Origin of the sequence: Actinacidiphila acididurans, assembly GCF_016918855.1 — a bacterium.
Classification (GTDB): Bacteria; Actinomycetota; Actinomycetes; order Streptomycetales; family Streptomycetaceae; genus Actinacidiphila; species Actinacidiphila acididurans.
In genome coordinates this window covers 1-57,671 of record NZ_JADKYB010000025.1, presented here as the reverse complement: position 1 = coordinate 57,671, position 57,671 = coordinate 1, and the positions used below count along the sequence as shown (strand labels likewise).

Genomic DNA, 57,671 nt, shown 5'->3' with positions numbered 1-57,671 from the left:
GCGGCGAGCACCGTGGCGTACCGGTCCCGGTGTGCCGGGTCGACCTCGGCGAGGGCGGACGGCAGCGCGGCAAGGGGGTCGGCGCCGGACAGGGCCACCCGTACCAGCTCGTGGAAGATCGCCGTGCCTTCCCAGGCGGCCGGGTCGCCGTGGGTGAGGGCCGACAGCGACCGGGCCGCGGCCATGGTGGCGGGCCGCCCGGCGGGGGCGAAGTAGACGGCGGAGGTCGCGGCCCGCATCAGCGCGCCGTTGCCCGCCGCGCGGGAGTTGACCGCGAAGTGGGCCGCGGCGGCCCGGTCCCAGGGCAGCCCGCCGGTGAGTACGTCCTCGGTCTGCAAGCCGATGTCCTTCGGCTCGGCCGCCGCCCATGCCCGGAACCGCTCGAACACGTCCGCGGGCTCCAGCCCGCCCCGCTCCAGCAGGGATTCCCCCACCAGGACGGCCATCTGCGTGTCGTCGGTCGCCTCCCCGGGCTCCCACCCGCCCCCGCCGGCCATCTCCGCGCCGCCGTTCCCCGTCCAGGCGGACAGGGCCCCGCCCACCCCGAACTCGAACGGGGCTCCGAGGGCGTCGCCCACGGCGGCGCCCAGTACGGCCCCTTCCGCGCGCCGCATCTGCGCTCACCTCCGCTTTCGGCCGCCTTTTGCCAGCGTTGGCCAGACCAACATGAGCGAGGTATGTTGGTGGCGTCAACGTTGGCGCAGCCAACAAAGCCGGCCGTGACGTGACAGCGATGGACAACCTAAGGAGAGGCCAGATGGCCCGCAACGAAGATTTCGACCTGCCAGACCTGTCGGGGCGCCGAGTGGCCGTCCCGGGCGGCACCGGCGGCGTGGGGGAGGGCGTCGTGCGCGGCTACCTGGCCGCGGGCGCCGACGTCGTCGTGCCGACCCGCAGCCAGGAGCGAGCCGACGAATTCCGGCGGCTTCTCGGCGACGCGGCCGGTGACCGGCTCCACCTCGTGGTGCACGACTACACGACTTTCGCCGGCGCCGAGCAGTTCGCCCAGGAAATGACCACCAGGCTCGGCGGCGTGGACGCCGTCGTCGCGCCGATCGGCGGATGGTGGGCCGGCAAGCGGCTGTGGGAGATGGACGAGGCCGACTGGAACGATGCCTTCGTCGAGCTCGCCACGACCCACGTCGCGGTGATGCGCGCATTCGTTCCGCGGCTCGCGGACGGCGGCAGCTACGCGCTCGTGGTCGGCGAGTCCGCGTCGTTCCCGGTGCCGGCCAGCGGCCTGGTCAGCATGGAACAGGCGGCCCTGTTGATGATGTCGCAGGTGCTGCACGCCGAACTCGAGGGCGACCGGCGCGCGTTCGCGCTGGTCCTGGGGCCCGTGCGGACTCGGCTGGCCGCCGGGGAAGCGGACTGGATCGGCGCGGATCAGGTCGGCGCGGTCGCCACAGCCCTGACCGCCGCGCCGGAGTTCACGGGACGCACGGTGCACCTGCACGACGCGTCCGACGCCGAGAAGGCCCTCGAACTCATCCGTACGGGCGGCTGAGCGACGAGGTGGCCCACGGTCGCTACGCCGGCTGCGGCGGGTGGCCGGCGAGCACCTTGGCGAGCAGCACCTGGAGTTGCTCGCGCTCCCCGGGGTCGAGGGCGGCGAGGAGCTCGCTCTGTACGGCGTCGGTGTGCCGTTGGAGTTCGGCGAGGTGCTCCTTGCCGGGCTCGGTCAGGGTGACGATGTTGCGGCGCCGGTTGGCCGGGTCGGGACGGCGGTCGACATGGTGACCCGCCTCCAGCCGGGTGACGATGCCGTTGACGTCGTTCCGGTCCAGGCTCAGATGCCGGCCGAGGTCGGCCTGACTCAGCGCCCCGTACTCGTCCAGCGCGGCCAGCACGGCGAACTCACCCCGTGCCCCCAACGGCATGCGCCGCGCGAACAACCGCGCACCAAGGGTGGACACCTTGTCGGCCTGCCAGCTCGCCAACCCCCGCAGCCGGGCCGGGGGCCGCCAGTCACCGTCCGTATCCGCCATACCGAGATCCTACCGATGCCGGCACTGAGACCGAGGAGGCGTAGGAGGGCCCGGCCCTCCTGACCTCGACGCGCGAGCCCGCCGAGTCCGGCCATTCCCGCGACACCGGCTTCAGGAGAGCCGTGCTCCAACCGGGGCCGGTGCAGGAGTTGCCGACGCGGCGCGGGACTTCCCGGAGGGGCCGCCGAGCCCGGCCACCCGGGATGATGAAGGCATGAACCTCTTCCGACTGTTCCGCGGCCGTCGCCCGGGCTGGCCGGCCGGACTCCCCCCGACCGTGCGGCCCGACGGCCCGCCGCGCTTCCACTGCCCGAAGTGCCGCCGCCCGGTGGAGGACGACGAGGTGGACTGCGCCGAGTGCGGGACCCGGCTGATCGTGGATTACTGACAAGGCGCCCCCGGCCGCCGGGCCGGCACCGCGACCGCGGCCGCAGCCGGGGTCGCCTTCGAGCCGGTGGGCGAGGACGACCTGGACGACCTCGGCTGACCCACCCGGCCGCTCACGCCTCCGCGCCCGGTGCGTCCGCGAGCGCCGGCGCGGGGTCCGCCTCCGCCGTGCGGCCGTGCGGGGAGGCGAGGAGCCGCCAGAGGAAGCCCAAGGACACGCTCACCAGGACGAAGAGCGGGGAGAACCACTGGAAGTACCAGTGGCCGCCTGACGGGTCGTAGACCGCGGCGCGGGGCCAGGCGAGGTTGACGGTCATGGTGAGGCCGTAGAGGAGGGCGAGGAGGTTGACGGGGACGCCCCAGCGGCCGAGGGAGAAGAGGGGGGCGCCGGACTCGTCGGTGCCGGAGGGGAGTTCGCCGCGCAGGCGGCGCAGCAGGAGGGGGCCGGTGACCATGGAGTAGGCGAGGTAGAGCATCACGATGCAGGTGGTGCCGATGGCCAGCCATGCCTCGGGAGAGGCGAAGCTGAGCAGGAGCAGGGCCGCCGACAGAGCGCCCACCACGAGGGTGGGGGCGGCCGGCTGGCCGGTGCGCGGCGAGACCCGGGCCAGTACGGGTGCGAAGGGCAGTGCCCCGTCCCGCGCCATGGAGAAGAGCATGCGGGTCGCCGACGTCTGGATGGCGAGCGTCGCCACGGTCACCGCCAGCGCCACGTCGCACAGCAGCACCCGCCCGAGCGTGCCGCCGAGCCGGCTGGTGAGCACGTACGACAGCCCGTCCGTCCCCAGGCGCCCGTCGGTGAGGCTGGGCGCGGCGAGCAGCGCGGCCAGCACCAGCAGCGAGGCGAGTACGCCGGCCGCGACCAGGGCGGACAGGATCGTACGTGGCGCCACCCGCCGCGGGTGGCGGGTCTCCTCGCTCATTTCTCCCGCGCTGTCGAACCCGATCATCACATAGGCCGCGGCGAACGACCCGACCAGCAGTGCCGACGTCCCGCCCCCGCCGTGCACGGTCACCGCGGGCGTCCGCCCGGAGTGCGCGAAGAGCAGGACGACGATCAGCACGGCGCCGGCGATCTCCGCGGTGACCCCGACCCGGTTCACCGCCGACATCACCTTGTTGTCCAGCAGGTTGACCGCCGTGGTGACCACGAGCAGCACGATGCCGAGCACGGCCGCGTTGGCCGCGCCGTCGGAGGACAGCGGCGAGGTGTCGGTGCCGACCACCTGGAAGCCGGACCAGACCGCGGGCAGCACCACTTGCAGCGCCAGCGCGGCGGCGGCCACCACCACGATCTGGCCCAGCACCATGATCCAGCCCGCGTACCAGCCGAAGACCGCGTTGCTCAGCCGGCTCGACCACTGGTAGACGGCGCCGGAGATCGGGTAGCGGGCGGCGAGCTCGGCGAAACAGGCCGCCACCAGCAACTGGCCGACCAGCACGGCCGGCCAGGTCCAGAAGAAGCGCGGCCCGCCGAAGGAGTAGCCGAACGCGAAGAACTGGAAGACCGTGGTCAGCACGGAGATGAAGGAGAAGCCGGCCGCGAAGGACGCGTAGCGGCCGAGACTGCGGTGCAGTTCCTGGTGGTAGCCGAAGCCGGCCAGGCCGGCGGCGTCCGCCCGGTCGTCGGGCGGTCCTGGGCGGACCCCGGAGGGTGCGGTGGCGGTCATGGGGAGCCCCCTGTCCCGTATGAATCCCGTATTCCTGTCGGGCGACAGAAATTAGGGACCAGGTGTTTCGCCGCGATGACACCGCCATGTCGGGTCGGCGCCCAAGTCCTCACCGGGCCGAAATACGCGATACATCGCGGTTGACGCGAGCGTGAGACGCGATATGCTCGGTCACGGATATACGGCAACGAGTTGTCGTTGCCGTACCGCATCCGCGGCACCCGTGACACCCCGAGGGAGGTGAGGACGACGGCGGCCCGGCGCAAGCTCTCCAATCCCCTGGCCCTGGCGGTCCTGGTCTTCCTCAACGAGCGGCCCATGCACCCGTACGAGATCGCCCGCCTGCTGCGCCACCGCGGCAAGGAGGACAGCATCAAGATCAATTACGGCTCCCTCTACACCGTCGTGCAGAACCTCGAAAAGCACGGCTTCGTCGAGGTCGCCGGAGTGCAGCGGGAGGGCAACCGCCCCGAGCGGACGCTCTACGGCCTCACCCCCGCCGGCCGCGCCGAGACCCACGACTGGCTCGCCGAACTCGTGGCGGTCCCGGTCAAGGAGTACCCGCTCTTCGAGGCCGCGCTCTCCCTGATCGGCGCACTTCACCCGGACGAGGCGGCCGACCTCCTCGCCCGGCGGGCCGACGCGCTCGAGGCGCACGCCGCGGGCGTACGGGAAGCCCTGGCCGGGCTGACCGGCCGCCTGCCGCGCATCTTCCTGATCGAGACCGAGTACCAGCTCCACCGGACCGAGGCCGAGGCCACCTGGGTCCGCGGCCTGCTCGCCGAACTCGCCGACGGCACGCTCAGCGGCGCCCGCGAGTGGCGCACCTGGCACGACACCGGCCACGTACCGGAGGGCTGGGCGGACCTGGACACGGACCCGGACCTGGGCGCCGACGCGGGCGCCGCCCCGGGTACGGACCCGGACCTGCCCGACGGGGCGGGCGCCGCTCCGGACGCGCCCGCGGAATCGGCTCCGGGTACGGACGCGGATCCGGCCTCGGATACGGACCAGGACTCGGAATCGGCCCCGGATACGGACGTGGATCCGTCATCTGCCCCGGCCCGCGACCCGGGCGACCCGTACGGCACGGCAGCCGATACGACGGATGTGGCCCACGCGGCCGACCCGGAGGGACCGACACGGAGGCCCTGATGCGGAAAACCTGACCACGGGACCCGGCGCGAACCCGCCGCCGTACACACCGTCACAAAAAACCCGGCGCCCGCTGCGGCAACAGCGGACACCGGGCACACCGTCCCCGGGCCCTGCGGCCCGGGACCACCGCCGGCGCCGCGCGGAGCGGCGCACGGGCGATTCGAGGTGCGGCACACCCACGATAGCCCGGCTCTCCTCCGCACGACGCCCGGTACTCCGGCGCCCGGCGCGCCCGGCCGCGTACCGACCACGTACGCACCCGGGCAGGTACGCCCGCACATACGCGGACAGGCATGCGCACGTACACAGGCATGCCCGTACGCACCTGTGTCCGTACATCCGCGCCCCGCCGGACGGACCCCGTCCCTCGCCGGTAACGACCGGCAACCCCCTAGCGGAGGGCCACCCATGACCAGCCCCGCGCCCGCGGTAGCGGCGCACGACCTGACCAAGCGTTACCCCGGCGGGGTGACGGCGCTCGACGGCCTGAGCCTGACCGTCGCCGCCGGCACCGTCGTCGGCCTGCTCGGCCCGAACGGCGCCGGCAAGTCCACCACCGTCAAGATCCTCACCACCCTGGCCCGCCCCGACGCCGGCACCGCGATGGTCGCCGGGCGCGACGTCCTGCGGCACCCGGACCGGGTGCGCCGCGCCATCGGCGTGGTCGCGCAGAAGTCGGGCGCCGACCCGGTCGCCACCGGCCGGGAGAACCTGCTGCTCCAGGGCCGGCTGTACGGGCTGCGCGGCGCCGCACTTGCCGCCCGGACCGCCGAACTGCTCGCCCGATTCGATCTGACGCAGGCCGCCGGCCGGCCGGTACGGACGTACTCCGGCGGCATGCAGCGCCGCCTCGACGTGGCGCTTGGCCTGATGCACCGCCCGCAGGTGCTGTTCCTGGACGAGCCGACCACCGGACTCGACCCGCAGGCGCGCACGGCCATGTGGGAGGAGATCGGCCGGCTGGCCGGCGAGGAGGGGCTGACCATCCTGCTGACCACCCACTACCTGGAGGAGGCCGACCGGCTCGCCGAACGCATCGCGATCGTCGACCGCGGCCGGGTGGTCGCCGAGGGCACCCCGGCCGACCTCAAGGGCGAACTGCGCGGCGACGCCGTCCACGTGGAACTCGCGCAGGCCCCGGACCCGGTGACGGCCGGGCTGCTGCGGGCCGCGCTGGGCGAGTTCGCGGGCGTACGGGACACGGTGGTCGACGGCCGCCGGGTCAGCGCCCGCGCCGACGACGGGCCGGCCACGGTGCCGCACGTGCTGGCCGCGCTGGAGCGCCAGGGCGCGGCGGTGGCCTCGGTCACCGTGGCCCGGCCCTCCCTGGACGACGTCTACCTGCGGTACGCGGGCCGCCGCTTCCACGAGGCCGACACCGCGCCCGCCCCCCTGCCCGCTGCCGCCGCCGGAGGTGCCCGATGAGCGCCGCAACCGCCGCCCCGCGACCGTCCGCTGCTTCCATCCGGTCCGGAGTCCTGGGCCAGACCTGGTATATGACGCAACGTCAGCTCATGGCGATCGCGCGGCAGCCCGCGTACGTGGTGATCACCCTGATCCAGCCGGTGATCTGGCTGTTCCTCTTCGGCTCGCTGTTCCGCAAGGTGGTGGAGCTGCCCGGCTTCACCGCGTCGGGGACCTACCTGGACTATCTGGTGCCCGGCGTGGTGGTGATGAGCGCGGTGTCCAGCACGATGTGGGCGGGCATGGGCACGCTGGAGGAGATCGAGCGCGGCACGCTGAACCGGTTCCTGGTCACCCCGGTCAGCCGGGCCGCACTGATGAACGCCAATGTGGTGCAGCAGGGGATCACCACCGCCGCCCAGTCGGCGCTGATCGTACTGATCGGCCGGCTCGGCGGGGCGCACTACCCGGGCGGCGTCCCCGGCCTGCTCGTGCTCGTCGCCGCCTCGGTGCTGCTCGGCACGGTCTTCGGCGCCTGCTCCAACGCGCTGGGCATGCTGGTACGGCAGCGGGAGAGCATCATCGGCGTCAACACCTTCCTCCTTCTGCCGCTGACCTTCCTGTCCTCCGCCTTCATGGCGCCCGCCCTGATGCCGTCCTGGATGCGGCACGCCGCGAGCGCGAACCCGGTCAACTGGGCCCTGGTGGCTAGCCGTTCGGCCATGACCGCGGACCCCGACTGGGCCCGGGTCCTCGGCCGCGGCGGCGCTCTGCTGGCCCTCGCGGCGGCCGCGGTGTGGCTGTCGACCCGCACGTTCCGGGCGTACCAGAAGGCGGTGTGAGGCCGGGGGAGTGAGGCGCGGAGGCGGCCGTACGGAGCGGGGCGGGTCGTACGGAGCAGGTGCGGCCCACCCGCGGTCGGACCGTTCGCGGGACCGTACGGGAAGGCGCCGCGCGGACACCGACCGTACGCACCGAGCCCTCGGCCCGCTCCTGCTCCCGCTCGACTTCCGCGTTCCACTCCCGCTTGGAGGACTGCCAGCCGTCCTCGTCGCTGCCGCGCCGCCAGTAGCCGGAGACGGACAGCCGCTCGAGGGGCACCCCGCGGTCCAGCCGCAGCCAGCGCCGCAGCTCCCGTACGAAATGCGCCTCGCCGTGCACGAAGACCTGGACGTCGCCGTCCGGCAGGCCGGCCGAGGTGACCGCCTCGACCAGTGCGGCGCCGACCGGCCGGTCGCCGCGGTGCACCCACACCACCTCGACCTCGCCGGAGGCGTCGAGCTTCTGCTCCTCCTGCGGCCCGGCCACCTCGACGAACACCTTCGCGAGCGCGCCCGGCGGCAGGTGCTCCACCGCGGCGGCGACGGCCGGCAGCGCGCTCTCGTCCCCGGCGAGCAGGTGCCAGGCGGCCGCCGGATCGGGGGCGTAGCCGCCGCCCGGCCCGAGGAACCAGATGCCCTCGCCCGGTCGTACCCGCGCCGCCCACGGCCCGGCCAGCCCCTCGTCGCCGTGCACCACGAAGTCCACCGTCATCTCGCGGGCGGCGGGATCCCAGGCCCGTACGGTGTACGTACGGGTCCGCGGCCACTGCTCGCGCGGCAGGTCGCGACGGACGGCCGCCAGGTCCAGCGGCTCGGGGTAGGTCGTGCCCGCGGGCGGGAAGACCAGCTTGACGTAGTGGTCGGTGTACGCGCCGACCGCCAGATCGGCGGCCGGGTCGACGGCCAGCACCACCCGCACCATGTGCGGCGTCAGCCGCTCGGTGCGCACCACGGTGGCGTGCTTGGCGGTCGGGGTCCTGCGCTCGGGTCGTTCCGCCGCGGTCGTCATGGCCTCGCCCCGCTCTCTCGCTCGGCTCGCTCGTTCCGGACCGTTCCGGCTCGTTCCGGACCGATCCCCGGTACCGGACCGAGTACCGGACCCGTATCCGGTTAGGCAAGCCTAACCCATGGCCAACTCATCTCCACCGGCCATCGATTCACTTCTTGAATGCCGCCTTCCCCCTTGACGTCCAACATGTGGCGTCGGTTCCATACAGATGCGCCTTGGGAGCGCTCCCACACCGGCTCCCGCGGTCGCCGCGCACCACGAACTGAAGAAATCCCCCCACAGAGCACACCTCGACCCATGCGCTCCCACCGTTCCCCCCACCGAGAGGACACGCACCGTGGTCGTTTCCCCGGGCTCGTCGAGCCCCCTGAGCCGTCTGCATGCCTGGCGAGGGCCGAACCGGGTGCGGGCGCTCCTGGCCGCGGCGCTCGCCGCCGCGCTGTTCGCCCTGCTGTCCCTGACCGGCCAGTCGCCCGCCCGCGCCGCCGTCGCCGCACCGGCCGCGGCCGGCGCGGGCACCGGCTACTGGCACACCAGCGGGCGCGACATCCTGGACTCCAGTAACCAGCCGGTACGTATCGCCGGCATCAACTGGTTCGGCTTCGAGACGTCGAACGAGGTCGTGCACGGCCTCTGGTCGCGTGACTACAAGAGCATGATCGACCAGATGAAGTCGCTGGGCTACAACACGATCCGGCTGCCGTACAGCGACGACATCTTCAAGCCGGGCGCCACGGCCAACAGCATCAACTTCTACAACATGAACACCGATCTGCAGGGCCTCAGCCCGCTGCAGATCATGGACAAGATCGTCAACTACGCGGGCTCGATCGGCCTGCGGGTCATCCTGGACCGGCACCGCCCGGACTCCAGCGGGCAGTCCGCCCTCTGGTACACCAGCTCCGTACCCGAGTCGACCTGGCTGACCAACCTCAAGGCGCTGGCCACCCGTTACCAGGGCAACACCGCGGTCGTCGGGATCGACCTGCACAACGAGCCGCACGACCCGGCCTGCTGGGGCTGCGGCGACACCACGATCGACTGGCGGCTGGCCGCCGAGCGGGCCGGCAACGCGGTCCTGGGCGTCAACCCCAACCTGCTGATCTTCGTCGAGGGCATCCAGACCTTCAACGGCACCTCCGGCTGGTGGGGTGGCAACCTGATGGGCGCCGGCCAGTACCCGGTCCAGCTGAACGTGGCCAACCGCGTGGTCTACTCGGCCCACGACTACGCCACGTCCGTCGCCCAGCAGACCTGGTTCACCGACCCCAGCTTCCCGTCGAACATGCCTGGCATATGGGACAAGTACTGGGGCTACCTCTTCAAGCAAAATATCGCCCCGGTGTGGGTCGGCGAGTTCGGCACCACCCTGCAGTCCACGACCGACCAGCAGTGGCTCAAGGCGCTGGTCGACTACATGCTGCCCACCTCCGCCAATGGCGGTGACAGCTTCAGCTGGACCTTCTGGTCCTGGAACCCGGACTCCGGTGACACCGGCGGCATCCTCAAGGACGACTGGCAGACCGTCGACACCGTCAAGGACGGCTACCTGACCTCCATCAAGGCCCCCACCTTCGGCGGCACCGGCTCCACGGGCGGCACCTCGTCGGGTACGTCCTCGGGTACGTCGAGCGGTACGTCGTCGGGTACGTCGTCCGGCACGAGCAGCGGCACCTCGTCGGGTACGTCGAGCGGTACGTCCTCCGGTACGACCACGGGAACGACGTCCGGCACCACCTCGGGCAGCACCACCGGCGGCACCGGCAGCAACGGCTGCACCGCCACCTGGCACACCGACAACTCCTGGTCCGGCGGCTTCACCGCCACGATCACCGTGACCGCCGGCAGCACGGCGATCAACGGCTGGAACATCGCCTTCACCCTGCCGTCCGGCGTGCAGGAGACCAGCGGCTGGAACGCGACCATCACCCAGACCGGCACCTCGGTGACCGCCAAGAACCTCTCCTACAACGGCGCCCTGGCGCCCGCCGGCTCCACGAGCTTCGGCCTCCAGGGAACCGCGAGCGGCACCATCAGCGCCCCCGCCCTCACCTGCACCGCCTCCTGACAGGCGCCCGCTATAGGGCGAGCCCGAACTGAACCACCCCCCGGCTCCCGGAACCATCGGGAGCCGATCAGGCCGGCCGGTCCCCTGACCGGCCGGCCTGCTGCGTTTCCCGAGCCGAAGGAGGCGCCGAGGCAGCGGGCGCTCTCCCCGCCGCCCGTCGAGTGCCCGTCCTGCTCAGACGGGGACGACGTACGGGAAATCGGCGCGGCGCGCCTGCGCCGCGGTGGCCGGGGTCAGCCCTGCGGGCACGCCCATGTTGGTCACCAGCGAGAGCATCGCCTCCGGCGCGTTGTCCGCCAGGGTGCGCCCGTTGCGCGCGGCGAATCCGTACTGAGCGGGGCTGCCGACGACGTAGGGCAGTACGTCGGGCAGCAGTTGCCGGGCCACCTCCTGGCCGTAGCCCTCAGGGTCGGTCGAGGTGCCGGTGGCCGCGACCACGGCGGTGACGCGCTCCGCGATGAACGCGCCGGCGGCCGCGCGGTCCTCGGACGGATGCCGGGTGTTGGCCGGGTTGGAGAAGTCGGTGTCGCCCGGCCAGAAGATCGGCCACATCATCGGATGGCCGGCGCGGTTGATCTGCCGCCAGCCGCCCGCGTCGGTGGCCAGCTTGGTCGCCGCCCACAGCCCGATCCGGGTGCCCGGACGCAGCACCGGATGCTCGTGCGAGATCTCCAGCACGATGGTTTCCACGGTGGTCCCGGCGAAGGTGTTCTTCGCCCGTCCCGGCTGCCAGCCGGACAGGTCGACGGCCGTGCCCTTGCCGACCGCCTCGTTCACCAGGGCGAGCAGGGACAAGTCGATGTAGAACGAGTCGGCGATGCGTCCGGCCCACGCCCGCACACCGTCGCCCGCCACCGTCTCGCCGGTGCGCCCCTCCAGCACGAGCCTGCCCTCGGCGGCGTCCTCGCGCGCGTCGTCGCCGGTCAGGACCTCGAGCCGCAGGTTCTGCCGGCCGGCCGAGTCGGGCCCGGCGAACGCGAAACGGTAGGTGAGGTTCTCCTGGTCGGCGCCGTCGACGTGGACCTTGAACTCGTAGCGGGCCTCGGGATGGAAGCCCGGCTCGGCGTAGACACCGGTGATGTTCGAGTTGACGTCCATCACGAACACGGTGCTGTTCTCGCCGGGAAAGGCATAGAGGTCGTCAAGGAACAGCTGGCCGTTCTGTGCCGCCAGCGGTGTATCGAGGTGATGAGACATGAGGGGGTCCATTCCACTGCGCTCGGGGCGGGGCCGTCGAGACTGCACGGCGTGGGCGCAGTACGAGCCCGCGCGCGCTCCGCCGGCGCATACGCGTCAGAAGATGCTGCGGCCCACGGCAACAACTGTGCTCCACACGGTGCGAGCCCGCGACTCGTCGACCGGATCAGGAGGTCGCGCCGTTCATCCTGCTCGGCGGACAAGGACGCCGGTAGCCACCCATCGGGAATGCGGCGATAATCCCCGGTTATGAGTGCGTCGCCACCGGACCCCACCAGTCTCACGCTGCTGACGCTCGTGGCGGAGACGGGCAGCCTGGGCCGGGCGGCCGAGAGGATGGGGATCAGCCAGCCTGCGGCGAGCAAGCGCCTGGGCCAGCTCGAGCGGCTTCTTGGCCTCCGTCTGGTCGATCGGGACACGCGCGGTTCGGCGCTCACCGTGGAGGGCAAGGCGGTGTGCCAGTGGGCCGGGAAGGTGCTCGACGAACTCGACGCGCTGCTCGCGGGTGCGGCCGCGCTGCGCGGCGAGCGCGAGACCGACCTGCGGCTGGCCTCCAGCATGACCTTGGCCGAACACTTCGTGCCGCGGTGGATCGGTGCGCTGCGGCAAACCTCGCCCGACGTGCTGGTCAGCCTCAAAGTGACCAATTCGGAGCAGGTCGCAGCGCTGGTCACGGCCGGCGAGATCGGCCTGGGCTTCGTCGAGGCGCCCACGGTGCCTCCCGGGCTCGGCTCCTGCCAGGTCGCCTCCGACCGGCTGGCCGTCGTGGTGGCCCCGGGCCACCCATGGGCGCGACGCGACGAACCGGTGGACTTGGCCGAACTGGCCCGCACCCGGCTGATCGTGCGCGAACCGGGGTCGGGCACCCGCGAGACGATCGAGCGCTTGCTGGCCGGCGCGGGCGTCAAGCCGGCAAGGCCGTTGATGGTGCTGGACGCGAACGCGGCGGTGCGCGCCGCTGTGGCCGACGGCGCGGGCCCGGCGGTGCTCAGCGCGGTGACAGTGCGCGAGGACCTCGCTGCCGGCCGCGTCGTGGAGGTGCCGATCGGCGACGCGGACCTGCGCCGTCGGCTGCACGCCGTGTGGGCCGAGGACCGGCGGCCGACCGGCGCAGCCGACCTGCTGCTCCGGATCGCCCTGGGCAGCAGCGGCCGGACGTCCGTCACGCCCGGGCATGGCGAACCTCGGCTTACAAGGTGATGTGACCCTGGCAAGGTTGCATGGCCGAAGCACCGCCCTCCGCAGTCGTCACGCTGCACAGGCCGGGCCCGGGTGGGGTTTTCCCCCGGTGCTCCGGTGGGTGGGCCCCCGCAATGGCCGGGTGGAGGCGTCATGGCCGCGGACGGGCGCCGGTTCGTAGCGTCGTGGGTGCGGCCGGGCAAGGCCGCCGATCTGCGTCGTTCGCGCCCCCTGAAGCCGTCCGAGGAGCACTCATGCCCGCATCCAGCAGCGCCCTTCCCGTAGCGTCGGCCCCGCCGCCGCGGGCCGAGCGGGCTCGGGCGGTACGGCCGCGGCCGGAGCCGTCGGGCAGCGAGTTCGCCCCGCTGCTGCGCCAGGTCAGGGACGCCGGGCTGCTGCGCCGCAGGACCGGCTGGTACGCGGCGATGATCGCGGTGAACGCGCTGGCGACGGCCGCGGTGTGGACCGCGGTGGTGCTGGTCGGCGGGACCGGCTCGTGGTGGGTCACGGCGCTGGCGCTGCCCGCCGCGGTGCTGTCCGCGCGTACCGGGTTCATCGGGCACGACGCGGGCCACCAGCAGATCGCGGCGGGCCGGCGGGCCAACCGGATGCTCGCCCTGCTGCACGGCAACCTGCTGCTGGGCATGGGCGCGAGCTGGTGGACGGACAAGCACAACCGGCACCACGCGAACCCCAACCATGTCGGCAAGGACCCGGACGTGGAGGTCGGCGCGCTGGTGTGGTCGCGGGCCCAGGCGGTGGAACGGGAGGGCTTCGCGCGCTGGCTGACCAAGCACCAGGCGCGGCTGTTCTTCCCCATGCTGCTGCTGGAAGGGCTGGCCCTGAAGGTGGCGAGCTTCCAGGACCTGCGGCGGCTGTCGTGGCGCGACCGGCTGGTGGAGGGCGGCCTGCTCCTCGCGCATCTCGCCGGGTACGCGGCCCTGTTGCCGACCGCGCTGTCGCCGGCCCGGGCGGTGGTGTTCGCGCTGCTGCACCACGCGCTGATCGGCCTGCACCTGGGCTGCGCGTTCGCGCCCAACCACAAGGGCATGGCGATGCCGGAGGAGGGCGCGCGGTGGGGCCATCTGCGGCGGCAGGTGCTCACCTCCCGCAACGTCCGCGGCAACCCGGTCACCGACTTCCTGCTCGGCGGCCTCAACTACCAGGTCGAGCACCACCTGATGCCGAGCCTGCCGCGCCCCCACCTGCGCCTGGCCCAGCCCCTGGTCCGCGCCCACTGCGCCCGGCTGGGCGTGCCGTACACCGAGACCGGGCTGCTCGCCTCCTACCGACAGGCCCTGACCCACATGCACGACGTCGGCGCGCCACTACGCTGACCCCGCCCCCCCCGCGAGGCGGGCCGGACCGTGGCGGCTTCGGATTCTCGGCGGCGCGAAGTGCGTGCGGAACGGCACAAATGTGTGTTGTGACGGGCGAACGGGGTGGTTACGGTCTGCTCAGCGATGTGGGTGACCGTGGAACGGTGACCCGCGGCACGACCGGTTCTCGGCCCGGCCGTCACCGTATGGCGGCCGGGAGCAGTGCGCGACAGCTCGTTCCCTTCCCGTCGAGGAGTGCTGCCCAGTGCGCGTGTTGCGTTCGCTCGTCGTCCTCGCGTTGTCCATGGCTCTCGCGCTCGCAGGCACCGCCGCCGCGCGCGCCGCCACCGCCGCTCCCGCCGGCCAGGACCACCGTCCCGCGCCCGCCCCCGCGCCCGGCGTCCAGACCGGCACGAAGCCGCACCTCGAATCCCGCCCACAGGTCCCCGCCCACCTGGCCGGCCGGGCCGCGGCACGCCCCGGCGGCGTCATCAACCCCGCGGCCACCTCCGGCAACTGGTCCGGCTACGCACAGAGCACGGCCAACGACGCCATCGCCAGTGTGACGTCGAACTGGGTGCAGCCGTGGGTGGACTGCCGCAGCGGCGGGGCGGTCTCCACCTGGGTGGGGATCGACGGCGCGCAGGGAGCGCCCTTCTTCCCCAACGTGGAGCAGACCGGCACGCTCGCGGCCTGCTCCGGCGGCGCCGCGCACTATTCCGCCTGGTACGAGATGGCGCCCGCCGCGCCCATCTACTACGGCAACCCCGTGCAGCCCGGCGACAACATGACCGCCACGGTCAGCGTCGCCAACCGGAACACGTACACACTGCGCCTGGTCGACATCACGCAGCAGTGGACCCAGAACACGGTGATCACCTCGCCCACCTTCCTGCCCAACGCCAGCGCCGAGGTCATCCTGGAGGCGCCCACCGACGCGAGCACCGGCCGGATCGTGCCGCTCCCCGACTTCGGCTTCGCCGGCTTCAACGGGTCCGCGTCCAACGGCACTTACATGACGGCCGCCAACTCGAACGCGATCGACATGGCCGACCCGAGCGGCGGCATCGCCACGACCGGCGGCATCGGCGGCACCGGGTACTTCACCGTCAGCCACGGCAACGGCGGGAACGTCACCGGCACCCCGAAGATCGCGTTCCAGAGCAGCGACTTCGGCGGCGGCCTGCTGCACACGTCGACGCCCTCGGGGGCCGGCTACCTGGGCCAGACGATCCGGCAGAACACGAGCCCGGCCGTCACCTCCCTGCCGGGCGGCGGCTTCGAAACGGCGTTCGCCTCGAACAGCCCGACCGGCAGCCGCGCGGTCCTGACGGTGTCCGGCACGGCGCTGACCTTCAACACCCAGTTGGGGATGATGCCCAACAGCAGTCCGGCCATCGCCGCCGCGCCCGACGGCAGTTTCAAGGTGGTCTTCCAGTCCGACACCGGGCAACTGTGGTCGTACACCCCGCAGACCGGCGGGGTGCCGCTCGGCTACCAGATGATGCCGGGCACCAGCCCCAGCATCGCCGCACTGGCCGGGGGTGGTTACGAGACCGCCTTCCAGGCCGACACCGGCCTGCTCTGGGAAGTCGGCAGCTACATCAACTTCAACACCCAGCTCGGCATGGCCTCCGGCACCAGCCCGAGCATCGCGGCGGCCTCGGACGGCAACTTCCAGGTGGCGTTCCAGGCCAACACCGGCGGCCTGTGGACCCAGGACCTGACGCGCGGCGGCGTCCCGCAGGGGTACACGATGGCGCCCGGCACCAGCCCGAGCAACACCGCGCTGGCCGGGGGTGGTTACGAGACCGCCTTCCAGGCCGACACCGGCCTGCTCTGGGAAGTCGGCAGCTACATCAACTTCAACACCCGGCTGGGCATGCGCGCCGGCACCAGCCCTTCCATCACCGCGGTGCCCGGCATCGTCCTGGAAGTGGCCTTCCAGGCCAACACCGGCGTGCTCTACACCCAGGACCTCGCCCACGGCGGCGTCCCGCAGGGCCAGGGCATGCCGCAGAACTCCAGCCCGGCGATCACCACGTGACCCGCGCGACCACCTTCGCCGCGCACGCGGCACAAGCCCCCGCACCGCGATGAACACGGCGCCCGCCCCATCAGGGGCGGGCGCCGTGGCGTGGGTCCCGGACCCGTCAGCGCGCGGCGCCGCTCACCGGGGTGTCGATCTAGTTGTCGATCTCCAGGCCGTCGAACGTGGCGTAGGAACCAGAGAGCTTGGTGACGACGATCGTGTGGACCCCTGCCGGGAGCGGGCCGCTGCTGTAGACGGGGGCGTTGGCGTGGCGGGCGCCGTCGGCGGGCACCGTGTCGACCACGACGGCCGGGTGGCCGTCGATCGAGACGCTGATGTCGCCCTGGTCGGTGTACTCCTCGCCGAAGACGGTGACGGCGGTGCCGATGAAGGTGGAGCTGAGGCTGTTGCCGTTCGTCGTGGTGTAGTGGACGTCGTCGTCGAGGTCGCCGAAGCCCCGGTTGTTCAGGTAGTCCCAGCCGGAGTAGGCGATCGACGGGTCGGTGTCGTTGATACGGGCCGCGGCCGGCGGGGTGCCGACGTAGACCAGTACGGCGGCCGACGTCTTCGAGGTGACGCCGGCGGGGTCGGACTGGACGGCGGTCAGGGTGCGCTGCCCGGCGGAGGCGCCGCTGATCGTGCAGGTCCAGGTGCCGTCGGGGCCGGCCGTCGTGGTGCACGAGGTGCTGTCGGTGCTGTCGGTGACCGTCACGGTGTTGCCCGCGACCGCGCTGCCGCGTACGGCGATTGCCGCCGCCAGGCCGGTGGCGCCGTTCGCGGGGCTGGTGATCACCGGCCGCGGCACGTACGGGCCCACGGTGACGTCCGTGCCGTCCGCCCCGGCGGGCACGGTGGCGATCAGGAAGCCGGGCGAGACGAACTGCACCGCGCTCGCCTGCTGGCCGCCGAAGAACACCGCAGTGGCCGATGTGAACCCGGCGCCCGCGATCAGCACGCGGTCAGTGGCGGAGCCGGCGGACACCGGAGCGGGCGCGGAGATGTAGCTCGTGCGCAGCGGGACGCTCCCGGCCAGCGCCTGGTGCGCGTCGGTGACGCCCGCACTCGCCAGGACGGAGACGGGGACGTCGTCCGGTCCGGGGGACGCGGGGATGGCGGTGTTGCCGCTGATGTGGGAGTCGACCGGCCCGTCGCAGATGTAGTAGCCCGCCGAGTCGGAGAACCAGTTGCCGGTGACCCAGAAGTGGCCGGTGGCCGAGCAGCCGCCCTGGGCGCCGAGCGAGTCCAGTGGGTGGAACTCGACGTTGCCGCTGAAGCCGATCCACTCCGAACCGGCGTCGTCGTAGAAGGCGTTGAAGCGCGAGCCGTCGTTGTAGACAACGTTGCCAGTGACGTGCAGGCCGCCTGCGAGCGTCGCGGCCGCGTCGATCGTGCCGTCGGCGGCGTACACGTACTGGGCCTGGTGGCCCTCCATGTAGATCGCGCCGCCGTCGTCGAGGACCTGCATGACGTCGAAGATCAGGTTGTCGCTGAGGGTGTTGTCGGCGTTGATGTTGGTGGAGTTCTGCGGGTGGGCGGCCTCGTCGACGTGGCCCTGGATGACGCCCGCGGTGATGCCGGTGTACGGCAGGTCGTAGAGCTCGTTGTGGCTGATCACGGTGTGCCGGCTGAAGAGCAGCGTGATGCCGCAGGCCGAGCGGTAGTCGGTGCCGACGTCGTGGATCACGTTGTCGGTGACGGTGGTGTGGTCGAGGATCTCGTTCTCGCCGACCGTGTCACCGCGGACCAGGTCCGGGTCGGGGGTGCAGTTCGCCTCGATCACCGAGGCGGGCGTCTGCGCCGGGGTCGGGTCGTAGGTGCAGCCGAGGGACAGCGCGGTGGAGGCGATCGCGGTGAACTCGTTGCCGTCCACGACGTTGTGGGTGCCGCCGTACATGAAGCTCAGGCCCGCCCCGCCGAGGTCCACGAACCGGTTTCCGGTGAGCGTGACCCGGCTGGCCCCGCTGAAGGCGACGTTGGCCAGCGGCTGGGTGAGCGCGCCCCACGGGCAGCTGCCGGCGGGGTCGGAGAAGGTGCACAGCCCCTGGTTGGTCGCGCCGGTACGGTGCAGGTTGCTCTGCACGTCCGCGAAGCCGGTGGGCAGGGAGGGGGCGTTCCAGGTGGCGTAGGAGAACTGCAGCCCCGCGAAGGTCAGGTCGTGCAGCGGCCGGGCGAGGCTGCCGGCGCCCTGCACCAGCTTCTCCAGCCGGGGCAGTTCGACGTCGAGGCCGGTCATCCGGCCGTTCGGCGGCGCGTAGAGCAGTGTGGACGCGGCCGTGTCGAGGTACCAGTGGCCGGGCGCGAGGAGGCTCGGTGCGTTCTGGATCGTGGCGGGCAGCTGCGAGGTGGACATCGAGGGCAGGCCGCCGGTGCCCTGGCTGAAGGGGGCGATGTCGGTGACGTTGCGCCAGCACGGCTGGTCCATCGCCAGGGTGCTGCCCGACATCGAGGCGACCCCGCACTTGGAGTCCGTCCACGCGCCGTTGCCGGCCGGGTAGTCGAATTCGACGCGGGCCAGCTCGGCGGGGGTCAGGCTCGCGAACCAGGCTTTCGCGGTGGGGTCGCCCGACAGGTCGTAGCCCGTGGCCGAGCCGGACCAGTTGCCGGAGAAGTGCAGGGCGGCCGGGGTGGCCTGGGCGATCGGGGCCTCCTTGCCGTCGACGTAGAGCTGGCGGGTCGCGCTGCCGTGGGGTACGTGGGCGGACCACACACCGCTGTGCCCCACCTCCTGCCAGCCGTTCACCCGGGTCGCACCCGAGATCACCGGGTGGGCGCCGGGTGCCGCCTCCCACACCACGGGGTGGCCGGGCGTGCCGGAGTCGGCGGCGCCGAACGTCCAGGTGCTGCCCAACCGGTAGGTGCCGTCGAGGAGTTCGACGCGGACGTCGGACGCCTGCCCGCCGGACTCAAGGGTGCGCACCTTCGCCTGGGCGGTGGTGAGCGAGCAGGGGGTGTGAGCGGTGCAGGCCGCGGCGTCGCCGTCAGGCGCGGCCCACAGCACCACCGCGGGTGAGCCGCCGTCCGCGGCCTGCGCGGGGGCCGCCGTGATCCCCAGCGCTCCCGCGCCCGCCAGGCCGAAGGCCATCGCCGAACCGAGGATTCTGCATGCTGACGCCGTCCATCTCATATGTGCTCCGGGAACCGTCGACCCCGCGGGTCCGCCCACAGGGGACCAAGACATCCGATGACCGCCGCAGCCTGACACCGGCCTGTGGTGGCGTCAACAGGTGTGCAGCAAAGTCGATGGAGATGCGGCGCTCAGTTGGACGCAAATGGTGGGATGTCTAAGAGATGAGCGCTGCCGCCCGGGCGGCGTCGGCCGGTGAGGTACGGGCCCAGGTCTCCTGCTCCCTCCGTGCCCGCGGCCTGAAGGAAAACTGCGGCCGCGCTTAAGAAAAGCTCGATGGACCGGGGCCGGGACCCTGCGGAAGATTGCTCCCGTCGGCAGCCGGGAACGCCCCGGCCGCGGTCGGGCGACCGCCGTGGGGCGTGATTCGTCCTGCCCTGCCGCGGTGGAGTGGACGACGGGAGCCGGGACGTTGAAGGCGTTGGTCAAGGACAGGGCGGAGCCGGGACTCGCGCTCACGGACGTGCCCGAGCCGGAAATCGGCCCCGGCGACGTACTCATCAAGGTGCTGCGCACCGGGATCTGCGGGACCGACCTGCACATACGGTCCTGGGACGGATGGGCGCGGCAGGCCGTGCGGACGCCGCTGGTGCTCGGGCACGAGTTCGTCGGCGAGGTCGTGGACACCGGCCGGGACGTCACCGACATCCGGCCCGGCGACCGGGTCAGCGGCGAGGGCCACCTGGTGTGCGGCAAGTGCCGCAACTGCCTCGCCGGGCGCCGCCACCTGTGCCGCGCCACGGTCGGGCTGGGCGTCGGCCGCGACGGCGCCTTCGCCGAGTACGTGGCGCTGCCCGCGTCGAACGTGTGGGTGCACCGGGCGCCGGTCGACCTGGACGTGGCCGCGATCTTCGACCCCTTCGGCAACGCCGTGCACACCGCGCTGGCCTTTCCCCTGGTCGGCGAGGACGTACTGATCACCGGCGCCGGCCCGATCGGACTGATGGCCGCGGCCGTGGCCCGGCACGCCGGAGCCCGCCACGTCGTGATCACCGACGTGAGCGAGGAGCGCCTGGACCTGGCCCGCAAGGTCGGCGTCAGCCTGGCGCTGAACGTGTCCGGCGCCACGATCGCCGACGGCCAGCGCGAACTCGGCCTGCGCGAGGGCTTCGACGTCGGCCTGGAGATGTCCGGTCACCGCGACGCCCTGCGCGACATGGTCGCCAACATGACGCACGGCGGCCGGATCGCGATGCTCGGCCTGCCCACGGAGGAGTTCCCGGTCGACTGGGCGCGGATCGTCACCTCCATGATCACCCTCAAGGGGATCTACGGCCGGGAGATGTTCGAGACCTGGTACGCCATGTCGGTGCTGCTGGAGGGCGGCCTCGACCTCACGCCCGTGATCACCGGCCGGTACGGCTTCCGCGACTTCGAGGCCGCCTTCGACGACGCGGCGAGCGGCCACGGCGGCAAGGTCATCCTCGACTGGACCGCCTGAGCCCGCCGGCTGAGCCCCCGCCCCCGCCCCCTTCCGGGAAGGAACCGACATGTTCGACTCCGTACGCGACGACCTGCGGGCCGACCTCGACGAGATCCGCGCCGCCGGGCTGCACAAGCCCGAGCGCGTGATCGGCACCCCGCAGTCCGCGACGGTGAGCGTGACCGCGGGCGGCCGCCCCGGCGAGGTGCTCAACTTCTGCGCGAACAACTACCTGGGCCTGGCCGACCACCCCGACGTGATCGCCGCCGCCCACGCCGGGCTCGACCGCTGGGGGTACGGCATGGCGTCCGTGCGCTTCATCTGCGGCACCCAGGAGGTCCACAAGGAACTCGAGTCCCGCCTGTCGGCCTTCCTCGGGCAGGAGGACACGATCCTGTACTCCTCCTGCTTCGACGCCAACGGCGGGGTGTTCGAGACGCTGCTCGACGAGCGGGACGCGGTGATCTCGGACGCGCTCAACCACGCGTCGATCATCGACGGCATACGGCTGTCCAAGGCCCGCCGCCTGCGCTACGCCAACCGCGACCTGGCCGAGCTGGAGGCCAGGCTCAAGGAGAGCCAGGACGCCCGGCGCCGCCTGATCGTCACCGACGGCGTGTTCTCCATGGACGGTTACGTGGCCCCGCTGCGCGAGATCTGCGACCTCGCGGACCGCTACGGCGCCATGGTCATGGTCGACGACTCGCACGCCGTCGGCTTCGTCGGACCGACCGGCCGCGGCACCCCCGAACTGCACGGCGTCATGGACCGCGTCGACATCGTCACCGGCACCCTCGGCAAGGCGCTGGGCGGCGCCTCCGGCGGGTACGTGGCCGCCCGCGCCGAGATCGTCGCCCTGCTGCGCCAGCGCTCGCGCCCGTACCTGTTCTCCAACACCCTCGCGCCCGTCATCGCGGCGGCCTCGCTGACCGTCCTCGACCTGCTGGAGTCCGCGGGCGACCTGCGGGACAAGCTCGCCGCCAACACCGCGCTCTTCCGCCGCCGGATGACCGAGGAGGGCTTCGACGTCCTGCCCGGCGACCACCCCATCGCCCCCGTCATGATCGGCGACGCCGCCGAGGCGAGCCGCATGGCCGAGTTGCTGCTGGACCAGGGCGTGTACGTGATCGGCTTCTCCTACCCGGTGGTGCCGCACGGCCGCGCCCGCATCCGCGTCCAGCTCTCGGCCGCCCACTCGACGGACGACGTGAACCGGGCCGTGGACGCCTTCGTCGCCGCCCGGGCCCGGCTGGCGGCCTGACGGCGATGGCCTGACGGCTGCGGCAGGGGACCGGCGCCCGGCCGGGTGACGGAGCCGGGCGACCGGACCGGGTGACGGGACCGCCGGACACGTCTGGGAGAATCGTTCACATGATCGACGCGCGGCGGCTGCATATCCTTCGTGCGGTGGCCGACCACCGTACGGTGACCGCTGCCGCCGCCGCGCTCTACCTCACCCCCTCCGCGGTGTCCCAGCAGCTCACCGCGCTGGAACAGGAGACCGGCCACCGGCTGGTCGAGCGCGGCGCGCGCGGGGTGCGGCTCACGGCGGCCGGCGAGATCCTGCTCGACCACACGCACGCGGTGCTGGCCCAGCTCGAACGCGCCGAGGCGGAGCTGGCCGCCTACGGCACGGGCGAGGCGGGCACGGTCACCGTCGCGTCCTTCGCCACCGGCATCGGCCTGGTCGTCGCCCCCGCCCTCGCCCGCCTGGCCACGGCCGCACCCGGCATCCGCCTGAAGATCCGCGACGCCGAGGGCGACGCGAGCCTGCCGATGGTGCTGGGCCGGCAGGTCGACGTGGCGGTCGCCGTCGAATACCGCGGCGCCCCGGGTGTCGGCGACCCGCGCCTGACCCACGTCTCGCTGTACGCGGAACCCTTCGACGCGGTGCTGCCGGTCGCGCACGAGCTCGCCGGCGCGGACCGGGTGGCCCTGGCGGGACTCGCCGACGACGAGTGGATCGGCCCGTACCCCGGCAATCCCTGTCACGACGTCGTCGTTCTGGCCTGCGAATACGCCGGGTTCCAGCCGCGCCTGGAGCATTCCTCGGACGACTTCCGGGCCGTCGTGGCGCTCGCCTCGGCAGGCGCCGGCGTGGCCCTGGTGCCGCGGTCGGCCCTGGCCGGCGTCGACCTGACCGGCGTCGTCGTCCGCCCCGTCGACGGCGTCGCCCCCACCCGCCGCGTCTTCGCCGCCGTCCGCCGCGGTGCCGAGGACCACCCCCTGATCCGCCCGGTGCTCGACGCGCTGCGCGAGGCGGCCCCCGTTCGCACGGCCGTCCCGGCAGGCGGGCCGGCCGACGGTACGGACAGCGGCGAACCGGAACTGGCGGCGCTTCGGTAGTCGCCGGCCGCGCGGAGTACACCCTCCGCACCGAGCGGGCTCCTGGTGAACATGCCGTGGCCGACCGCCTGCCCGGCCCGCTGGTCCGGCTCCCCGCGTTGAGGAGGACCCGCGGCTTCCCGCACCGGGACGGGCTGTCGCCCGGTGGTGGGGCCGTCTCCCGGCCGGTGGACGTGCCGACCCCCCCGGCTCGCTGGTCCGGCTCCTCGCGGCGGGGGAGGACCCGCGGCTTCCCGGACCGGGGACGGGCTGTGGCCGTGGTCCAGTGGAGTGCCGTCTCCCCGCTGCCAGCCGCAGGGACGGTCAGCGGCCCGGGGTCAGCCAGCCCCGCTCCTGCGCGAGCAGCGCGATCTGGAAGTGGTTGCGCGCGCCGAGCGCCGCGCCGATGTCGCTGACGTCCTTCTGCACGGTGCGCCGGCTCACCCCGAGCGTGCGGGCGATCGTCTCCTGCTTCATGCCGAGCGAGAGCAGCCGCAGCACCTCGCGGGCCCGCGGGTTCGGCGTGTCCGCCGCGGGCGCCGGCGGCACCGGGCGGGCCTCCTGCCCCCAGGGCACCCCGTGCTCCCACAGGCTCTCGAACAGCGCCCCCAGCACGTGCAGCAGCGTGGGGGAGTGCACCAGCAGCGAGCCGGCCGCCGCGTCGTCCCGCCGCAGCGGCATGATCGCGGTGGTGCCGTCGAAGAGCACCAGCTTCATCGGCAGCCCGCTGGACAGCCGTACGTCGCCGCCGATCTCGACGCCGCGCCGCGCGGTATCCAGCGACACCTCGTCGGTGAGGGTGTCGCTGTCGTAGACCGACCGGAAGCGCACCCCCGCGCGGATCGCCGCCGCCTGCACGGCCAGCCGGTCGGGCACCCCGTCGACCGCCGCGACGTACGGCGGCATCACCAGGTGCAGCACCTCGTGCCGGGCCGCCCGCAGCAGGTGGGCGTAGCGCGCGGTGACCCGCTCCTCGGTGTCGAGGATCTCGAACTGGTCGGACGCGAAACGGTGGTTGGTCACCGAGATGTGCACCTCGTGCAGCCGCTCGGCGTGGGTCTCCAGACTCGCCAGTTCCTCGCGGCGCCGGGCCAGCAGGGTGCCCAGCGCCGGGCGCGGCGGGCTGGCGCTCCAGCGCGCCCCGCGGCCGCTGACGCGTACCGCGAGCAGTTCGGACTCCAGCAGCCGAAGGGCCCGCGCGGCGGCGGCCGTCGAGGTGCCGACGGCGGCCGCGGCCTGGGCGGGCGCCGTCTCCGGGTGCCCGACCAGGTACTCCAGGATCCGCCCGGCCAGCGGCGGAAGGCCGAGCCCGCCCCAGGGCGCCGACGGGACCTGCGAGATCTGCGGCTCTGCGGCCATCGGGCGGCCCCCCTGCTGTCGTTCACCGGTGGGAGTGCCGTGATCGTATCCCCGCCGCCCCGCACGTCCGCCGGGCGGGGGAGCGTTCCCACGGCCATTGCGCCCGGGCGGCACATCGCCCGAATCCGGGCACTACGGTGCCAACTCCCGCCCGGCGGCGAGTGCCGACGTGCGCCGGTGGTGCACCCCACGTCGCGCGAAAGCGCAACTGCGCTCAGCCGCAACGGCATTCCCTTGTCCCCGGGGGCGCCCCCGCCGCAAGGTGATCAGCATCCTTGCGCCGCACACACCGGTCACCGGCACGCCCACCCCGCTTTCCCCGGTGTTCGCGGCGGCAAGGACCGGCACGAGCTCCCCCCACGCAGACGGACCCGCACACGCGCCGCCCCCGAAGTCCTCACGCGCAAGGAGCACGTTGATGCACCGACATGTCAGACGGGCCGCCGCCGCGCTGGCGCTGCTGGTCCCCCTCGTGGCGGCCGGCCCAGCCATGGCCGCGCCCGCCGGCGACACCCCGTCGCCCGCCCCCGCGGCGCCGGCCACCCACAGCCTCACCCTTGCCGACGGCTCCAAGGTCGCCTGGTCGGACGACGGCACCGGCACCCTCACCGACCCGCAGGGCCGCACCCGCGCCTTCCCGGTGCCCCGCTCGGCCGGCCGTACCGGCCTCGGCGCCACCCTGGCGCCTTCCACCGCGGCGATCACCGCCCGGGCCGACGCCACCCGCGCGGCCTCGTACACCCTCGGCACGAAGCAGGGCGCCGCCGCCCAGCAGGCCCCGGTCCAGCCGATGAACACCGGCGCGGTGAAGCTGCCGAACGCCGCCAAGGCCGCCCTGCGGCAGAACGCCCGGACGGCCCCGCAGCCCGCCGCGACCGCCGCCGGCCTGCCCGCCAACGACGGCCTGAGCACGTCCTTCCAGTCCTACCTCAACGCCCAGGGCGTGGACGCCGCCGGTGCCTTCGCCGACGCGGCCACCTACCTGCACGCCCTGCCCGGCGCCGGCCAGATCGTCACCAACGTCTCCATCGGCGACCTCACCGACCGGTCGATGGCCGACAACGGCGACGACTACGTGCGCGTGTACGGCCCGACCACCGTCGTCGAGAACGGCCAGCGCTACCTCGACGAGCCGTCCATGCCGCTCATCCCCACCTACACCGCCGACAACAACGGCAAGCTGGACCCGCTCGGCTCGGTCGAGGGCCAGGACCCCAACCTCGGCGAAGTCCTCCTGGACTTCTCGATGATGGCCCCGCTGCCGCACGACCAGCAGCGCCCCGGCGCCACCGGCAGCGGCGCCACCGACCTGCTCGGCATCGCCCCCGGCGCCCAGTACCGCCTGGTGGTGCCGCAGGAGGCCAGCTACGCGGGCATCGCCGCGGCGCTGAAGGCGGCCGCCGACCAGCAGCCCCGCCCGAGCGTCATCACCGCCAGCCTCGGCTTCGGCACCGACGAGCAGATCGGCTTCCCCGGCCGCTACCTGGAGGACGACCCGACGATCCGGGCCACCCTCACCTCCATCGTGAAGTCCGGCATCGCCGTGGTCGTCTCCTCCAACGACGGCACCCGGCTGGCCCTGCCCGTCTCCGTCGGCCCGGACGGCGGCAGCACCCCGACCGACACCACCACCAAGCCCGGCGCCCAGACCGGCATCGACGACGTCGAGCCCACCACCACGCCCTCGCAGGTGGTCGACAGCGGGGTCATCGCGGCCGGCGCCACCACCACCGACGACACGCTGACCTCCGCCGACACCGCGCAGGGCGTCTACCCGACGACCCGCTACAACGGCTCGGCCGCCTACTCCTCCGGCTTCGGCACCCGCGTCGACCTCGCCGCCCCCGGCGACGACCTGCCGTCCCTGATGCACGTGTGCACCTCCAGCCCCTGCAAGGCGCAGGACGTCGAGGTCGTGCTCAACGGCGGCACCTCCGCCTCCGCCCCCGAGATCGCGGCCGCCGTCGCCGACGTGCTCCAAGCGGCCAAGGCCACCCACCAGAGCCTGACCCCGCGCCAGGTCCGCGACCTGCTCGTGTCCACCGGCAGCCCGATCACCCAGCCCCCGCAGGCCGACCAGCCGCTCACCATGGGCACCCAGCTGGACGTCACCGCCGCCGTGGAGAAGGTCCTCGCCAAGCGCTACAGCATCGCGACCCGGCCCGTACGGCTCTCGGTGGCCCAGCGGCAGCTGCTGCCCACCACCTCCGGCACCGCGTTCACCGAGTCCACCGACCCGGCGGCCATCGACCTGTCCGGTCCCGCCGACGGCAACGGCACGCCCTCCGGCCAGAACGCCGTCTCGCCGATCACCCTCGGCCTGGACATGACCGGCGACCGCGGCGGCCTGACCTACCGGGTACAGGCCGGCGCCAAGGGCGTGTTCACCTCCGCGCAGCCCAGCGTGCGCCTCACCCCGGCGCAGATCCTCGGCGCCGCAGGGCTCCCGCTCGCCTCCGACACCACCCGCACCGTGCCCGTCACCTTCCAGGCGCTCCGCGGTGGCAAGGTCGTCGGTCAGCTCTCGCAGGACCTGACCTTCCTCGCCGACGACGCCACCTACGCCCAGGCGCTCGCCCCCGCCGCCCCCGGCGCCACCCCGCTCGGCCGGCCCGTCACGGTCTCCTACGACCTCACCGGCGTACGCGGCCTGAACAACCCCAGCCTGGTGCTCTCCTCCGTCGGCCACTACACGCCGAGCGCGGCCGTGGACGACTTCAACGTCCAGTGGTCCACCCCGCTCACCGCGGACAAGGGCACCGTGACGATCCCCGCATCCGCCTTCACCGCGGGCGGCGCCGGACTCTATGGCGTCGGCATCCAGCAGGCCGACTACTACGGCCTGCCGATCTACGGCGACTTCCGCGCCCTGCGGATCGGCCCTGCCGCCGACGAACGCCCGGCCGCACCGCTGCTGAGCACCGGCGGCTACACCCTGGCGCACGCCGCCGACACCGCCCGCAGCGCCCCCAAGGCGACCGTGAGCTGGGACGCCAGTGCCGTATCCGGCGCGGACGGCGCCGAGTTCGAGGTGATGTCGCCCGGGCCCACGCTCTACGGCTCGGTGAACACCGTCACCAACCAGAACGGCAGCCGACGCGACGACGACGGCTTCAACCACCCGTCCACGCTCACCGTGAAACTGCCTTCGGTGAAGGGCACCACCACCCTGGACCTGGCGGCCCTCAAGCTGCCCACCGGGCTCCAGTACCCGGTACGGGTGCTCGCCACCCGGCACGGCTCGCCGATCGGCCAGGCCTCCCCGACGTCCTTCCTGCAGTACCGCGACGGCGACCAGGTCACGGGCACCGTGGAGAGCTTCACCGTCTCCGGCAGCAAGGCGCTGATCTCCACCGACGCGTTCACGTACACCGGCGGCACCGAGCTCTACCACCTGGACCGCTCGGCCACCACCGGCTACGACCTGGCCACCGGCACCGCGGGCAGCTCCTTCGCCGAGTCCACCGACGGGCAGTTGATGCAGGAAGTGCTCGGCACCGACCCGGCCAGCGGCCATGCCCTGATCATCCACACACCGTTCGCCGGCTCGCAGGCCGAGATCGACGTGGAGGACCCCGCCACCGGCACCCCGGTGAAGGTCACCCAGCTGTCCGACCTGCTCACCGACAGCGCCTACCTGGAGGGCGGCACGGTGGACGCGGCCCGCCACCGCGGCCTGGTCACCACCTACGAGCCCGACAGCGGACTGAGCCGGGTCTGGTCGGTCGACATGACCACCGGGCAGGTCGGCACGTCGCTGGCGCTCAACCCGCACAACCTGTACCGCTCCTACAACAGCGTCTCGGTGGACGCCTCCACCGGCGAGGTGTTCGTCGCCACCGGCGGCACCATGGGCCCGTGCCTGTACGGCCGCGTCCCCTACGGCGCGGTCGGCGCGGACTTCGGCACCGGCACCGTCACCCCGGTCGCCTCGATGCCGCTGTGCGTGTCGGCCCTGCTGCCCGACGGCAAGGGCGACAAGCTCTACGGTGCCATCGGCGCCGCCCAGCCCAACCCCGAGGGCGGCAACTTCCCCACCAGCACCTGGCTGACCGCCGACCAGAAGACGCTGACGACCGCCGCCACGGCGGACACCGGCACCCGCGGCCCGGTCTGGCCCGCCCTGGACGACACCCACCAGGTCGCCGTCGAGGCGAGCCTCTACGAGAACGGGGTCGAGACCGACAACAACGCCATGAGCGAGATCACCGTGCTGGACCCGGCGACCGGCAAGGTGCTGGCCCGCCACCCGGTGGCCAACCTCGTGGACTCCACGATCGCCGGCTCCAACTTCGACTTCACCGGCCGCCAGGGGCTCTTCCTGGACCCGGCCACCCGCACCGGGTGGGTCATCAACGCCTGGGGCACGGGGCTGGAGCAGTTCTCGTACTGATCCGATCCCCGGCTGAACTCCCGCTGATTTCCTGCCGAGGGCTCCCGCCCTCGGCAGGGGATCGGCGCGCACCCTCAGCCCGCGCCCGCGAGGTCCCGCCGCTGCGGCGGTCACCCCGCGGGCGCGGGCTCGTGCGTACCGGCTTGTCCGCACGGATACGGTTTCGGGCCGATCACAGGAGACATCTTCCGTACTCCTGGTGTACTTATTGAGGACGCCTGCTGTGACAACCGCGGAAACCCCGACCGGTACGCCGCGGCTGCGGCTAGAGTTCCCGATCATGACCGAACGTCCGTTTGAGGCCCTGGGGTTGAGTGCCGACGCGGACCGGGCGTACCCCCTGCTGGTCGCCGCGCGAGGGGTCACCCCGGCCGAACTGGCCCGGCGGATGGGGGTGACGGCGGACCGGGCCCGGGCCGCCTGTCTCGAGCTGGCCGCCCGTGACCTGGTGCGGATCGGCCGTGGCGACCGCTGGTACCCGGTGCCGCCGCAGTCCGGGCTGCTGCCGCTGGTGGTCCGCGCCGAGGAGCAACTGCGGCGCAGCCGTGAGCTGCTGGACCGCCTGGACCAGGAGTACCGCCGGGTCCACGAGGGCCAGCGCGCGGAGGAGGCCGTCCGCGTCATCGAGGGCGACTCCGCGATACGGTCCCGGATCGCCGAGGCCCACGCCGGCGCCCGCAAGGAACTCATGGTCTTCAGCCGCACCGTCCCCGGCCGCCCCGGCCACTCCGACCCCCTCACCGGCGGCCCGGACACCGCCCACCCCACGGGGCGCTCCCGCGGCCCCCGCCGCCGTGTCGTCGTCGAACGCGCCGGCCTGGAAGCCCAGGGCGCCGCCGTCCCCTACACCGGCCCCGACCAGCCCCCCATGTCCATCCGCGTCACCGAACGCCTCCCCGCCCGCATGGTCGTCGCCGACCGCAACCTCGCCCTCCTCCCCCCTGCCGCCGACGCCCGCCCCCCGGACCCGCTGCTCCTGGTGATCCGCCCCAGCAGTCTCCTGGAGGCCCTGATCACGCTCTTCGAAGCCGTCTGGACCGCGGCCGTCCCGCTCGCCCGCCCCACCGCCGCCCAACCCCACAACGCCCTGCACCTGCGCATCCTGGCCATGCTCGTCACCGGCTCCACCGACGTCGCCATGGCCCGCGCCCTCGGCGTCGCCGTCCGCACCGTCCAGCGCCACATCGCCTCCATGCAGCGCGACGCCGGCGTCGACAACCGCGTCCAACTCGTCTGGCACGCCGCCCGCCACGGCTGGCTGGACGACGATCCCCTGGCCACCGAGACCCCCGAGCCGTCATGACCCGGGCCGACGACCGTGCCGGTCGATGGCCGGTCGACGGCCGGTCGACGGCCGGTTCAGCGTCGACTCAGGCGGACCGGTAGCGCGTGGCCAGCTCGGTGCTCTGCCCCCCGAAGGCGGCGAGGTCGGCCGTGAAGACCGCGTCCAGCAGGCCGGCGTCCTCCACGCCCGGGGCGCAGACGGTCTCGCCCAGCTCCAGGCCGCGCAGGCTGGCGGTGACGACGTCGTCGGCCGTCATCCGGGGCACGCCGCTCAGGTCCAGGCCCTGGCGCTCGTGGAACTCGGTGGCCACCACGCCCGGGCACACGACCTGCACCCGGACCCCGGTGCCCTCGAGCTCCGCGCCGAGGGTCTGGGACATCGCGACCAGGTAGGCCAGGCTCCCGCCGTAGACGACGCGGCGCGGCATCTGGGCGTGCGGGGCGGGGCCGCTGAAGGCGATCATGCCGGCCACGTTGACGATCGTGCCTTCGCCGCGCTCCTGCATGCCCGCGACCGCCGCCCGGGTGAGCAGGGTGGGCGCGAGGACCTTGACGTTGACGAGTTCCGCGGCCTTGTCGGCGGGGAGCTGGGCCAGCGGCATGTAGTGGGCGACCCCCGCGTTGTTGACCAGCATGGTCAGCGGCTCGGTCGCGCAGATCGCTGCGACCGCCTCAATCCCCTCGGTCGTGGACAGGTCGGCGGCCACGGTCCGGACCCCGACCTCCGGGTGGGCGGCGGCGAATTCCGCCAGGCGGTCCTCGCGCCGGCCCACGGTCACCAGGTCGTAGCCGTCGGCGGCCAGGCGCTCGGCGAAGGCCCTGCCGATGCCGGAGGTGGCTCCGGTGACGAGTGCGAGCTTGCTCATTGCTGACGTTCCTTTCCCTGGCCGGCCGTGGCGGCCGGTGTACGGCATCGCACCCCCAAGCCTGGAAGACGGCCGGGCGCGCAGCCAGCGTCCCTTCTTCCTGGGACTACCGGTGCCAGGCAGGGCCGGCCCCGGGGCAGGCACACTGGCAACCATGGCAGCGACGGAATTCGGGCAGGCAGTGCGCAGGTGGCGCGAGCGCACCTCGCCGGAAAGCGCCGGACTGCCCCTCGGCGGCCGGCGGCGCACCCCCGGGCTTCGGCGCGAGGAGCTGTCCCAGCTGGCCGGGATCTCGGTCGACTACATCACCCGCCTCGAACAGGGCCGCGCCACCAGCCCGTCCCAGCAGGTCGTCGAAGCCCTCGCCAGGGCCCTGCGGCTGTCGGGCACCGAGCGCGCACACCTCTTCCGGCTGGGCGGGTTGCAGCCGCCGCAGCCGGACAGCGTGCCCGCCCACCTCACGCCCGGCGTGCAGCGCGTCCTCGACCGGCTGACCGGCACCCCGGTCGCCGTCTACGACGCCGCCTGGACGCTCCTCGTGGCCAACCCGCCCTACGCGGCGCTCATGGGCGATCCGTCCGCCTGGCGCGGCCTTGAGCGCAACGCGGTGTGGCGCAACTTCCTCGGCCCGAACGACCGCGTCCGGCACACCCCGCAGTCACGGCACGCCCTGCAGACCGCACTGGTCGCCGACCTGCGCACCGCCACCGCCCGCTACCCGGCCGACCAGCGACTCAAGCGTCTGGTCGCCGAGCTGCACGGCGAAAGCGACAGGTTCGCCGAGCTGTGGGACACCGGCATCGCCGGTCACCACGAGGCCGCCCGCAAGACGATCGACCACCCGCACGCCGGCGCCGTCACCCTCGACTGCGACATCCTCACCGTCGCGGGCAGCGACCTGCGCATCATGGTCTACACCGCCGAGCCCGGCACCGAGGACGCCGAGCGGCTCGCGCTGATCACCACCCTCGGCACCCAGACCCTCGTCGGCTAGCGCCGGCCCGAAGCGCCTCGCGCGACCGGCCCGCGCCCTCACATCCCGGTCGTCCGAAGCGTCACGTTGAGCCGCCCCTGCGCCAGCCCGGTCGCCGGATCGCCCGTCCCGGGCAGCACCTTCGGCACGCCGTGGTACGCGTACCTCGACGCCCCGCCGAAGACGAACAGATCCCCGGACACCAGCTCCAGGTCGGTGTACGGCTTCCCCCGGTTCTCGGTGTTGCCGAACCGGAACACGCAGGTGTCCCCGACGCTCAGCGAGACCACCGGCGCGTCGGCCCGCTCGTCCTTGTCCTGGTGCAGCCCCATCTTCGCCTCGGCGCCGTAGAAGTTGACCAGCGCGGTGTCCGGCTCGTACGCGGCGGCGTCCCCGTACGACTCCCCGTACGCCTCGGCCACCGCCCGCCGCCCCCACTCCGCGAGCCACTGCGGCAGCGCGGCGACCCGCGCCCCGTTCACGTCGTCCGCGGTCCGTGTGTACCGATAGGGCGACCAGTGCCACCCGAGGCACACCGTCTGCACCGACATGACCCCGCCCCGCGGCAACCGGGTGTGCCGCATCGGCACGGGCCCGCGCGCCCACTCCCGGCACGCCGCCACGAGCCGCCGCTGGTCGTCGGGGGAGAGCCAGCCGGGCACGTGAACGGCCCCCGGCGCCGGATACGACCGCTCCCGGGCCGTCAGCGCGTCGAACGACCCCTGCCCGGCCGGCTGTCCCGCCACGACCACCACTCCTCCCGCTCCTACGACTCCAGGGTGACGCGGTGTCCCGCCGCTCAGGCCTCTTCCGGGACACGCTCCGGCCGGACCGGGGTGAGGCTCTCCCGGGTGACCGGCTGCGCGCAGTGCCCGCAGCGCAGGTCGAGCTCGACCGAGTGGCCGCAGGTGTGCTCGAAGGCCACCGAGGGGGCGTCCACCGCCCACTTGTCGCCCCACTCGCGCAGCGCCAGCATCACCGGGAACAGCTCACGGCCGGCCTGCGCCAGGTGGTACTCGTACCGCGGCGGGTGCTCGCTGTACTGCCGCCGCTCGATCAGCCCCGCGGCCTCCAGCTTGCGCAGCCGGTCCGCCAGGATGTCCCGCGAGGCCCCGGTGTAGCCGGCGATGCGGGCGAAGGTGTGCACGCCGTACGCCATCTCGCGCAGCGCGACCAGCGCCCACCGCTCGCCCACCACCTCCAGCGCCGCCGCGATCGAGCACGGCCGTACGGCCAGCGGCTGCGCGGCCATCACCATGGCGTCGGGCCGCGTCGGGCCGGCACCCGTACCGGTCGTGCCGCCCGCACCGCTCGATACGGCTGCCACGCCACCGGCCTCCATGCCCGTGTCCTTCGTCATGGGTCCAGCGTAGTCCCGGGTCAGTTGGTATTCGCTACTCACTCCTGCTAGCGTCGCCGAAGTGAGTAGGAAATCACAACACACTCTTCGAGGGGCCCGATGACCATCCGCGAGCAGGTCGGCCCGCAGGCACAGCCGGTACGAACGGCCGAGGCCGCGGCCCCGCAGGCCCCGCCGGGACCCGCGGCCGAGCAGGACCGGGCGGCCGCGCGGCGCGCGTGGCGCGTCCTGGCGCTGAGCAGCCTCGGCGTGTTCGTGGTGTTCCTCGACACCACGATCGTCAACGTCGCCTTCGAGACCATCAGCCGCAGCTTCCACACCACCACCGGCCACCTGGCCTGGGTGCTCAACGCCTACAGCCTGGTGTTCGCCGCCGTCCTGATACCGGCCGGGCGGCTGGCCGACCGGTACGGCCGCAAGCGGATCTTCCTCATCGGCATGGCCGGCTTCGCGGTCACCAGCGCACTGTGCGGGCTGGCCCCGAACGCCTCGGTGCTCATCACCGCCCGCGCGCTCCAGGCCGCGTTCGCCGCCCTGGTCACCCCGACCTCGCTCGCGCTGGTGCTGCCCGAATTCCCGCCCGCGCGCCGCCCGGTGGCGATCGGCACCTGGGGCACCATGGGCGCGGCAGCCGCCGCGATCGGCCCGACCCTGGGCGCGATCCTCGTGCAGTACGCCGACTGGCGCTGGATCTTCCTGGTCAACGTCCCGATCTGCGCGGTCGTGGTGACCGCCGGCAGCCGGCTGCTGCGCGAGGGCCGCGACCCTCAGGCCGCGGGCCTGCCCGACCCGCTCGGTGTGCTGCTGGTCGCCGCGATGCCCGCCGCGCTGAGCCTGGCCATCATCGAGGGGCCGTCCTGGGGCTGGTCCGACCCGCGCGTGGTGGCTTCCTTCGCGGTGGCCGTCGCGCTGCTGCCGCTGTTCCTGTGGCGCACCCGCACCGCCCGGCACCCGGTGATGGACCTCGCGCTCTTCAAGGTCCGCCAGTTCCGCCTGGTCAACGCGGCCACATTGGTGTTCGCCGCCGCCTTCTACGGCATGCTGCTGAGCAACATCATCTTCCTGCAGACGGTGTGGCACTACTCCGTGCTGCGCGCGGCGCTCGCGACCGCGCCCAGCCCGCTGATGGTGGTGCTCGTCGCCCGCCGCGCCAGCCGGCTCGCGCACACCATCGGACCCAGGACCGTACTGCTCGCCGGCGGCCTGCTGTGGGCCGTCGGGCAGGGCGGCCTCGCGCTCGGCGCCGGCGGCCACCCGCACTGGCTCACCCACTGGCTGCCCGCCGCCATGATCACCGGCCTCGGCGTCGGAATGACGCTGCCCGCGCAGTCCGGCGCCGCCGTCCAGTCGCTGCCGCCCGCCCGGTTCGCCGTCGGCTCGGCTGTCAACGCCAGCTTCCGCCAGCTCGGCGCGGTCCTCGGCATCAGCCTCTTCGTCGCCGTCCAGGGCACCCCCGGCGCCGGCGGCCTGCTGACCGCCTTCCACCACACCTGGTGGCTGTTCGCCGCCCTGGGCCTGGCGGCCGGCCTCGCGGTGTGGACCCCGGCGCTGCGCCTGCGCAGGGGCGTACGAAGCATCTGATCCGACCGGCCCCGGAACGGCCGGGTGCGGTACGGACCCGACGCGCGCGGGCGGGCGGCGCGGCCGGGAGTGGTGACCGACCGGCACGCATGGTCCGGCGGCGGGCCGTCAGCTCGATACGGCCCCCGCTCCCGCATCGGACCAAGGCATGTGCGCGTGGGTCCCGCGGCGGGCCGTCAGCTCGATACGGCCCCGCTCCCGCATCGGATCGAGGCGGGTGCGCGTGGTCCGCCGCGGGCCGTCAGCCCGTCGCCGCCAGCGCCTCCAGCAGCCGGTTCAGTGAGCCGCCCAGGCCCCAGCGGTCGGCCAGGGCCAGCAGGGCGGCCGGGTCGGCGGGCTCGCTCGGCAGGCGGTGCGTGGCAGCTGGCACGGGTACGTCCCGCGCCACCCCGACCACCTTGGGCGCGACGTCCAGGTAGTCCGCCGCATCCAGTACGGCGCGCCGCCGGGCCGGGGTCAGCTTGGCCAGCGGCTCCGCGGCGGCGGCGCGCACCCCCGCCAGATCGTCGAACCGGGTGATGAGCTCGGCCGCGGTCTTCTCGCCGATGCCCTTCACGCCCGGCAGCCCGTCGCTCGGGTCCCCGCGCAGCGCCGCGAAGTCCGCGTACTGGTCGGCGCGCACCCGGTACTTGGCGAGGATCGCCTCCTCGTCCACGACCTCCAGGTCGCCGACGCCCTTGCGCGGGAACAGCACCCGCACCCCGCGGCTGTCGTCCACCAACTGGTACAGGTCCCGGTCGCCGGTGACGATCAGCACCGGGGTGCGCGCGACCGCGGACAGCGTGCCGATCACGTCGTCCGCCTCGTAGCCCGGCACGCCGATCCGGGTGATACCGATCGCGTCCAGCACCGCCTCGATCACCGGGACCTGCGGCGACAGGGTGTCCGGCACGTCCTCGGCGCCCTCGGTGCCGGTGACCACCCGGTGCGTCTTGTACGACGGGATGAGGTCCACCCGCCACGCCGGCCGCCAGTCGGCGTCCATGCACGCGACCAGTTCGGCGGGGGAGTGGTCGGTGACCAGCCGGGCGATGAAGTCCAGCAGCCCGCGAACCGCGTTGACCGGGGTGCCGTCGGGGGCCCGCACCGACTCGGGCACGCCGTAATAGGCACGGAAGTACAGGCTGGCGGTGTCGAGCAGCATCAGGGGGCCGCCGGGCGTCCGGTTCGTCACGGCGCCAGCATGGCACGCCCCACCGACAGCCCGGCCGTACGGTGGACCGGTGAGCCCCGGCCCCCGTTCCCGCCTCCGCCGCGTCGTCTCCCTGGTGCCGTCCCTGACCGAGGCGGTCGCGGTCACCGCGCCCGGCCTCCTGGCGGGCGCCACGAACTGGTGCAGCCACCCGCCGGACCTGGCCGTCACCCGGATCGGCGGCACCAAGAACCCGGACGTGCCCGCGATCACCGCCCTCGCCCCCGACCTGGTGATCGCCAACGAGGAGGAGAACCGCCCCGCCGACCTGGCCGCGCTGCGCGCCGCGGGACTCGCGGTGCTGGTCACCGAAGTACGGTCGCTGCCGCAGGCGTTCACCGAACTGCACCGGGTGCTGGTGGACGGCTGCGGCCTGCCCCGGCCGGCTTGGCTGGACGCGGCCGAGGCCGCCTGGGCCGCCCTGCCCGCCCCGGCCCGCCGCCGCACCGCCGTCGTCCCCGTCTGGCGCCGCCCCTGGATGGTGCTCGGCCGCGACACCTTCGCCGGTGACCTCCTGGCCCGCCTCGGCGTCGACCACGTCTACGCCGACCACGCCGAGCGCTACCCGCGGGTCGACCTGGCCGCGATGCGCCCCGCCGACCTGGTCGTGCTGCCCGACGAGCCGTACCGCTTCACCGCCGACGACGGTCCCGAGGCGTTCCCCGGCCGGCCCGCCGCCCTGGTCAGCGGGCGGCACCTGACCTGGTACGGGCCCTCGCTCGCCGAAGCGCCCGCGGTGCTGTCCGCGGCGCTCGGCTGAACCCGCTCGGCCGCTGCGACGGACCGCTCAGGCGGCGGCGTGACGCGGCAGCAGCTCGCCGCGCACCACACCGCGTACCGTGCCCGTCCCCGCCGCCAGCACGGCGGCGACCAGCAGCACGTACAGTCCCGCCGAAAGCCCCGACAGCGCGTGCAGCCCGGTGTGCCGGGCCAGCCCCTCCGCGCCGGTCACGCAGGTGCCGACCGGGAAGGTGAAGGCCCACCAGACCATCGAGAAGCGCATGCCTCGGCTCACCGCGCGCACCGTCAGGGCCGCGGCCAGCGCCAGCCACAGCAGCGCGAAGCCCATCACCGGCACCCCGTACAGCAGCGTGAAGGCGTGCAGCGCCGCCGGGTACGGGGCCGGCAGGTGGGCGGCCGGCGCCGCGTCGGACAGCGTGCCGGTCGCGGTGACCGACTGGCCCAGCGGGCCGAGCACCAGGAACAGCGCGGGCGTCAGCGCGATGGGCAGCGAGTCGGTGCGCAGCAGCCGCGACCAGACCAGCGGCAGCGCCACCAGCGTGGACAGCAGGCTGATCCCGAACATCGCCAGGCAGCCCAGCAGCAGCGCCTCGCGGGCCTGCCCGGCGCCGGCCGGCAGGTGCGGCAGCAGCGCGGGCCCGAGCGCCGCGGCGACCATCGGCGGCACCACCGGCAGCAGCCACGCGGGTGTGGCGTCGTCGTGCCCGATCCGGTGCCGGGTGATCATCAGATACGGCACGCCCGCCGCGACCACCACGCCGGTCACCGCCCCCGCGCTCCACAGCACCGCGTCCAGCACCACCCCGCCGTGCGCGCCCACCACCGGCCGCCCGGCGGTCAGCGCGCCCGCGCCCACCGCCAGCATGGCCATCGACAGGCACCCGTAGAACGGCGCCACCGCCGGGTCCAGCAGGTCCCGTACGCCCGCGTCGGGGTGGCGCACCCAGCGCACGGCCCGTCCGGCGAGCACCGCGACGAGCATCGCCGCCGCCAGCACCCACACCCCCTCGCACACCCGCGGCAGGAAACCGGTGCGGTAGGGGAGCGCGACGCCCGCGTTGGCGGTGATCGCCGTGCCCATCACGGTGGCGTACCAGTTCGGCCCGAGGTGCCGGAGCCTTTCCGCGCGGGAATCGGCGGCGCGCGGAGCCGGAGCAATTGCTGTGACCATGCCTCGACCCTCGTCCCGGCCGCTCGCCGCCGGTAGCACCCGCTCGGCTATCGGGTAATAACCTGGCCTTATGACCAGGGACGACAGTGGCGGCCGGCCCGGACCCGCGGGCCGGGCCGGGGCGCCGGATGGGCCGGCCGTGCCGGAGCCGGTGCCAGGCGGGCCGCTGTCCCTGCGCGTGCCCGCGCTCGCCGAGTTGGAGCTGCTGCTCGCCGTCGCCCGGCTGGGCAGCCTCGGGCAGGCCGCCCGGGCGCTGGGCATCAGCCAGCCGGCCGCCAGCGGACGGCTGCGGGCCCTGGAACAGCGGCTCGGGGTCCGGCTGGTGCGCCGCTCGCCCGGCGGCTCCCGGCTCACCGACGAGGGTGCGCTGGTCAGCGAGTGGGCGCGCAAAATCGTCGAGGCGGCCGAGGCATTCGACGCGGGTGCCCGGGCGCTGCGCGGGCGGCGCGACTCCCGGCTGCGGGTGGCCGCCAGCATGACGATCGCCGAATACCTGCTGCCCGGCTGGCTGGTGGCCCTGCACGCCGGCCACCCCGGCACCGCCGTCTCGCTCGCCGCCGGCAACTCCGCCACTGTCGCCGGCCAGGTCCTCGAAGGCGCCGCCGACCTCGGCTTCGTCGAGGGCACCGAGGTGCCCGCCGGGCTGGACCGCGCCGTCATCGGCCACGACCGCCTGCTCGTGGTGGCCGCCCGGCCGCACCCCTGGGCGCGCCGCCGTATCCCCGTGCCAGCAGCCGAGGTCGCGGCCACCGCGCTCGTGCTGCGCGAACCCGGCTCCGGCACCCGCCAGGTTCTCGACGCCGCCCTCGCCCCGTACGGCGGCCCAGCCGCCCCGCTGCTCGAACTCGCCTCCACCACCGCCGTGAAGGCCGCGGCCATCAGCGGCGCCGGCCCCGCGGTGCTCAGCGAACTGGCCGTCGCCGAGGAACTGGCCGCGGGCCGGCTGACCGCCGTGCCGGTGGCCGGCCTCGACCTCGCCCGCGCGCTGCACGCCGTCTGGCCGGCCGGCCACCGCCCCGCCGGACCCGCCCGGGACCTGCTCTCGCTCACCCGCCGGCCCCGCGACCGACCTTCGTGACCGAGCCCCGCGACTGACCGCCGCTCACCGCTGTCCCGGGCCGGCCGAGGTGACCGAGCCGGGGTGACGGAGCCGGGGTGACCGATCGGCCGATCCGAGGATCTGATGGGTCACTTCCGGCGTCGTATGTCCGGATGTGATCCGCCTGTGACCCCCGCCCTTACGGGATTCTCATCCACGGGTCCTAAAGTGACCGGCGTGACGACGAACACCCCGCCCGGCTGGTACGCAGAACCGGGGCAGACAGGCAACGGCCCGGCCATGGAACGCTGGTGGGACGGGACCGCGTGGACCGAGTACACCCGCACGGCGCCGGTCCCCGACGCGGCGCAGCAGCCGTACGCGTACCCGTACCCGGGCGCCGAGGTCATCGGCAACGGCGGGGGAGGCGGCGGCCGGCGCAAGGGCACGGTGGTGCTCGCGCTGATGATGGCGCTCGTGGTGATCGGCGGTGTCGTCGCGGGCATCCTCGTGCTCGGCAACAACGGCGGCGGCGACAACAACGCCAAGGGCGCCACCCCGTCGCCCAGCACGACTCTGCCGGGCCAGCGCGGACTGCCGCTGCCCGGCCCCTCCGACGGGATCGGCGGGTTCGGCGGCAACGGGGGCTCCGGTGACTCGGGCGGTTTCGGCGGCCCCGGCGGTCCGGGGGGTTCCGGCGGCTCGGACGGCTCGGGCGGCGGCAACGGGAGCGGCGGTGACAGCGGAAGCGGCGGCACCCCGGCCACCGGTGATCACGCGGTGGACGCCTACGACCAGATCAGCCTGCCCGTGCTCTCCGGCTGGCAGGGCGAGAACGGCGACAGCGGCATAGGCGCCGACGTCGTCACCGGCAACTACCCGTGCCCGGGCAGCTCCTCCCAGTCCTGCGTGCGCGGCGGGGTGTTCGCCGAGCCGGCCGCCGCGCTGAAGACCAAGGGGAGCACCGCGGAGGAGGTCGCCAAAGCGGACATCGCGCCCAACGCCGCCAACGCGTACGGCTCCTCCACCTACGGCGCCACCACCTCCCACCAGGAGCTGGCGTCCCAGTCCGTCACCGTCGCCGGTCAGCAGGGCTACCTGGTGCGGTGGAAGGTCGTCACCAAGTCCGGCACCAGCGGCTACGTCGAATCGCTCGTCTTCCCGTCCCCGACCGACCACTCCAAGCTCGTCGTGGTCCGCTTCGGCTTCGACATCAGCCCCCAGGCGCCCGGCCTGGACGTGATGGACCAGATCACCCAGGGCATCAAGCAGGACACCAGCGGGACGGTCGGCAGCTCGGGCGGTACGGGCGGTACGGGCGTCTGAGCGCGCAGCCCCGGCCGCCGTTCGGTGGCCGGGGCCGTTCTGCCCTGCGGGGGCGAGCGGGGCCGGTCGAGGCCGGCCCGGGGTGAGCCCGGGTCAGAGGAACGTGCGGCCCTCGCCCCGGTACGTCGGCACGGTCGCGGTCACCCGGTCGCCCTCCACCAGGTGCAACCGGTCGAAGCGTTCGCACAGTTCACCGGCCTTGGCATGGCGGAACCACACCTTGTCGCCGATGCGCAGGTCGTCCGCGGCCGTGCCCAGCAGCGGCGTCTGCACCTCGCCGGGCCCCTCCTGCGGGTCGTACGCCAGCCCCTCGGGCAGGTACGGCTCCGGCAGCCGGTCCCGGCCCATCGCGCCCGAGGCGGGGTAGCCGCCGCCGAGCACCGTGACCACGCCGACGCCCGGCCGGCGCACCACCGGCAGGGCGAACAGCGCCGCCGGACGGCCCCGGAACGACCGGTAGTTGTCGAACAGCCGCGGCACGTACAGGCCCGAGCCTGCGGCTATTTCGGTGACCACATCCTCCGCGGCGGTGGACTCCACGCTGCCCGTGCCACCGCCGTTGACGAACTCCAGGTCCGGCACCACCGCGCGTACCGCCCGTACCGCCTCCGCGCGCCGGGCCGCCAGTTCCTTGCGCGCCACCGTCTGCATGGCGCGGATCGCCAGCGAGCGGCCCGGCCGCCCGGCCAGCGCGTCCCCGACCCCGGCGATGTGCCCCTCGTAGCCCATGATCCCCACCACCCGGAAGCCAGGCCGGGCCGCCACCGTACGGGCCAGCGCGGCCAGCCGCTCCGGGGCGTGCAGCGGGGAGCGCAGCGCGCCGATTCGCACCCGCCCGCCCAGCTTCCGCAGGCTGGTGTCGAGTTCGAGGCAGACCCGGATCTCCTGCGTGCCGTCCGCGCCGCGGGCCGCGTCGATCAGGTCGAGCTGCCCCGGGTCGTCCACCATCACCGTCACCGCACCGGCCGCCTTGGCGTCGGCGGTCAGTTCGGCGAACCCGTCGCGGTCGGGGGAGGGATAGGCCAGCAGCACATCGCCGAACCCTTCCCGGGCCAGCCACAGCGACTCGGCGAGCGTGAACGACATGACCCCCGCGAACCCCTCGCGACCCAGCACCCGTTCCAGCAGCGCCCGGCAGCGCACCGACTTGGAGGCGACCCGAATCGGCTTGCCCCCCGCCCGCCGCACCAGATCCGCCGCGTTCGCATCAAACGCCGCCAGGTCCACCAGCGCCAGCGGCGCGTCCAATTGAGCCGTGGCCCGGTCGTACCTCGCCCGGTCGGCAGCACGCTGTGACATGCCGAAAGCCTGCCAGACCGCAGCTACCGGGCGGTAGCCCCGGGCGCGGCTTGCGGAACTTCGTCCGGGCTGCGCGCCACAGGTTCTGGCCGCCGCGCCGCCGGCCTATTTTCCGGGGTCCGGGCCGTACCACTGGAGAGGCTGCCCGGTGACCGCGGCGATGCATTCGAAGTCGCGGTCGCGGTGCAGGAGGGTCAGTCCCTGGAGCTCCGCGGTCGCCGCGACCACCAGGTCCACGGGGCCCGCGCCGCGGTGCTGTCCCTTCCTGGTGAGCACGTCCTGAACCTGCCAGGCCCGGTCGTAGGCCCGGTCGTCGACCGGCACCCAGCCGAAGAGCAGTCGTACGTCCTCGATGCCCTGGGCACGGTCCTCGGCGGATCGCGCGCTGTAGAAGAACTCCAGGTCGGTGATCGGGCAGGTCGCGATGAGTCCTGCCGTGGCCGCCCGGTCCCAGCCGTACTGCTCGGCGTCCCCGCGGAGGAAGCGGGCCAGCGCGCTGGTGTCGATCAGGAATTGTGCCGCGCTCACCGGCGGTAGGTCCCCTTGTCGTCGAACAGGTCCAGGTCGAAGCCGCCCTCGCCGGCCGAGGCGCGCAGCCGGGTCAGAGCCAGGGCGCGTCTGCGGTTGTCCAGAACCTCGCGCAAGGCTGTGTTGACGGTGTCCTTCTTGGTGCTCGTTCCGAGCGCTTGGGCCACGTCGGCCAGCAGGTCGTCGTCAAGGTCGATCACGGTGCGACTCATCTGGGCCACCATCCTTGATATCAATGATGGCTCTCATTATATATCGATGGATGGCCGGGGGAGGCGAAGCAGCCGCCGACCACCTCGTGCGCGGTACGACGCGGGCTCGTTGTGAGGTGTTCCCGGATGTGAAGGCACCCTGAAGACTGCCGGGATCAGGCACTGCGCGGGAAGGGGCGTGGTGCCACCCTGACGCGTGCGGCTCACGGAGCGTGGCCGTCCGGGGGGAAGCAGAGGCAGGCGAGCGCAGTGCGTGGCTTTGTGGGGGCGGTCACGGGATTTCCGACCGTGATCTTCAGTTTCGCCCTGGTCGTGGTGGCGGGCTACTGGGGGCTGGTGCTCGTCGGGGGAGCGCATCTGCCCGGCGCGCGCGGCGGTCACGGTGGCGGTCACGGTGGCGGTCACGGCGGATCCGGCGGACACCACGGCCACGGCGGGGGGCACACCGGTCATGGCCACGGTCATGGCCATGGTCACGGCCACGGCCACGGTCGCATCGCGGGCCTGCGGGGCCGTGCAGGGCTGGCGCGGGGGCTGGGCCTGAGCGGGGTGCCGGTCACGGTGGCGGTGTCGCTCGTGGTGGCCTTCGCCTGGTTCACCGCGCTGACCGGGCGGGAATGGCTGGGCGGCGTCGCCGGGTGGGTGCTCCTCGTGCCGGCCCTGGCCGGCGGGTGGCTGGGGGCCCGCCTGCTCGTATGGCCGCTGCGGCGGCTGATGCCCGAGCCGCTTCCGCCGCCCTCCCGGCAGGACTTCGTGGGCCTGGAGTGCGTGATCCGCACCGGGCGGGTCGGGCCGGACTTCGGACAGGCCGAGGTCCGCGCCGCCGACGGGTCCTCGGCGGTGGTGCAGGTGCGGCAGAGCCCCGACGACGCGGCCGGGCCGGGTCACCACCTGCGGACGGGGATGTCCGCGCTCATCTACGACTACGACGCCGAGGGCGAGTTCTTCCGGGTCATGCCCGCTCCGCCGTCCACCGGCTGAGGCCGGAGCACGCCTTCGCGCGATGACGCGGCGTCACATCCGCGTCGTACGGCGCGCTCATCGGCGTGCCCAGTCGCCTTTTCCACCCTTTCCTCATCATTCGCGATCAGCTCAGTCCGAGGGAACCGCCATGTCTGTCGTCACCATCGGTGTCGGTGTTCTCGTCGCCGTCCTCCTGCTCATCGGCCTGGGCACACTGCTGCTCTTCGGCCGCATGTTCCGCAAGGTGGTGCAGGGCGAGGCCCTGATCATCTCCCGCCCCAAGGGAGCCACGGTGACCTTCACCGGCGCGGTGGTTCTCCCGATGCTGCACCGCGCGGAGGTCATGGACATCTCGGTGAAGACCATCGAGATCGTCCGGACCGGCCGGGAGGGCATGATCTGCAAGGACAACATCCGCGCCGACATCCAGATCACCTTCTTCGTACGGGTCAACAAGACGATCGAGGACGTCATCAAGGTCGCCCAGGCCATCGGCACCGAGCGGGCCAGTCACCAGGAGACGTTGCAGACCCTGTTCAGCGCGAAGTTCGCCGAGGCGCTGCGGACCGTCGGCAAGCAACTCGACTTCGCCGACCTCTACACCCACCGGGAGGAGTTCCGGGACCGCATCGTGGCCGCCATCGGCACCGACCTCAACGGCTACCACCTGGAGGACGCCGCGATCGACCACCTGGAACAGACCCCGATGTCGCAACTGGACCCGTCCAACATCCTGGACGCCCAGGGCATCCGCAAGATCACCGAACTGACCGCGCTGGAACACATCCGCACCAACGACTTCCAGCGCAACGAGCAGATGGAGATCACCCGCCAGGACGTGGACGCCCGCGAGGCGGTGCTCGAACTCGAGCGGCGGCGCGAGGAGGCGGAGATCCGGCAGCGCAAGGGCGTCGAGACGCTGCGGGCGCAGGAGGAGGCGGCCACCGCGACGGTCCAGGAGGAGGAGCGGCTGAAGGCGCACAGCGCACTGCTGCGGACCGAGGAACTGCTCGGCGTGCAGCGGGAGAACCAGCAGCGGGAGATCGCGGTGGCGGGGAAGAACCGGGAGCGGGTGCTCGCGGTGGAGACCGAGCGGATCGAGAAGGACCGGCTGCTGGAGGTCGTCAACCGGGACCGGGAGGTGCAGCTCGCCAAGGCCGGGATGGAGAAGGAGGTCGAGGTGGAGCGCCGCGGCGTCGCCGACGTGGTGCGCGAGCGGATCGCCGTGGAGCGCACGGTCGCCGAGCAGGAGGAGGAGATCAAGCGGGTCCGCGTCGTCCAGGAGGCCGAGCGCACCCGGCAGAGCCTGATCATCGCCGCCGAGGCCGAGGCGCAGAAACAGCTCGTCAAGGACATCAAGGCGGCCGAGGCCGCCGAGCAGGCCGCGCACCTGCGGGCCAAGGAGCAACTGGTGCTGGCCGAGGCCGGGCAGAAGAGGGCCGAGCTGGAGGCCGCCGCCGATGCGCAGCGCGCGCAGGGCGAGCGCGCGCTCGCGGGCGCGGCCGGCCTGGCACAGGCCGAGGTGGCGGAGCGACAGGCCCTGGCCGAGGCCGCCGGGGCGCGGGCCCTGCTGGAGGGCGAGGCGGCCGGCCTGAAGGAGAAGGCGGCCGCGATCGAGAAGGTGGGACTGGCCGAAGCCGCGGTCGCGCAGAGCAAGGCGAACGCGGAGGCGGCGGGTATCCGGGAGAAGCTGCTGGGCGAGGCGGCCGGCCTGGAGAAGAAGGCGGCGGCGATGGCCGCGCTGGACGAGGTCTCGCGATCCCACGAGGAGTTCCGGCTGCGGCTGGCCGCCGACAAGGAGGTCCGGCTGGCCACGTTGGAGATCCAGGCCAAGGTCGCCGAGGCGCAGGCGGCAGTGCTGGCCGCCGGACTGGAGAGCGCGGACATCGACATCGTGGGCGGCGACAGCGTGTTCCTGGAACGGCTGGTGGGCGCGGTGTCCTTCGGTAAATCCATCGACGGCGCCGTACAGGGCTCGGAGACGGTCAAGGCCCTGGGCGCGGACTGGCTCAGCGGCGAGAAGAGCTTCAGCGACGACGCCACGGACGTGCTGAAGTCCCTTGCCGCCGGTGGCCCCTGGAACCTGGCCCTGCTGCTGAAGCTGCTGGGCGGCGGTACGCCCGACGGCACGCTGCCGCTGGACCCGGCCCGGCTCGTCAACGGTACGAGCGGTACGAACGGCACCAACGGCACGGGAAGCACGAGCGGCGACCAGAAGTAGGCGCGGGGTCGTCACGTACAAGGTCGTGTCTGACAAAGAGCGCCGTTCGCCCGCCAGGGCGTCGCGGGACAGGCGAAATTCGTCAGACACGGCCTGGACCGACAAAGGGACATGGGGAAGAGGCATGGGCGTCGCGGGCGGCACGTACCAGATCCTGCGGGCGCGGCTCGTCGAGCGCGCGGAGGAACTGGGGCGGCGGGCGGCAGAGTTGAACACCCGGCGCCAGGAGGCGTTCGGATCGCGCGGGCTGGAGCTGGTCGGCTCGGCACGGCTGCGCACCGCCGGTGAGGGCGTCGCCTGCGGCGTCGTCGCGGTCCGGCCGGGCATCCTGCTGCTGGGGACCACCGCGCCGGACCTCGGCGCGGGCCTGCTCTCGCTGCACGCCCCGGACGGCTCGGCGCTGGCCCCGGACGCGGTTCCCGGCCTGCTGGACGACGAGCGCTTCCACCGCGACCTGGCCGAGCTGCTGCGCTACTACCGGGAGGCCAGGCTCGCCGACCTGGTGCGCACGCCGGCGGGCGTGCTGCTCGCGGTGTTCCGCACCGGCGAGAACGAGGGCGACCAGCGGGTGCTCAGCTGGCAGCTGGCGCAGGACCGCGTCGAGTACCTGGGCAACCACGGCGAACGCGACCTCCCGCAGCCCCCCGTCCACGAGCTGCCCTGGACGACGACCGGGCGCGAGCACCACGACCGCGGCCGGATCCGGGTCGAGGGCGGCGAGGGCGCGGTCACCGTCGCCACCACCGGTGGCGTCCTCGCGGTACGGGCCGTCCCCGGCGACCGGCTGATCTTCGAGGAGCCGGTCGACGAGCCCCTGCAGAGCCTGGCGGACGCCGTGGTCGCGTACGCCGAGGCAGGGCCGCTGCTGCTGCTACGGGTGCGCCCGTACAACGAGCCGGCCGATCGCTACCTGGTCGTCAACACCCGTACGGGAGCGGTCCGCCGACAGGACTCGCTCCGCCACGGTGCCCGGCTGCTCCCGGCCGAGCAGGGCCTGCTGTTCCCCCGAGGGTACGAGCTGGCGGACGGCACCCACCGCTCCTTCCGGACGGAGGGCGAGGGCGGCTCCGACGGCCTGCGGTTCGAGAAGGTGCTGCCGTCGCCCAACGGCGAGGACCTGCTCTACGTCCTGCGCCGGCCGGGCCGCGCCCAGGTCCTGCTGCTGCCGTGGAACACCGTGCGCCGCGAGGCGGCCGCCGCACTGCACGGCGCCGCGCACACCCTGCTCCCGGACGGCACGCTCGTCCTGCTCAAGCCGGACCGCGAGCCGGTCCACGCGCACGAACTCCAGCGGTGGCAGACGCCGTTCCAGTCCGCCGACCACGCCGCGGCCCAGCCGGTCGGCGACGGCCCGCTGGCCCGGATCGGCAACGCCGACCTGGTACGCGGGATCGCCGACTGCCTGGACGTGGTCCGCACGGCGAGCGCCGCTCGGCAGGAGCAGCCGGCCGCGACCCCGGAGCTGGTCCTGGACGCCTGTGCCAAGGCGGCGGACCGCCACTACTGGCTCGCCGACACCGGCCTGCTCGAACCGCTCGACGAACTGCGGCACTGCGCCGAGGAGATGGTCGCGGAGCAGGCCCGGATCAGGGGGCTGGCCGCCCGCGCAGCGCAGGCGCTGGAACAGGCCCGGGCGGAGGCCGCCGCGCTGGTCCGCCGCTCGCACGGCGAGCCGCCCGACGACACCGAGGCATGGACGCGTCTGCTCGCGGAACTGCGCGCAGCCCAGGGCCGCACCCGTACGCTGCGGGAACTGCCCCAGCTCGACCTGGCCGCGCTCGAGCGGGTCGAGTCGGAGCTGGCCGCCGAGCTGACCGCGGCGACCGAACGCGCCTTCGCCTTCTTCGTACGCCCCGATGCCTTCGCCGCCCCGCTGGCCGCCGCCCAAGGCGCCGCCGAGGACGCGGAGACCGTCCCCACCGCCGCCGAGGCCGCACAGCTGGCCGACCGGCTCACCGCGCAGGCCGACGCCCTGATGACCGTGAACGACCTGGTCACCGGCGCGGTCGCCGCGGACCCGGCCATGGGAACGGCCGTGCTGCTGGCCATCGGCGAAGTCCTGGCGGCCGTCAACCGCGCCCGCGCGATCCTGGCCAACCGCCGCCGCGCCCTGCTCGACGCCGAGCACCGCGCCGCCCACGCGGCGGAGTCCGCCCTGCTCGTCCAGGCGACCGCCGCCGCTCTGGCCGCCGCCGACAGCCCCGCCGCCTGCGACGACCACCTCGCCCGGCTGCTGCTGCGGGTCGACGCGCTGGAGGCCCGCTTCGCCGAGGCCGAGGACCTCGCCGCCGACCTGGAGCTGCGCCGCGAGGAGATCCGGCAGTCCTTCGCCACCCGCCGCCAGAGCCTGCTGGACGAGGCCGCCGCCCGCGCCGACCGCATCACGGCCTCCGCGCGGCGCGCCCTGGACACCCTGCGCCGCCGGCTCACCGCACTGGCCTCCGCCGCCGACATCCACGCCGCCGAGGCCGCCGACCCGATGGCGGTACGGGTGCGCGCGGCGGCCGGGGAACTGCGCGGCCTCGACGACGGGACGCGCGCCCAGGAACTGGAGGACGAGCTGCGCGGCGCCGTACGCACCGCGCTGCGCGACCTGCGTGACCGTATCGACCTGTCCGAGGACGGCGGCGCCGGCGTCCGGCTGGGCCGCCACCGCTTCGCGGTCCGCCGCGAACCCGTCGAACTCACCCTGCGTGCCGAGGGCGACGAGCTCGCCTTCCTCGTCACCGGCACCGCTTACCGCCGCCCCGCCCACCTGCCCGAGCTGCCGGCCGGCAGCGAGTTCTGGACCCAGCCCCTGGTGAGCGAGTCACCGGCGCTCTACCGCGCCGAATACCTCGCCGCCGCCCTGCTCCCCGACGTCACCCGGGAAACCCTCGCCCAGGACCCCCTGCTCACCCAGGACCTCCTGCTCGACCAGGTCCGCCGCGCCGCCGAGCGCGCCTACGAGGAGGGCTACGAGCGCGGTGTCCACGACCACGACGCCGCCCGCATCCTCGACGCGCTGCTGCGGCTGCGGGCCGGCGCCGGGCTGCTGGAACATCCGGCCGACGTACGCGCCGCGGCACAGCTGTTCTGGGCCCACGGCGCCGGCGACCCCCAGCGGGCCGCCTGGCGGCGCCGCGCACGCTCCCTCGCCCAGGCCCGCGACCGGTTCGGGTCCGGCGGGACGACGCAGCCGCTGACCGATCTCGCGGCCGAACTCTCCGACGCGATCGAGGAGTTCCACGCCCGCGCCGGACTGCCCCGGCCGCCGCGGGCGGGCGGCTACCTGGCCGCCGAACTCGCCGACCCCCACGAGGGCTTCGCCTCCGGCGCCGCCGCCCGCACCCTCCTGGACGGTTTCCGGCACACCGACGCCGCTCCCACCCTCGCCGCCGACCTTCAGGCGCTCGCCGGCGACCTGCCCGCCCGCCACCAGCTCGCCACCGCCTGGCTGGGCGCGTACGCCGGCACCCGAGGGGACGACGACGGCCTCGCCGAGGCCGTCGCCCACCTGTGCGCGCCGGACCTGCCGCGCCACGAGATCACCGCCCCCGTCGGCGAGACCGTCACCGGCCTGCTCGGCGACCACTCCCGGATCCGCGACGGGCAGCTGACCGTACGCATCGACGACCTGCCGTACCGGGCCCGGGTGTTCCGCGAGGAACGGGCCCCGGCCTTCCGCTCCTTCCAGCGGCGGCGCGCGGAGGTCCTGGCCGCCGAACGGGCCAGGCTGCGGCTGGATGATTACCGGCCCCGCCCGCTGGACGGCTTCGTGCGGAACCAGCTCATCGACCAGGTCTACCTGCCCCTCGTCGGCGACAGCCTGGCCAAGCAGCTCGGCACGATCGACACCGCCGCGAGCACCGACCGCAGCGGCCTGCTGCTGCTCCTGTCCCCGCCCGGCTACGGCAAGACCACCCTGCTGGAGTACGTCGCCGACCGCCTCGGCCTGCTGATGGTCCGGGTCGACGGCCCGGCACTGGGCGCCGGCACCACCTCCCTCGACCCGGACCGGGCTCCGGACGCCGCCGCCCGGCGCGAGGTCGAGAAGATCGTGTTCGCCCTGGAAGCCGGCAGCAACGTACTGCTGCACGTGGACGACATCCAGCACGTCTCCGCCGAACTGCTGCAGCGGTTCATCCCGCTCTGCGACTCCCAGCGCCGCATCGAGGCGGTCAGCGACGGCGTCGCCCGCACCTACGACCTGCGCGGACGCCGCTTCGCGGTCTGCCTGGCCGGCAATCCCCACACGGCGAACGGGCAGCGCTTCGCCGTCCCGGACATGCTCGCCAACCGCGCCGACGTCTGGAACCTCGGCGAGGTGCTCACCGCCCACCACCAGGAGCTCTTCGCGCTCTCCTTCCTGGAGAACACGCTCGCGGCCAACCCGGTGCTCGCCCCGCTCGCCGGCGCCGACCCGGCCGACCTGCGCCTGCTGATCGCCCTTGCCGACGGCGACCCCACGGCCCAGCCCGACCGGCTCACCCGAGCCGTACCGGAACTGGACCGGGCCGTGGCCACGCTCAGCCGGCTGCGCCGCGTCCAGCGCACCGTCCTCGCCGTCAATGGCGCCTACATCGCCTCCGCCGCCCAGGAGGACGCCGACCGCACCGAACCCCCGTTCCAGCTCCAGGGCTCCTACCGCACCATGGCGCGGCTGGCCGCCCGGATCGACCCGGCACAGAGCGAGGCCGACATCGAGGCCCTGATCGACGACCATTACCTCGCCGAGGCGCGCACCCTCGGTGGCGCCGCCGAGGCCAACCTGCTCAAGCTCGCCCACCTGCGCGGCCGCGCCACCCCCGAGCAGGCCGCCCGCTGGCGTGCCCTGTGCGTGGGCTACGTCACCGGCGGGTGGTCGAGCCAGCCCAGCAGCCTCGCACCGAACACCGCCGTCTCCAAGGTGTAGCGCTGCAACGCGTCGTCCGGATCCAAGCCGGTGAGCCGTACGACGCGCTCGACGCGGTAGGCCAGCGCCCGCACGCTCAGCCCCAGCCGCCGTGCCGCCTCCGCCGAGACGTAGCGCGAGTCCGCGTAGGCGGTGAGCGTCTCCAGCAGTGGTCCGGCCCCGCCCCGGGCGTTCTGCAACGGCCCCAGCACGCTGCGCACGAGGTCCTCGAGCGCGTCGCGGTCGCGCAGCAGCACGGGCAGCACCAGCAGGTCCGCCGCGTGCAGCAGGTGCCCCGGCAGACCGAGCTGGGCGGCCTGCTCCAGGGCCGTGCGCGCCTCCTCGTACGAGCGCACGACACCGCTGGGGCCGCTGTGCGGGCGGCCCACCACGACCCGGCGCCCCTGGGTCAGTTCCGCGAACGCCTTGACCGCCGTGTCCTCACCCGGCCCGGACGGCACGATGCACACCAGGCGCCCGTGCTTGACGGCCAGCAGTACCTCCTCCTCGCCGAAGCGGCCCAGCAACTGCCGCTCCAGCGCGCGCACCGGCGGGTCGTCCAGGTCGTAACCGTCGCCCTCGGCGACCGCGACGACGTGCGCGCAGGCCAGGTTGAGCCCGAACCGCTCCGCGTGCTCGGCCAGCCGTCCCAGGTCGCTGCGGCTGCTCAGCAGGTCCGCGACGAACTCCCGGCGTCCGGTCTCCTCCCGCCGCAGCCGCTCCCGATAGGCCCGGCTGTGCCCCTCCGCGAGCGCGGCGACGGCCGCCCGCAGCGCCGCCATCGACGCCGCGTCCACCGGCTGCCCCGCCCACACCCGGCCGGCGCCGGCCAACCTCTCGTCGACCAGCTCCGCAAGCCCCCGCCCCTTCTCCGCGGCCCGGTCCCCGTAATCCCGCAGCGCCTCCAACTCCTCCCGCCGCAGCCGCCGCCCGCTCCGCCCCACCTCCTCCAGCGCCCGCCCCCACCACGCCTCGTCCTCCCCGCCCGTCCCCGCCCCAGCTCCGCCGGTCCCCAACTCCCGCTTCCTCCCCCGACGCCCATCCCGACCCCGACAGCATGCCGAACCCCACCCCGCCCGCACGAGCCCGCCCCCCGCAGGACCGGGTATACGGGACGTGCCCCAGCACCTGGGCATACGTCAGACCTGGCCGTAGAGGGTTGCCGGATCGATCAGCCGGATGTCCGGGTCGGCCGCTGCTGCGGCGTGCGCCTTTTCGTTGAACCCGGCTCCGCTGAAGCAGATGAGTCGAGTGCCGGTGGTGTCGTAGCGGCCTGCCAGCGTGACGAGGTCGCGGATGTGCCGGAGACGTTCGATGTGGGCAGCGCCCATGGTGTCGTTCCACTTGGCCTCTCCGATGGCCAGCAGCGGTGGCTTGCTGTTGTCCGCGATTCCGATGACTGCCACATCAACCTCGTGGCCGGTGTGGGACTTGGGGTCGTGGACGACGCCGTGTCCGACGCGGGCGGGCAGACCGCCCAGCAGTTCGGGGTCGGCGTGATGCAGCGCCCAGTCGCGGCAGACCTGTTCGAAATGGGGCCCGAGGACATTGCTGACGAAGCGGCGACGGCTGGCCTGCCAGACCCGTGGCGCACTGCCGGGGCGTTCGAGCTGGTCCCAGACCGGTCGCATGATCGCGTGGTAGAAGCCGATCAGAGGCTCGGCGATGCGGTAGGTGGGCCGGTTCTCGCGGAAGGCGTCCGCGTCCCGGTACAGCAGGCCCGCGTCTTCGAGGACGTTGATGGGGTGGGCGATGTCCGTGGCCTTGCGCTCCAGGTAGCCGGCCATGCCCCCGCGGGTGGCGTTGCCGTCGGCGACGGCGGCCAGGACGGACAGGTACAAGGCGGTGTCGCGGAGATCGGGTTCTTCGGCCAGCAGGTAGCGGGCCTCGCGGAAGAGCGGGGTCTCGGGATTGAGCACGGTGCGGACGACCCAGTCGTCGAAGTCGTCCGGGCCCTTCGGCGTGTCGCCGCGGGCGAATTCGCGCCGGTAGGCGGGAGTGCCGCCCACGATCGCGTTCACCTTCATGGCCAGGTGAGGGTCGGTGATGCCCCAGAACTCGGCAGCGAGGCGGTGGTCCAGGGGGCGGACGACCAACTCCAGCCCCGCCCGTCCGCGCAGTGGCGCGTTGCCGGACAGCAGCCGCCCCATGAAGGACAGCGCCGAGCCGCACAGCAACAGTCGGGTACGGGAGCCGGTGCGCTGGTCACGCAGAGGCCGCAAGGCCTCCTGGATGATCGAGGGCAGCTCCGGGTTGGCCTTGGCGAGGTACGGAAACTCGTCGATCACCACGGGGACGGGCCGCTCGGCGCCGAGCGCGAGCAGAGCGTCGACGGCCTCTGCCCAGTCGGCGAAGTGGAACGGGCTCGCGGGGCGGACGTGCGCGGTCAGCGCTGCGCTGATGCGCCGTAGCGACTCGGCTTCGGCGGCCTCGGTCGCGCCGAAATAGAACCCTCCGGCGGCCCGGCATGCGGCATCCAGCAGGAACGTCTTGCCTTGGCGGCGACGCCCGGAGACCACACCCAGGGTCGCCCCCGGCTGAGGATCGGCGATGAACCGGCTCAGCGCCGACCACTCGTAATCCCGGTCGAACATCTCGGCAGGCTTGTCCACGAGCTGCTCCAAATAGAGAAGTACATTTCTATAAAACATACCCCTATCTTCGGGCACTCGCCTGCGTACGCGCCGCAATGATCGGCTTCGTCCGTCTGTTGCAGAAGCTTGACGCAGTCTTGGAGAGCGCTCTCCAAGACTTCTGGGCTTGCCCGGGGGACACTTTCGACGGTCGGCGAAACGACCCACGGCGCGCCGAACTGCCGCTCGCGGCGCCCCGGTTCGCCATGCCCGCCCCCCACCACCGCACCACCGACACGCCGCCGCGGACATCCGCGGAAGGAGTCTGCGTCAACCGCGCCCGGTCGAGTCGGCCGCCCGCGTCGGCCGCGCGAGTACGAGCCGTCGCGGACGTGCGCGGACAGGATCCGGCCCCGGCCGGCCCGCCGACCCTTCCGCTGACCGGCCGAGCGGCCTGGTGCCTGAGACATGACTCGGGCAACTGAAGGGACCGCAATGACGTTGCTCTCTGTCCTGCGGCCGCCGGCGCCTGCGCGCCGCGGGCCGCGACCACCCCGCCGCCGCCCCACGCTCCTCGCGCTCCTCGTGGTCGGCGCCCTGTTCGCCCTGTCACTGGTCGGCGCGCAACTTCCGGCCTACGCCGCCGGAAGCGCGCCCTTCGGCGGCACCCCGGCCGCCGTCCCCGGCACGGTCCAGGCGGCCAACTACGACACCGGCGGCCAGGGCGTGGCGTACAGCGTCACCGCCGCCAACGGCAGTGCCAACAGCTACCGTTCCGACGGGGTCGACCTCGAGACCACCGCGGACACGCAGGACACCACCGCGGCCGGCGGCGCGTACGACATGGGCTGGACCACCCCGGCCCAGTGGTTCAAGTACACGGTCAACGTGACGACCGCCGGAACGTACAGCGTCGCCTTCCGGGTGTCCTCGCCGTACGGGATCACCGACGCGCTGCACATCGCCGACTCCTCCGGTACCAATCTGTCGGGGGCGGTGGCCGTTCCGAACACCGGTGGTTACGAGACCTGGACCACGGTCACCGCGAGCGTGACCCTGCCGGCCGGCCAGCAGACACTGACCGTCGACCAGGACTCCAACGGCTGGAACTTCCACTACCTGGTCTTCACCCTCGGCTCGGGCAACGGCTCGGGCGGCTCGGGCGGCGACCAGCCGTACGGCGGCACGCCCGCCCCCGTCCCCGGCACGGTCCAGGCGGCCAACTACGACACCGGCGGCCAGGGTGTGGCGTACAGCGTCACTGCCGCCAACGGCACCGCGAACAGCTACCGTTCCGACGGGGTCGACCTGGAGAGCACCGCGGACACGCAGGACACCGGTGCGGCCGGCGGCGCGTACGACATGGGCTGGATCACGGCCGGACAGTGGTTCAAATACACCGTCCAAGTGGCCACCGCCGGTGTCTACACGGTCAGTTTCCGGGTGGCCTCGCCGTACGGGGCCGCCGACGCGCTGCACATCGCGGACTCCTCCGGCGCCAATCTGTCGGGGGCGGTGGCCGTTCCGAACACCGGTGGTTACGAGACCTGGACCACGGTCACCGCGAGCGTGACCCTGCCGGCCGGCCGGCAGACACTGACCGTCGACCAGGACTCCAACGGCTGGAACTTCCACTACCTGGCCTTCACCCAGGGCTCGGGCGGCACCGGAGGCCCCGGCCCGACCGAGTACTGCGGCACCCAGGACCTCGCACTTGACGAGCCGACCACGGCCTCCTCGACCCAGGACGCGGTTGCCTACCCGGCGTTCGACGCCACCGACGGCGACCCCGGCAGCCGCTGGTCCAGCGCGGCCACCGACCCGCAATGGCTGGAGGTCGACCTCGGTTCCGCACAGCAGATCTGCAGCGTGGGCATCTCGTGGGAGGCCGCGTACGCCAAGGCGTTCCAGGTCCAGGTGTCCAACGACAACTCGAACTGGACCACGATCTACTCCACCACGACCGGTACCGGCGGGAACCAGACGTTCCCCGCCTCCGTGACCGACCGCTACGTCCGCATGAACGGCACCGCGCGCGCCACCTCGTTCGGCTACTCGATCTTCGAGCTCCAGGTCTACGGCCTGACCACGGTGGCCCCGGTCACCGGCGGCAACGGCAACGGCGGCAACGGCACCTGCCCGTGGGTCGGCTCCACCGCGCCGGTCGCCCAGCGGGTCCAGCAGGTGCTCACCACGATGAACCAGTCGGAGGAGGCGTCCCTGCTCTCCGGCGACGGCACCTCGTCCTACATCGGCCAGGTGCCCGCCATCCCCAATCTGTGCATCCCGGCGCTGAACATGGAGGACGGGCCGTCCGGAGTCGGTGACGGCAACGGCGGTGTGACGGCCTTCCCCGACGGCGAGAACGCCGCCGCGACCTTCGACACGGCGCTGATCCAGCAGGAGGGCGTCGCGAAGGGCGCCGAGTTCGCCGGCAAGGGCGCGAACGTCTCGCTCGGCCCGACGACCAATCTGGTCCGTGACCCGCGCTGGGGCCGGACCTACGAGACCTACGGCGAGGACCCGTTCGAGGCCGGCCAGATCACCGCGGCCGAGGTCACCGGCATGCAGAGCCAGGGCACGATGGCCATGGTCAAGCACGTCGCGGCCTACGACCAGGAGCGGTACCCCAACGGCGGCGACAACGAGACGGTCAGCCAGAAGGCGCTGGAGGAGCTCTACCTGGCGCCCTTCCAGTCCGCCATCGCGAAGTCGTCCCCGGCCGCGATGATGTGCTCCTACGCCGTGGTCAACAACGCCTCCTCCTGCCAGAACGCCGACCTGCTGGAGAACGGGCTCGACCAGCAGGCGAACTACGACGGCTTCGTCACCTCCGACTGGGGCGGCGCCGGCAACGCGGTCGCGACCCTCGAGGCCGGCATGAACATAGCGATGCCGTTCTCCAACGCGAGCAGCGTGACCACCGCCCTCTCCAACGGCACGCTGAGCCAGGCGATCGTCAACGCGCGGGTGGCCCAGATCCTGACCCAGATGTTCGCCTTCGGCATGTTCGACAACCCGGCGAGCGGCTCCCTGTCCGCCACCGTCACCACCGCGGCGCACCAGCAGACCGCGCTGCAACTCGGCGAAGAGGGCACGGTCCTGCTGAAGAACAACGGCACGCTGCCGCTGAACCCGAACCCGACCGCCAAGGAGACGATCGCGGTCATCGGCACCGACGGCGGCGCCGGCGTCGAACTCGGCGGCGGTGGCAGCGGTGGGGTCAACAGCTCGAACACGGTCTGGCCGCTGACCGGCGTCCAGAACGCGGTCGGGCCGAACGTCACGGTCACCTACACCGCGGGCGACGACAACGGCACCGCCGACATCCCGCAAGCGGTCGCCGCGGCCCAGTCCGCGGCCTACGCGCTCGTCTACGTCAGCGCCCCGGAGGGCGAGGAGAGCGACCTGAGCACGCTGAACCTGTCCAGCGCGGACGAGACGATGATCACGGACGTGGCCGCGGCCAACCCGCACACCATCGTGGTGATCAACAGCGGCTCGCCGGTGATCATGCCGTGGATCAACTCGGTGGCCGGGGTGTTCGAGAACTGGTACGGCGGCGGGGAGACCGGCGCCGCCACAGCCGCGCTGATCTTCGGCGCGGCGAACCCGTCCGGCAAGCTGCCGGTCACCTTCCCGGCCAGCCTGAGCCAGGTCCCGGCCCAGACCACCGCCCAGTGGCCGGGCACCCCGACCGGCCCGACCTACAGCGAGGGCGTGGACATCGGATACCGCTGGTACCAGCAGCAGAACATCACGCCCGCGTTCCCGTTCGGCTTCGGCCTGTCCTACACGAAGTTCGCCTTCTCCAACCTCAACGTCGGTGCCTTCAACGCCAACGGCAAGGCGACGGTGACCGCGACGATCACCAACACCGGGTCGGTGGCCGGCGCGGACGTGGCGCAGCTCTACGTCGGAGATCCGGCCGCCAGCGCGGACCCGCCGGAGCAACTGGCCGGCTTCCAGCGCGTCATGCTCAATCCGGGGCAGAGCGCCACGGTCACCTTCCCGCTCACCGTCCACAGCCTGGCCTCGTGGTCGGCGGCGGACAACCAGTGGGAGGCCGCAGCGGGTACGTACTCGATCAAGGTCGGGGACGCGTCCAACAGCCTGCCGCTGAGCGGCTCGACCAGCCTGGCCCAGACGCTCACCGGCCAGGTCGCCGCAGGCGCCTCGGGCGCGGGCGTCTCACCGGCCAACACGGCGGTCAGCGCCAACGTCACCGCGAACTCCGGCGTGCCGGGCGCGGAGACGGTCGGCGTGGTCAACCCCTTCGGCTACAGCAGCCCGAAGGGCAAAGCGGCCTCGTTCGCCATGCAGGCCGTCGACTCCAACGCGTCGCAGACCCCCACCTTCACCGCGACCGGCCTGCCACCCGGCATCACCATCGCGTCGAACGGCACGGTCTCCGGCACCGGCAGCACCCCAGGCACGTACACGGTGACGGTGACGGCCACGGACACCGCGGGCGTCTCGGGTACGGCCACCTTCGTGTGGACCGTGACGCAGTGATAAGTACGGTGCCCCGCCGGCCAGGGCGCCGTGATCGCACAGCAGCGTAAAGGACACCGCCGCGCGGGCCGGGGCCTCATCCCCCGCCCCCGCCGCGG

37 protein-coding genes and 3 pseudogenes (1 of these 40 running past the window's edge) are annotated in these 57,671 nt (G+C 73.2%); 23 read left to right on the top strand and 17 right to left on the bottom strand.

From position 1 onward, the window contains the following. On the bottom strand, positions 1–614 hold the 5' portion of the coding sequence (locus tag ITX44_RS33550) for an ADP-ribosylglycohydrolase family protein (protein ID WP_205362379.1). It extends 391 nt beyond the left edge of the window; only the first 614 of its 1,005 coding nucleotides appear in the window; it begins with the start codon at positions 612–614; its stop codon lies off the left edge, out of view. A 143-nt stretch (positions 615–757) separates the two neighbouring features. Between ITX44_RS33550 and ITX44_RS33545 the strand changes: the two genes are divergently transcribed. After that, positions 758–1,507 carry an SDR family oxidoreductase gene (locus tag ITX44_RS33545; protein ID WP_205362377.1) on the top strand — a complete coding sequence of 250 codons (750 nt, stop codon included), beginning with the start codon at positions 758–760 and terminating at the stop codon, positions 1,505–1,507. 22 nt (positions 1,508–1,529) lie between these two features. On the opposite strand, the gene ITX44_RS33540 is transcribed toward ITX44_RS33545, so the two are convergent. Then, positions 1,530–1,988: a MarR family winged helix-turn-helix transcriptional regulator gene (locus tag ITX44_RS33540; protein ID WP_205362375.1), complete on the bottom strand. Its 459-nt coding sequence runs from the start codon at positions 1,986–1,988 to the stop codon at positions 1,530–1,532. 214 nt (positions 1,989–2,202) lie between these two features. On the opposite strand from ITX44_RS33540, the gene ITX44_RS33535 reads away from it, so the two are divergent. After that, positions 2,203–2,376, top strand: a complete 174-nt coding sequence (locus ITX44_RS33535) for a zinc-ribbon domain-containing protein (protein WP_205362365.1) — start codon at positions 2,203–2,205, stop codon at positions 2,374–2,376. Between the two features lie 112 nt (positions 2,377–2,488). On the opposite strand, the gene ITX44_RS33530 is transcribed toward ITX44_RS33535, so the two are convergent. Then, positions 2,489–4,045 (bottom strand): amino acid permease, encoded by a 1,557-nt coding sequence (locus ITX44_RS33530; protein ID WP_205362363.1) that lies wholly within the window; start codon positions 4,043–4,045, stop codon positions 2,489–2,491. Positions 4,046–4,285: 240 nt separating this feature from the next. Here ITX44_RS33530 and ITX44_RS33525 point away from each other — a divergent pair. From ITX44_RS33525 to ITX44_RS33515, 3 genes and pseudogenes are all read left to right on the top strand, one after another. Further along, positions 4,286–4,927: pseudogene (locus ITX44_RS33525) on the top strand (PadR family transcriptional regulator); the annotation flags it as partial. 684 nt (positions 4,928–5,611) lie between these two features. Then, positions 5,612–6,628 (top strand): ATP-binding cassette domain-containing protein, encoded by a 1,017-nt coding sequence (locus tag ITX44_RS33520; protein WP_205362360.1) that lies wholly within the window; start codon positions 5,612–5,614, stop codon positions 6,626–6,628. A gap of 71 nt (positions 6,629–6,699) precedes the next feature. Then, positions 6,700–7,449 (top strand): ABC transporter permease, encoded by a 750-nt coding sequence (locus tag ITX44_RS33515; RefSeq protein ID WP_236062168.1) that lies wholly within the window; start codon positions 6,700–6,702, stop codon positions 7,447–7,449. A gap of 142 nt (positions 7,450–7,591) precedes the next feature. Here the strand turns inward: ITX44_RS33515 and ITX44_RS33510 are convergent. Next, positions 7,592–8,437 (bottom strand): annotated as a pseudogene (locus ITX44_RS33510) (siderophore-interacting protein); the annotation flags it as partial. A gap of 415 nt (positions 8,438–8,852) precedes the next feature. Between ITX44_RS33510 and ITX44_RS33505 the strand changes: the two are divergent. Next, positions 8,853–10,505, top strand: coding sequence for a cellulase family glycosylhydrolase (locus ITX44_RS33505; protein WP_372441071.1), 1,653 nt, complete (start codon positions 8,853–8,855; stop codon positions 10,503–10,505). 174 nt (positions 10,506–10,679) lie between these two features. Here the strand turns inward: ITX44_RS33505 and ITX44_RS33500 are convergent, their stop codons facing one another. Further along, a complete protein-coding gene (locus ITX44_RS33500; protein ID WP_205362345.1) occupies positions 10,680–11,702 on the bottom strand; it encodes a DUF4331 family protein in 1,023 nt (340 codons plus the stop codon). Between the two features lie 249 nt (positions 11,703–11,951). Between ITX44_RS33500 and ITX44_RS33495 the strand changes: the two genes are divergently transcribed. From ITX44_RS33495 to ITX44_RS33485, 3 genes are all read left to right on the top strand, one after another. Then, positions 11,952–12,902, top strand: coding sequence for a LysR family transcriptional regulator (locus tag ITX44_RS33495; protein WP_205362343.1), 951 nt, complete (start codon positions 11,952–11,954; stop codon positions 12,900–12,902). Between the two features lie 233 nt (positions 12,903–13,135). After that, positions 13,136–14,218: a fatty acid desaturase family protein gene (locus ITX44_RS33490; protein WP_205362341.1), complete on the top strand. Its 1,083-nt coding sequence runs from the start codon at positions 13,136–13,138 to the stop codon at positions 14,216–14,218. A gap of 247 nt (positions 14,219–14,465) precedes the next feature. Beyond that, positions 14,466–16,247, top strand: a complete 1,782-nt coding sequence (locus ITX44_RS33485) for a G1 family glutamic endopeptidase (protein WP_205362339.1) — start codon at positions 14,466–14,468, stop codon at positions 16,245–16,247. A gap of 139 nt (positions 16,248–16,386) precedes the next feature. On the opposite strand, the gene ITX44_RS33480 is transcribed toward ITX44_RS33485, so the two are convergent. Beyond that, entirely contained in the window at positions 16,387–19,314 is a 2,928-nt protein-coding gene (locus ITX44_RS33480; protein WP_205362337.1) for an Ig-like domain-containing protein, read from the bottom strand. Positions 19,315–19,768: 454 nt separating this feature from the next. Between ITX44_RS33480 and tdh the strand changes: the two genes are divergently transcribed. The 3 genes and pseudogenes from tdh to ITX44_RS33465 form a co-directional block, all read left to right on the top strand. Next, positions 19,769–20,797 carry an L-threonine 3-dehydrogenase gene (gene tdh, locus ITX44_RS33475; protein WP_205362602.1) on the top strand — a complete coding sequence of 343 codons (1,029 nt, stop codon included), beginning with the start codon at positions 19,769–19,771 and terminating at the stop codon, positions 20,795–20,797. 49 nt (positions 20,798–20,846) lie between these two features. Beyond that, complete coding sequence (locus tag ITX44_RS33470) at positions 20,847–22,040, top strand: glycine C-acetyltransferase (RefSeq protein WP_205362335.1); 1,194 nt, start codon at positions 20,847–20,849, stop codon at positions 22,038–22,040. Between the two features lie 110 nt (positions 22,041–22,150). Next, a pseudogene (locus tag ITX44_RS33465) lies at positions 22,151–23,044 on the top strand (LysR family transcriptional regulator); the annotation flags it as partial. Positions 23,045–23,428: 384 nt separating this feature from the next. On the opposite strand, the gene ITX44_RS33460 reads toward ITX44_RS33465, so the two are convergent. Then, positions 23,429–24,463, bottom strand: a complete 1,035-nt coding sequence (locus tag ITX44_RS33460) for a LuxR C-terminal-related transcriptional regulator (RefSeq protein ID WP_205362331.1) — start codon at positions 24,461–24,463, stop codon at positions 23,429–23,431. 418 nt (positions 24,464–24,881) lie between these two features. Between ITX44_RS33460 and ITX44_RS33455 the strand changes: the two genes are divergently transcribed. Beyond that, the gene (locus ITX44_RS33455; protein ID WP_205362329.1) at positions 24,882–28,856 is read left to right on the top strand and encodes a S8 family serine peptidase; all 3,975 of its coding nucleotides are present in this window, start codon (positions 24,882–24,884) and stop codon (positions 28,854–28,856) included. A gap of 280 nt (positions 28,857–29,136) precedes the next feature. Beyond that, on the top strand, positions 29,137–30,159 hold the full coding sequence (locus ITX44_RS42425; protein ID WP_205362328.1) for a helix-turn-helix transcriptional regulator: 1,023 nt from the start codon (positions 29,137–29,139) through the stop codon (positions 30,157–30,159). 67 nt (positions 30,160–30,226) lie between these two features. Here ITX44_RS42425 and ITX44_RS33445 read toward each other — a convergent pair whose 3' ends face one another. Beyond that, on the bottom strand, positions 30,227–31,006 hold the full coding sequence (locus ITX44_RS33445) for an SDR family NAD(P)-dependent oxidoreductase (RefSeq protein WP_205362325.1): 780 nt from the start codon (positions 31,004–31,006) through the stop codon (positions 30,227–30,229). A 154-nt stretch (positions 31,007–31,160) separates the two neighbouring features. On the opposite strand from ITX44_RS33445, the gene ITX44_RS33440 reads away from it, so the two are divergent. Next, on the top strand, positions 31,161–32,000 hold the full coding sequence (locus ITX44_RS33440; protein WP_205362315.1) for a helix-turn-helix transcriptional regulator: 840 nt from the start codon (positions 31,161–31,163) through the stop codon (positions 31,998–32,000). A 38-nt stretch (positions 32,001–32,038) separates the two neighbouring features. On the opposite strand, the gene ITX44_RS33435 is transcribed toward ITX44_RS33440, so the two are convergent. Continuing rightward, on the bottom strand, positions 32,039–32,725 hold the full coding sequence (locus tag ITX44_RS33435) for an alpha-ketoglutarate-dependent dioxygenase AlkB family protein (protein ID WP_372441068.1): 687 nt from the start codon (positions 32,723–32,725) through the stop codon (positions 32,039–32,041). 53 nt (positions 32,726–32,778) lie between these two features. Next, positions 32,779–33,339, bottom strand: a complete 561-nt coding sequence (locus ITX44_RS33430) for a winged helix-turn-helix transcriptional regulator (RefSeq protein WP_236062167.1) — start codon at positions 33,337–33,339, stop codon at positions 32,779–32,781. Between the two features lie 99 nt (positions 33,340–33,438). Here ITX44_RS33430 and ITX44_RS33425 point away from each other — a divergent pair, with 99 nt between their 5' ends. Next, positions 33,439–34,920: an MFS transporter gene (locus ITX44_RS33425; RefSeq protein ID WP_205362313.1), complete on the top strand. Its 1,482-nt coding sequence runs from the start codon at positions 33,439–33,441 to the stop codon at positions 34,918–34,920. 241 nt (positions 34,921–35,161) lie between these two features. Here the strand turns inward: ITX44_RS33425 and ITX44_RS33420 are convergent, their stop codons facing one another. Then, positions 35,162–36,064 carry a 5'-3' exonuclease gene (locus ITX44_RS33420; RefSeq protein ID WP_205362597.1) on the bottom strand — a complete coding sequence of 301 codons (903 nt, stop codon included), beginning with the start codon at positions 36,062–36,064 and terminating at the stop codon, positions 35,162–35,164. Positions 36,065–36,143: 79 nt separating this feature from the next. Between ITX44_RS33420 and ITX44_RS33415 the strand changes: the two genes are divergently transcribed. Further along, positions 36,144–36,872 carry a helical backbone metal receptor gene (locus tag ITX44_RS33415; RefSeq protein WP_205362311.1) on the top strand — a complete coding sequence of 243 codons (729 nt, stop codon included), beginning with the start codon at positions 36,144–36,146 and terminating at the stop codon, positions 36,870–36,872. Positions 36,873–36,899: 27 nt separating this feature from the next. Here ITX44_RS33415 and ITX44_RS33410 read toward each other — a convergent pair whose 3' ends face one another. Then, positions 36,900–38,024 carry a TDT family transporter gene (locus ITX44_RS33410; protein ID WP_205362309.1) on the bottom strand — a complete coding sequence of 375 codons (1,125 nt, stop codon included), beginning with the start codon at positions 38,022–38,024 and terminating at the stop codon, positions 36,900–36,902. Positions 38,025–38,094: 70 nt separating this feature from the next. Between ITX44_RS33410 and ITX44_RS33405 the strand changes: the two genes are divergently transcribed. After that, entirely contained in the window at positions 38,095–39,102 is a 1,008-nt protein-coding gene (locus ITX44_RS33405; protein ID WP_205362307.1) for a LysR family transcriptional regulator, read from the top strand. A 198-nt stretch (positions 39,103–39,300) separates the two neighbouring features. Continuing rightward, on the top strand, positions 39,301–40,389 hold the full coding sequence (locus ITX44_RS33400; RefSeq protein WP_205362305.1) for a DUF2510 domain-containing protein: 1,089 nt from the start codon (positions 39,301–39,303) through the stop codon (positions 40,387–40,389). Between the two features lie 93 nt (positions 40,390–40,482). Here the strand turns inward: ITX44_RS33400 and ITX44_RS33395 are convergent, their stop codons facing one another. The 3 genes from ITX44_RS33395 to ITX44_RS33385 all read right to left on the bottom strand — a co-directional run bounded on the left by ITX44_RS33395 (position 40,483) and on the right by ITX44_RS33385 (position 42,428). Further along, complete coding sequence (locus ITX44_RS33395; RefSeq protein ID WP_205362303.1) at positions 40,483–41,688, bottom strand: amino acid deaminase/aldolase; 1,206 nt, start codon at positions 41,686–41,688, stop codon at positions 40,483–40,485. Positions 41,689–41,793: 105 nt separating this feature from the next. Beyond that, positions 41,794–42,216, bottom strand: coding sequence for a PIN domain nuclease (locus tag ITX44_RS33390; protein WP_205362301.1), 423 nt, complete (start codon positions 42,214–42,216; stop codon positions 41,794–41,796). Beyond that, positions 42,213–42,428 carry a type II toxin-antitoxin system VapB family antitoxin gene (locus ITX44_RS33385; protein WP_205362298.1) on the bottom strand — a complete coding sequence of 72 codons (216 nt, stop codon included), beginning with the start codon at positions 42,426–42,428 and terminating at the stop codon, positions 42,213–42,215. The genes ITX44_RS33390 and ITX44_RS33385 overlap by 4 nt, the downstream gene beginning before the upstream one ends. Before the next feature lie 288 nt (positions 42,429–42,716). Here ITX44_RS33385 and ITX44_RS33380 point away from each other — a divergent pair, with 288 nt between their 5' ends. The 3 genes from ITX44_RS33380 (at position 42,717) to ITX44_RS42420 (ending at position 50,506) form a co-directional block, all read left to right on the top strand. Then, positions 42,717–43,409 (top strand): hypothetical protein, encoded by a 693-nt coding sequence (locus ITX44_RS33380; protein ID WP_307795613.1) that lies wholly within the window; start codon positions 42,717–42,719, stop codon positions 43,407–43,409. 130 nt (positions 43,410–43,539) lie between these two features. Next, the gene (locus ITX44_RS33375) at positions 43,540–45,612 is read left to right on the top strand and encodes an SPFH domain-containing protein (protein ID WP_205362296.1); all 2,073 of its coding nucleotides are present in this window, start codon (positions 43,540–43,542) and stop codon (positions 45,610–45,612) included. Positions 45,613–45,736: 124 nt separating this feature from the next. Next, entirely contained in the window at positions 45,737–50,506 is a 4,770-nt protein-coding gene (locus ITX44_RS42420) for a DNA repair ATPase (protein ID WP_205362295.1), read from the top strand. Here ITX44_RS42420 and ITX44_RS33365 read toward each other — a convergent pair. Together ITX44_RS33365 and ITX44_RS33360 are read right to left on the bottom strand one after the other, a co-directional pair. Further along, positions 50,437–51,501, bottom strand: a complete 1,065-nt coding sequence (locus ITX44_RS33365) for a PucR family transcriptional regulator (RefSeq protein WP_372441067.1) — start codon at positions 51,499–51,501, stop codon at positions 50,437–50,439. The two genes, ITX44_RS42420 and ITX44_RS33365, sit on opposite strands and share 70 nt — an antisense overlap. A gap of 123 nt (positions 51,502–51,624) precedes the next feature. Continuing rightward, the gene (locus tag ITX44_RS33360) at positions 51,625–53,097 is read right to left on the bottom strand and encodes an AAA family ATPase (protein ID WP_205362596.1); all 1,473 of its coding nucleotides are present in this window, start codon (positions 53,095–53,097) and stop codon (positions 51,625–51,627) included. A 456-nt stretch (positions 53,098–53,553) separates the two neighbouring features. Between ITX44_RS33360 and ITX44_RS33355 the strand changes: the two genes are divergently transcribed. Further along, positions 53,554–57,573 (top strand): glycoside hydrolase family 3 C-terminal domain-containing protein, encoded by a 4,020-nt coding sequence (locus tag ITX44_RS33355; protein WP_205362293.1) that lies wholly within the window; start codon positions 53,554–53,556, stop codon positions 57,571–57,573. The last annotated feature ends 98 nt before the right edge of the window (positions 57,574–57,671 follow it).

What these genes read in the sequence shown, in the direction of transcription:
- ITX44_RS33520 (WP_205362360.1), top strand. Translation starts at nt 5,612, where the DNA reads ATGACCAGCCCCGCGCCCGCGGTAGCGGCGCACGACCTGACCAAGCGT.
- ITX44_RS33540 (WP_205362375.1), bottom strand. Translation starts at nt 1,988, where the DNA reads ATGGCGGATACGGACGGTGACTGGCGGCCCCCGGCCCGGCTGCGGGGG.
- ITX44_RS33455 (WP_205362329.1), top strand. Translation starts at nt 24,882, where the DNA reads ATGCACCGACATGTCAGACGGGCCGCCGCCGCGCTGGCGCTGCTGGTC.
- ITX44_RS33420 (WP_205362597.1), bottom strand. Translation starts at nt 36,064, where the DNA reads ATGCTGCTCGACACCGCCAGCCTGTACTTCCGTGCCTATTACGGCGTG.
- ITX44_RS42425 (WP_205362328.1), top strand. Translation starts at nt 29,137, where the DNA reads ATGACCGAACGTCCGTTTGAGGCCCTGGGGTTGAGTGCCGACGCGGAC.
- ITX44_RS33535 (WP_205362365.1), top strand. Translation starts at nt 2,203, where the DNA reads ATGAACCTCTTCCGACTGTTCCGCGGCCGTCGCCCGGGCTGGCCGGCC.
- ITX44_RS33430 (WP_236062167.1), bottom strand. Translation starts at nt 33,339, where the DNA reads ATGACGAAGGACACGGGCATGGAGGCCGGTGGCGTGGCAGCCGTATCG.
- ITX44_RS33375 (WP_205362296.1), top strand. Translation starts at nt 43,540, where the DNA reads ATGTCTGTCGTCACCATCGGTGTCGGTGTTCTCGTCGCCGTCCTCCTG.
- ITX44_RS33480 (WP_205362337.1), bottom strand. Translation starts at nt 19,314, where the DNA reads ATGGCCTTCGGCCTGGCGGGCGCGGGAGCGCTGGGGATCACGGCGGCC.
- ITX44_RS33440 (WP_205362315.1), top strand. Translation starts at nt 31,161, where the DNA reads ATGGCAGCGACGGAATTCGGGCAGGCAGTGCGCAGGTGGCGCGAGCGC.
- ITX44_RS42420 (WP_205362295.1), top strand. Translation starts at nt 45,737, where the DNA reads ATGGGCGTCGCGGGCGGCACGTACCAGATCCTGCGGGCGCGGCTCGTC.
- ITX44_RS33460 (WP_205362331.1), bottom strand. Translation starts at nt 24,463, where the DNA reads ATGGCCGCAGAGCCGCAGATCTCGCAGGTCCCGTCGGCGCCCTGGGGC.
- ITX44_RS33500 (WP_205362345.1), bottom strand. Translation starts at nt 11,702, where the DNA reads ATGTCTCATCACCTCGATACACCGCTGGCGGCACAGAACGGCCAGCTG.
- ITX44_RS33530 (WP_205362363.1), bottom strand. Translation starts at nt 4,045, where the DNA reads ATGACCGCCACCGCACCCTCCGGGGTCCGCCCAGGACCGCCCGACGAC.
- ITX44_RS33425 (WP_205362313.1), top strand. Translation starts at nt 33,439, where the DNA reads ATGACCATCCGCGAGCAGGTCGGCCCGCAGGCACAGCCGGTACGAACG.
- ITX44_RS33410 (WP_205362309.1), bottom strand. Translation starts at nt 38,024, where the DNA reads ATGGTCACAGCAATTGCTCCGGCTCCGCGCGCCGCCGATTCCCGCGCG.
- ITX44_RS33445 (WP_205362325.1), bottom strand. Translation starts at nt 31,006, where the DNA reads ATGAGCAAGCTCGCACTCGTCACCGGAGCCACCTCCGGCATCGGCAGG.
- ITX44_RS33490 (WP_205362341.1), top strand. Translation starts at nt 13,136, where the DNA reads ATGCCCGCATCCAGCAGCGCCCTTCCCGTAGCGTCGGCCCCGCCGCCG.
- ITX44_RS33395 (WP_205362303.1), bottom strand. Translation starts at nt 41,688, where the DNA reads ATGTCACAGCGTGCTGCCGACCGGGCGAGGTACGACCGGGCCACGGCT.
- ITX44_RS33545 (WP_205362377.1), top strand. Translation starts at nt 758, where the DNA reads ATGGCCCGCAACGAAGATTTCGACCTGCCAGACCTGTCGGGGCGCCGA.
- ITX44_RS33405 (WP_205362307.1), top strand. Translation starts at nt 38,095, where the DNA reads ATGACCAGGGACGACAGTGGCGGCCGGCCCGGACCCGCGGGCCGGGCC.
- ITX44_RS33515 (WP_236062168.1), top strand. Translation starts at nt 6,700, where the DNA reads ATGACGCAACGTCAGCTCATGGCGATCGCGCGGCAGCCCGCGTACGTG.
- ITX44_RS33355 (WP_205362293.1), top strand. Translation starts at nt 53,554, where the DNA reads ATGACGTTGCTCTCTGTCCTGCGGCCGCCGGCGCCTGCGCGCCGCGGG.
- ITX44_RS33470 (WP_205362335.1), top strand. Translation starts at nt 20,847, where the DNA reads ATGTTCGACTCCGTACGCGACGACCTGCGGGCCGACCTCGACGAGATC.
- ITX44_RS33495 (WP_205362343.1), top strand. Translation starts at nt 11,952, where the DNA reads ATGAGTGCGTCGCCACCGGACCCCACCAGTCTCACGCTGCTGACGCTC.
- ITX44_RS33385 (WP_205362298.1), bottom strand. Translation starts at nt 42,428, where the DNA reads ATGAGTCGCACCGTGATCGACCTTGACGACGACCTGCTGGCCGACGTG.